Here is a 55,164-nt window from a genome sequence, read left to right on the forward strand (position 1 = left end):
TCCGGGCGCGCAGGTCGCGGGCGTCTTCACCCGCTCGAAATGCCCCTCGGCGGCGGTGGATTGGTGCCGCGCCCAGCTCGGCGGGGGCGAGGCGCGCGCCCTGGTCGTCAATTCCGGCAATGCCAACGCCTTCACGGGGCTGAAGGGCCGCCAGGCCGTCGCGCTCACGGCGGAGATCGCCGCCGCGGCCGCGGATTGCGCGCCCGAGCAGGTCTTCGTCGCCTCGACCGGGGTGATCGGCGAGCCCCTCGACGCCAGCAAGTTCGAGGGCGTGCTCACCGCCTGCGCCGGCCGCGCGAGCCCCGGTTCGGAGAACTGGGCCGAGGCCGCCCGGGCGATCATGACCACCGATACGTTCCCGAAGCTCGCGACCCGCCGCGTGCGGCTCGGCGACCGGGAGGTGACGATCAACGGCATGGCCAAGGGGGCCGGCATGATCGCTCCCGACATGGCGACGATGCTGTCCTTCGTGTTCACGGACGCGGCGGTCGCGGCGCCGGTGCTGCAGGAGCTCCTGCGCGCCGGGGCGGAGCGGAGCTTCAACTGCGTCACCGTCGACGGCGACACGTCCACCTCCGACACGCTGCTCCTCTTCGCCACCGGCCGGGCCGGCCACGCCCCGGTGACGACGGCGGAGGATCCGCGCCTGGCGGAATTCGCGGCCGCGCTCGACGACCTCCTGGTCGAACTCGCCCAGCTGGTGGCGCGCGACGGCGAGGGCGCCCGCAAGTTCGTGACCGTGCGGGTCGAGGGCGCCGCCGACGACGCCTCGGCGCGCCGGATCGCCTTCTCGATCGCCAACTCGCCCCTGGTGAAGACCGCGGTGGCCGGGGAGGACGCCAATTGGGGCCGCGTCGTGATGGCGGTCGGCAAGGCCGGCGAACCCGCCGAGCGCGACCGCCTCGCGATCTGGTTCGGGGACGTGCGCGTGGCGGTCGATGGGGCCCGCGACCCGGCCTACAGCGAGGAGGCGGCCAGCGCCGTGATGCGCCGCCAGGAGGTGACGATCCGGGTCGATCTCGGCCTCGGGGCCGGCGCGGCCCGGGTCTGGACCTGCGACCTGACCAAGGCCTACGTGGAGATCAACGGGGATTACCGCTCGTGAGGCGCGCCCTCGCCGCGGCGGCCCTCGCCCTCCTGCTCGCCGGGCCGGCCGCCGCCCAGGAGGCGGGCCGGATCCGCGTGATCGGCCGCGCGAGCACCGCGCTCCCGCCCGACGAGGTCACGGTCACGATCGCGGTGGAGCGCCGCGGCCCGAGCGCCGCCGCCGCCCTCGACCAGAACTCGGAGGCGGCGCGCCGGCTCATCGACCTCGCCAAGGAATTCGGCGCCGAGGTCTCGACCTCCGCGGTGACGCTGCAGCCGCTCACCCGTCCGGCCCGGGAGCCGGGCGGGACGGTCCGCGACGCCCCGGACGGCTACCTGGCGGTGAACGCGGTGCAGATCCGGCTCGCCGAGCCGGGCCGCCTCGGCGACCTGATGCGCCGCACCGTCGACGGCGGGGCCGACCGCATCAACGGGGTGAGCTTCGGGCTGCGCGACCCCGCCCGGGCCGAGGACGAGGCGCGGGCCGCCGCCGTCGCGGACGCGGTCAGGCAGGCGGAGACCCTGGCGCGGGCGGCCTCGCTGCGCCTCGGCCGGATCGAGGCGATCGTCTCCCCGCCCCGCAGCGACGCGCCGGTCCCGCTGGGCCGGGCCTTCGCCGCGAAGGCGAGGGGCCCGGCGGTGCCGATCGAGGCCGGAACCGTCGAGGTGAGCGCCGCGGTCGAGGTCACCTGGACCATCGCCCCCTGAGGGGCATCGCCCCCTGAGGGGCGGCCGTCCCGATCGGGAGGCCGGGCGAGCTTCCCATACCGCTCCCGCCGGGATAACCGCGTCCATGGCCGACCCGCTGAAACTCCTCCTCGTCGTCGCCGTCGCCCTCGTGGACGCGGACGGGCGCGTGCTCCTGGCCCAGCGCCCCGAGGGCAAGAGCTTGGCCGGCCTCTGGGAATTCCCGGGCGGCAAGATCGAGCCGGGAGAGCGCCCCGAGGCGACGCTGATCCGCGAACTGGCCGAGGAGCTCGGCATCGTCGTGCGGGAGGCCTGCCTCGCCCCCCTCACCTTCGCGAGCCACGCCTATGAGGGCTTCCACCTGCTGATGCCGCTCTACATCTGCCGGCGCTGGGAGGGGCCGGTGCAGCCGCGCGAGGGCCAGGCGCTCAAGTGGGTGCGCCCGCGCGACCTCGCGACCTACCCGATGCCGCCCGCCGACCTGCCCCTGCTGCCGGCCCTCGTCGACCTGCTCGGGCCGTGACGGCGGGCGATCCGCGCCCTCATGCGACATCCGGTCGATGGCTTCGCCATTTCCCATGTCGGCCATGCGGATGTCGGCGTCGCTCAGGCGCCGCGCGGGCTTGGGATATGGGATCCGCTTGATCCAAGCGGATCCCGGATCACTCCGTGAATTCCTCGATCGCGTCGACCTTGTTCGGGTAGAAGGCGAGGTGGTCCTTGATCGCCGCCACCGCCTGGAACGGGGATTCGTAGCTCCAGACCGCGTTGGCGCGCTCCACGCCGCCGGCCGTCAGCGCGTAGTAGCTCGCCTCGCCCTTGTAGGGGCAGTGGGTGGTGTGGCTGGTCTTCTCGAACAGGTCCCAGGCGGCGTCCTCGCGCGGGATGTACTGGACGGGCGGCAGCCCGGCCTCGCGCAGGGTGAGGGCGCGGGTGGTCTCCGCGACGATGACGCCGCCCAGCACCACGCGGATGCGGTGCGGGTTCGGCGTGACGGCGATCGGGTGGTCGGGACCGGGCTCCTTCATCGGGTCAGCTCCTGTGCTCGGTGGTGCCAAGGGCGTCGGCGAGGCGCATCCGGGCGCTGCCGGGCCGGAGGGGCTTCTGCTGGCTCTCGTGCGGCACCCAGCCGGACAGCCAGATCAGCTCGAAGGTGGCGCGCACGCGCCCGTCCGGATCCGCGAAGCGCTCGGCGTAGAGCGCCGCGGCCCGCAGCAGCGTCGCGCGGCGCAAGCTGCCGCGCCGCTCCCGCAGGGCGTTGGTGAGGCCCATGGCGCGCAGGTCGCGCATCAGGCCGAAGGGCGTGGCGTAGCGCACCGGCACGGTCTCGACATCCGTCACCGGCAGGGCGAAGCCGGCGCGCTGCAGCAGCGCCCCGAGGTCGCGCACCTCCGCGAAGGGCGCGACGCGGGGGCTGACCCCGCCCTCGACCTCGCTCTCGGCCTCGGCCAGCACCTGACGCAGCTCGGTGAGCGAGCGCCCGCCCATCAGGCAGCCGACGAAGAGCCCGTCGGGCCTGAGGGCGCGCCGCAGCTGGATCAGCGCCCCGGGGAGGTCGTTGGCGTGCTGCAGGGCGAGGAGCGACAGGGCGAGGTCGAAGCGGGCCTCGCCGAAGGGCAGCGCCTCCGCGTCGCCGACCGCGAGCGCGATCCCCGCACGGGGCGGCTCCGGGATCGGGGCGAGCCGCACCACCGAGGCGGCGCGGCCGCTCTCCCGCAGCCACGCGGCGGCGCCCGTCGTCGGGCTGCCGCAATCGAGGGCGGCATCGAAGCGGCGCAGCACCGTGCCGAGGCGCTCGCCGAGATCCTCGGAGGCCCGCGCCACCAGGAAATCGGCGAAGCCGGAGGCCCGAGCCCGGGCGAGGCGCTTGCGGATCAGGGCGGCGTCGAAGAGGGGCGGCGGAGTCGACATGCGCAGGGTAGATGGCGCGCGCGCGCTCCCGGCGCCAGGGCGGACCGGCCGCGGCGGCGGAGAATGTCGCGAGGGCCGCCGCCCCGGGCTGCGGCGATCGCGGCAGGTCGCGGCCCCCGCGCTCGGCGCCGAGCGGAACGACCCCCGCAATCCTGCTCGGCCCGCCGTTCCGGCCTCGTCCGTGCCGCCGAACCGGTGATACGACAGCCGACGGATTGCTTCGCCATCTCCCATTTCGGCCATGCGGATGTCGGCGTCGCTCAAGCGCCGCGCGGGCTGGTCATCCGCCTTCCGGAAGTGATTTTCCGGAAGGCGGATGACTTCATCGGGCGATGAGGTCTATTCTGACGCAGCGGAATGCGGGCGGTCGGGCGGAGATGAACGGGCAGGCGGGTGCCGCGAGCCGGCTCCGGCGGGGAACGCTCCGCCTCGCGGCGTCCCTGCCCGGCGCCGCCCGCGACGCGCTCCTCGGCCTCGTCTACCCGCCGACCTGCATCGCCTGCGGGGCCGCCACCGGCCTGCCCCACGCCCTCTGCCCCGCATGCTGGCGCGGGGTCCGCTTCATCGAGCGCCCCTATTGCGAGCGGCTCGGCACCCCCTTCGCGGTCGATCTCGGCGTCCTGGGGCTCCTCTCCCCGGCCGCGATGGCCGACCCGCCGGTCTTCGGGCGGGCGCGGGCGGCCCTGCGCTACGACGCCACCGCCAAGCGCCTCGTGCACCGGCTCAAATACGAGGACCGGCTCGATCTCGCCGCCGCGATGGGCGCCATGATGGCGCGGGCCGGGCGGGAGCTGATCGCCGAGGCCGACGTCGCGGTGCCGGTCCCGCTCTGGCGCTGGCGCCTGTGGTGGCGCCGCTTCAACCAAGCGATGCTGCTCGCGCGCCACGCCACGCGCGGCAGCGGCCTCGCGGTCGCGCCGGACCTGCTCGCGCGCGTGAAGCGCACCCGGCCCCAGGTCGGGCTCAGCCGCGCGGCGCGGGCCGAGAACCTGCAGGGCGCCTTCCGGGTGCCGGAGGCGGCGAGGCCGCGGCTCGCCGGCCGGCGCGTCCTCCTGGTCGACGACGTCATCACGACGGGCTCGACCGCCAACGCGGCCGCCCGGGCGCTGCTGCGCGGCGGCGCCGCGGCGGTCGACGTGCTCGCCTTCGCCTGCGTGGTGCAGGACGGGCGCGTCCTCGGCGGGGAGGCCGCGCCCGAGCCGCTCACGGCTCCTTGAAGCCGTATTCCGGCACCCCCTCCTCGTTGCCGTAATACTTGTAGGGCAGGAACTTGCCCGACATGGTGAGCTTCACCCGGTCGCCCTTGTTGTTGGCCTCGCGCGCCATCTCCATGTTGAAGTCGATCGCCGACATGATGCCGTCGCCGAACTCCTCCTGGATCAGCTCCTTCCAGGTGGTGCCGTAGACCATGACCAGCTCGTAGAAGCGGTAGATCAGCGGGTCGGTCGGCGGCATGGACGGGATCGAGCCGCGATAGGGCGCCTCGTTGAGCAGGCGCTCCTCCGCCTCCGACAGGCCGAACAGGGCGGCGGCCTTGCGGGCCTGGGCCTTCGGCAGCTTCATCTGGCCGAGGCAGGCCGCCGTGATCAGGATCGGCGACACGCCGCCGATCTCCTCCTGGATGAACTTCCAGGTCCAGCCCTTCTCGCGCTTGATGTCGAGCAGCTTCTCCGTGAGGTCTTCGCGCTTCATCGGTGTCTCCCTTGCTGGTGGGTCACATACGAAATCCGACGAATTGCCTCGCAATGCGGATTTCGACTTCGCTCAAGCGCCGCGCGGGCTTATGATCCGCTGTCCGGACGTGATTGTCCGGACAGCGGATCAGGCGCGCCGGGCGGCCGCGAGGGCATCGGCCTCGCAGGCGGCCGGGCGCAGGACGGGCGGGTGGCGCGGGTCGTAGCCGGGCGGCGGCGCCTCCCGGAAGGTGCGGCTGCGCGTGACCAGGAAATCGATCAGGTGGTTGCGCAGGGCGGTGTAGCCGGGGGCGTGGTGCAGGTTCGCCCGGTCGCGGCCGGCCGGCAGCGGGTTCTCGACGATCTCGGCCAGCCGCGCCTCGGGCCCGTTGGTCATCAGCACGATCCGGTCGGCGAGGTAGATCGCCTCGTCGACGTCGTGGGTGATCATGAAGACGGTCTGGCCGGTGGTGAGGCAGATCCGGCGCACCTCGTCCTGCAGGGTGCCGCGGGTGAGCGCGTCGAGCGCCGAGAAGGGCTCGTCCATCAGCAGCATCTTCGGCTCAATGGCGAGCGCCCGGGCGATGCCGACGCGCTGCCTCATGCCCCCCGACAGCTCCGCCGGGCGCTTGTGCTCGGACCCGGCGAGCCCGACCGTGGCGATCGCCCGGCGCGCCCTCGCCTCGATCTCGGCCCGGCGCGCCCCGCGCCAGCGCGAGGCGACCGCGTAGGCGACGTTGCCGAGCACCGTGCGCCAGGGCAGCAGCGCGTGGCCCTGGAAGATCACGGCCCGATCGAGGCTCGGTCCCGCGATCTCGCGGCCGTCCGCGATCACGACGCCCTCGGAGGGGGCGTCGAGCCCGGCCAAGATGTTGAGGAGAGTGGTCTTGCCGCAGCCGGAATGGCCGACCATGCAGACGAACTCGCCGCGCCGGATCGGCAGCCACAGGTTCTCGAACACGGTGGTGGTGCCGCCGCCGGGCGCGGCGTAGCGGCGCGCGATCCCCTCGATCGAGACGTAGCGGTCGTCGGACATGGTGATCCCGGGCGCAGGAGGGGTGCGGAAGGGGAGCAGCGTCGCCACGGCCTCACTCCGGGAAGGTCACGAGGCGCTGCGCGCGGGCCAGCAGCTGGTCGAGGACCATGCCGACGAGGCCGATCACCAGGATCGAGGTGATCACGTTGGTGATCGAGAGGTTATTCCACTCGTTCCAGACGAAGTAGCCGATGCCGGTGCCGCCAACCAGCATCTCGGCGGCGACGATCACGAGCCACGCGATGCCGATCGAGATGCGCATGCCGGTGAGGATGGTGGGGGCGGCGGCCGGCAGGATCACCGTGAAGGCCCGCCGCAGGGGCCCGACCTCCAGGGTGCGGGCGACGTTGAGCCACTCCCGCCGGGTCCCGGCGACCCCGAAGGCGGTGTTGATCAGCATCGGCCAGAGCGAGCAGATGAAGATCACGAAGATCGCCGAGAGGCCGGAATCCTTGATCGTGTAGAGGGCGAGCGGCATCCAGGCGAGCGGCGAGACCGGCTTCAGCACCTGGATGAACGGGTCGAGCGCCCGGCTCATCAGCGGCGACATGCCGATCAGGAAGCCGAGCGGGAGCGCCACCAGCACGGCGAGGAGATAGCCGAGCCCGACCCGCGCGACCGAGTGGGCGAGCTGGATGCCGAGCCCCTTGTCGTTCGGGCCGCGGTCGTAGAACGGATCCCGCAGGTGGCGCCAGATCGTGGCGCCGACGTCGAGGGGGCCGGGCATGGCGGACCTGCCCGTCGTGGCGCTCTGGCCCATCAGGGCGGCGTATTCGGGGTCCATCGCCTCCGTCCGGCCGGTGCCCGCGACGCCGAGGTGCCAGACCAGCAGGAAGGCGAGGAGGAGGAGCGCGGAGACGAGCCCCGCGCGCGCGGACAGGGAGGCGCGCACCGGGTCAGCTCGCGCGCCTGATGGCGAAGGAGTCGAGGTACTCCTTGGGCCTGTCGGGGTCGAAGGTCCGGCCCATGACCACGAAGGTCTTCGAGGTGGCGGCGGGGGGGTTGAGCCCGGCCTGCGCCATCAGCTTGGCGGCGTCCGTGGCGCGGTAGACCTTCTCGGCCACCGCCCGGTAGTCGAGGTCGCCCTTGACCTGCCCCCAGCGCTTCATCTGGGTGAGGATCCAGACCGCGAAGGAGTGCCACGGGAACGCGTCGAAATCGATCCGGTCGGGCACCCTGCGCACGCTGCCGAGCCCGTCCGCGAAGGTGCCGGTGAGCACCTGCTCCACCACCGTCACGGGCTGGTTGAGGTAGTTGGCCGGCGCGATCTGGGCCGCGATCTCCTTGCGGTTCTCCGGCTTCGAGGCGTAGGCGGTCGCCTCGATGATCGCCCGCAGCAGGGCCGCGTAGGTGTTGGGCGTCTCGGTGGCGAAGGCCTGCGAGGCCGCGAAGGCGCAGCAGGGATGCCGGTCCCAGATCTCCTTCGAGAGGAGGTGGATGAAGCCGACCCCGTCGTAGACCGCGCGCTGGTTGACCGGGTCCGGCGCCAGGAACCCGTCGATGTTCTCTGCCCGCAGGTTGGCGACCAGCTCGGGCGGCGGCACGGCCCGGATCTGCACGTCGGTGTCCGGGTCGATGCCGTGCTCCGCCAGGTAGTAGCGCAGCAGGTAATTGTGCATCGAGTAGTCGAACGGCACCGCGAGCCTGAAGCCCTTCCAGGACTTGGGATCGCGCCGGTCCTTGTGCTTCACCGAGAGGGTGATCGCCTGCCCGTTGACGTTCTCGACCGCCGGCATCGTGTAGGGCTGCGGGGTCGAGCCGATGCCGAGCGAGATCGCGATCGGCATCGGCGCGAGCATGTGGGCGGCGTCGTACTCCTTGCTCAGGGTCTTGTCGCGGATGACGGCCCAGCCGGCGGTCTTCACCACCTCCACGGCGAGGCCCTGCTTGGCGTAGAAGCCCATCGGCGCCGCCATGATGATCGGCGTCGCGCAGGTGATCGGGATGAAGCCGACCTTGAGGTCCTTCCGCTCCGGCGCGCCGGCCTGCGCGAAGGCCTCCGTGACGAAGCCGATCGGCAGCACCTCGCGCAGGGCGGCCGCCGCCGCCCCCGCCCCCACCGCCGCCAGGAAGGCCCGGCGGGTGGCGTCGCGGGGGAAGAGCGCCCGCATCACCGCGCCCTCCACCAGCCGCTCGGCCCGCGCCTCCGCCGGAGCCTCCGCGGCCGCGGCCGCGTCGTGCGCGGCCTGGCTCTCGTGCGCGCCGCAGGCGCAACCGCCCCGCCGCAGGCGCCGCCGCGCGTCGAAGGGATCGTCGAACAGGGCCATCGTGTCCTCTCGCGAGCCGGACTCCATGGGCCAGCAGGTTGGCAAGGCGCGTGCCAAGCCGGCCCGGCCACGAAAACCTTGCGGAACGAGAAGCTTAGCCTTACACGGGAGGACCACGAGATGTCGTGATTCACGATCCTTCGCAGTGTCTGCCACGAGATCTCGTGATCCCGCGACGGTCCCGGCCCGGAGGACCCCTTGCACGCGCCCGCCCGCCCCGACGCCCCGCCCGCCCTCGGCCCGGTCTTCGAGGGCGCGCCCGAGGCGATGCTGGTCCTCGACCCGGCCGAGGACGCGATCCTGGACGCGAACCCGGCGGCCGAGCGCCTGCTCGGCCACGCCCGGGCGGCGCTGCGGGGCATGCGGGCGAGCGCCCTGCATCCGGGTCAGCTGCCGGCCCTGGTGGTCTTCACCGAGGCGGCCCTGGCGAAGGGCCGCGCCTGGACCCACGCCCTCACCCCGCGCCACGCGGACGGGACGGCGCTGCACCTCGACTGCGCGGCCTCGCTGCTCGACCTCGACGGGCGCCGCACCCTCCTCCTCTGCCTGGCCGATCCGGAGGAGCGGCACCGCCGCCTCGTCGACGCCGAGGCCGACCGCCACATGCGCGCGGGCATCGCCGAGTGGCAGCGCGTGGAGCGGATCTTCCGCGACATCGAGCGGGAGAATCAGCTGATCCTGCGGGCGGCGGGCGAGGGCATCTACGGGGTCAACGCGGAGGGGGTGACCACCTTCATCAACCCGGCCGCCGAGCGGATGCTCGGCTGGTCCGCCGCCGACCTCGTCGGCAAGGACATGCACGCGACCGTCCACCACACGCGGCCGGACGGCCACCCCTATCCGCACCGGGACTGCCCGATCTACGCCGCCTTCCGGGACGGCGCCGTGCACCACGTCGAGGACGAGGTGTTCTGGCGCCGGGACGGGTCGTGCTTCCCGGTCGAGTACACCTCGACGCCGATCCGCGACCGCGGCCGGCTCCTCGGCGCGGTGATCGTGTTCCGGGACATCAGCCAGCGCCGCGAGGCGGAGGAGCGCCTGCGCCACGCGCTCGCCGAGGTCGAATCGCTGCGCGAGCGCCTGGAGCGCGAGAACGCCTACCTGAAGGAGGAGATCCGGCTGGAGAGCCGGCACCTCGGGATCATCGGGCGCAGCCCGGCCACCGAGCGCCTGCGCCAGCAGATCGACCTCGTCGCCGCCACCGACGCGACCGTGCTGGTCACGGGCGAATCCGGCACCGGCAAGGAGCTGATCGCCCGGGCGATCCACGAGGCGAGCCGGCGGCGCGAGCGGCCGCTGATCCGGGTGAACTGCGCCGCCGTGCCCCGCGAACTCTTCGAGAGCGAGTTCTTCGGCCACGCGCGCGGCGCCTTCACGGGAGCCCTGCGCGACCGGGTCGGCCGCTTCGAACTGGCCGATGGCGGCACGCTCTTCCTCGACGAGGTCGGCGAGATCCCCCTCGACCTGCAGGGCAAGCTGCTGCGGGTGCTGCAGGAGCGGCAATTCGAGCGGGTCGGCGAGGAGCGGACGCGGGCGGTCGACGTGCGGGTGATCGCGGCGACGAACCGCGACCTGCGGGCGGAGGTCCGGCGCGGGCGCTTCCGCGAGGACCTCTACTTCCGCCTCAACGTCTTCCCGATCCTGGCCGCCCCGCTGCGGGAGCGGCCCGACGACATCCCGCTCATCGCCCAGCACGTGCTGCGGGGGGTGTCGCGCAAGCTCGCGATCCCCGACCTGCGCCTGACGGAGGGGGACGTGCGCCGGCTCACCGCCTACGCCTGGCCGGGCAACGTGCGGGAGTTGGAGAACGTGATCGAGCGGGCGGCGATCCTGGCCGTGCGCGGGCGCCTGCGCCTCGACCTGCCGGAGACCGACGCGCCCTCCCCGCCCGCGGCCTCCCGGCCGGCGCCGCGGGAGGCGCCCCTCACCGAGGCGGAGCGCCGGGCCCGCGACCGGGCCGACATCGAGCGGGCGCTGGCGCTCTGCGGCGGACGGGTGTTCGGGCCGGGCGGCGCGGCGGCGCTCCTCGGCGTCAAGCCGACGACGCTCGCCTCGCGGATCAAGGCGCTCGGCCTGCGGCGCCGCTCCGGCTCGCCCGCGCCCTGCCCGGACACGTGACCCCTTGGCGCGGGGCGATCCGGGGACGGCGCGGGCGCGGCGCCTCGGCCCCCGCGCCCCACCCTAGTGCTGCAACTCGGCCAGCATCCGCTTGAGGTGCTTGATCGCCGGCGTCGCCACCGCCAGGAAGCACGCCTCGCGCAGGCGGCGCTGCGCCCCGGCCCCGACGAGCAGGCCCGCCGTCCCGCAATGCAGGAGCGCGTTCTGCGCCGCGCAGAGGGCGAGTTCGCTCGCCGCCAGCCGCGCCTCCAGCACGCGGCGCCAGTAGGCCGGATCGGTCTCGAAGGGCGTGGCGGCGAGGCGGTCGACCTCGTCCTCCAGGGCGTCGAGCCGGTCGGAGACCTCGCGGGGCTGGACGTCGAGGGCGCGGTTCGCCGGCGCCAGCACGCGGGCGACGTCGCACATCAGGCGCAGGGAGCCGCGCACGAGGCCGATCGCCATGCCGATCTGGAGCAGGAGCACCGCCGCCCGGACGCGCTTGTAGAAGCCCTCGAGGGGATCGGCGAGCAGGTCCTCGTCGGGCACGAAGACGTCGCGGAACTCCACCGCCCGGGTCCGGGCGCCGCCGAGGGCGAGGAAGCGGCCCGGCTCGCCGAGGCGCAGCCCCTCGGCGCCGCAGCGCATCACCGCCATGGCCGTACGCCCCTCCGGCCGGGCGAAGACCGCGGCGAAGACGTGATCGGGACCGAGATTCGAGACGAAGGGCAGCGTCCCGCTCACCCGGTAGCCCCCGGCCGCGCGGGCGCCGTCGAGGGCGATGCGCTCCAGGCCCAGATAGGTCTTGATCGGGTTGGCGAGGCCGACGCCGCCGAGCACCGTGCCCGCGGCGACGCGCGGCCCGAGGCCGTCGCGCAGCTCGGCATTGTGGCTGCAGGCGATCACGAAGGCGAGGGCGGCCTGGCAGGTCATGCAGTAGGCGGCGGTGAGGCAGTGCTCGCCGGCCTCCGCCACGGCCTGGATGGCGCCGCCCAGATGCGCCGCACCCCGCGGCCCGCCGGCCGGGAGATGCGCCGCGTAGGCCCCGGCAGCCCCGAAGGCGCGCAGGGCCGCCTCCGGGTAGAGGCCCTCCTCGTCGATGCGGCGCACGAGGGGAACGAGGTCGCGGTCGGCGGCGCGGCGAAGCGCCGCCAGCATGGTCTCGATCGCGGCGGGGCCGTCCGGCTCCGCCTGCATCGTCATCACCCGCAGCATGGTCGTCTCCCCGGCGGACCCCGGAGGCCCGGCTGGCCCCCTCCGCGGTCGGGCCCGGCGCCGGGCCATGTCCAAGAACCGTGCCACCCGCTCCCGCCGAGGCCCCGCCGCGGGTTCGGGCCGAGGCCCGCCCCGCGGCCGCGGGCGCCCCGGTGGGCGCCGGGGCGCATCGCCCTATCTCGCCGGCGCATCCCTCCGCCTCAGCAGGATCCGCAGCATGACAGATCATCCCGCCCTGGCGCCGGGCCGGGTCGCCGTCGTCACCGGGGCGGCGAGCGGCATCGGCCTCGCCGCCGCCCGCCATTGCGCCGGCCGCGGCATGGCCGTGGTTCTCGCCGACCTCCCGGGCGAGGCGCTCGACGCCGCCGCGGCCTCGGTCGCGCAGGCGGGCGCCGCCGCGGTGCGCGCCGTGCCCACCGACGTGGCGCGGCGGGAGGCGGTCGCCGCCCTGCACGCGGCCGCGACGGATCTCGGCCCGATCTCCTTCGTGATGGCGAATGCCGGGATCGAGGCCGGCGGGCGCTTCTTCTCGGACGAGGCGACCTGGCGGCGCATCCTCGACACGAATCTCTGGGGCGTCATCAACGCCCTGCAGGTCTTCGTGCCGGGGCTGATCGAGGCAGGGGCGCCGGCCGCCCTGGTGGTGACCGGCTCCAAGCAGGGCATCACGACCCCGCCGGGCAACACTCCCTACAACGTCAGCAAGGCGGGGGTGCGGGTCGTCGCGGAGGCGCTCGCCCACGAATTGCGCCAGCACGCCGTGCCGGTCACCGCCCACCTGCTGATCCCGGGCTTCGTCTATACGGGCCTCACCCGCGCCCGCGGGGTGTCCGAGAAGCCGGCCGCCGCCTGGACGCCCGAGCAGACGGTGGCCCTGATGGTGCGGGGCGTCGCGGCCGGCGACTTCTACATCCTGTGCCCCGACAACGAGACCACCCGGGAGCAGGACGAGAGGCGGATGCGCTGGGGCCTCGACGACATTCTCCTGAACAGACCGGCCCTGTCCCGCTGGCACCCCGATTACAAGGACGCATTTTCGGTCTACATGGGCGCGTGACGCGGCTTCCCGAAGGGCACCCGCCCTTCGGGGAAGCGCGGGGCGCCGTTCCAGGCCCGTGGCGGCTTGCTTGCATCGTGCCGCGGCCGATTACCGGAGATTGCAGGCCGTATGCCCAAGATCATTCCCGTCGCCTCCTTCGACGGCGTCGTGTTCGGCGCCACCGGCGACCTGACGATGCGCAAGCTGCTGCCGGCGCTCTACTACCGGTTCCGCGACCGGCAGATCCCGGAGACCAGCCGCATCGTCGCGGCGGCGCGCAGCCACCACCCCGATTCGGAGTACCGCGAGATGGCGCTCGCGGCGCTCAGGCGGCACGTGCCGGCGGCGGATCTCGACGCCGAGACCGTGCAGGGCTTCCTGAGCCACATCACCTACGTGGCCGTGGACGGGCTCGGCGAGGAGGGCTGGGACGACCTCGCGCGGCTCCTCGACGAGCGCCCGGACCAGGTGCGCTCGTACTACCTCGCCACCTCGCCGAGCCTCTACGGCCCGATCTGCCGCAACCTCGCGGCCCACGGGCTGATCGGGCCGAAGGCGCGGGTCGTCCTGGAGAAGCCGATCGGCCACGATCTCGCCTCCGCGCGGGCCATCAACGACCAAGTCGGCGAGGTCTTTCCCGAGAGCCAGATCTTCCGCATCGACCATTATCTCGGCAAGGAGACGGTGCAGAATCTGCTGGCCCTGCGCTTCGCCAACACGATCTTCGAGCGGCTGTGGAACGCCGACGTGATCGACCACGTGCAGATCACGGTCGCCGAGACGGTCGGGGTCGAGGGGCGCGGCGGCTACTACGACACGTCCGGCGCCCTGCGGGACATGCTGCAGAACCACCTGCTGCAGCTCCTCTGCCTCACCGCCATGGAGAGCCCGCTCTCCCTCGACCCGGATTCGGTGCGCGACGAGAAGCTGAAGGTGCTGCGGGCGCTCAAGCCGATCCCGTCGCACGAGATCCCGCACCTGACGGTGCGCGGCCAATACGCGGCGGGCGCGGTCGACGGCAGGCCGGTGCCGAGCTACCTCGCCGATCTCGGCCAGGGCGCCCGCAGCCACACCGAGACCTTCGTGGCCCTGAAGCTCGAACTCCTGATGCCGCGCTGGGCGGGCGTGCCGTTCTACCTGCGCACCGGCAAGCGCATGCCGCAGAAGATGTCCGAGATCGTGGTGCAGTTCCGCTCCTCGCCCTTCAGCATCTTCCCGCCGGAATCCTTCGCCCGGGAGCCGAACCGGCTGGTGATCCGGCTGCAGCCCGAGGAGGGCATCAAGCTCGAGGTGATGACGAAGGAGCCCGGCCCGGGCGGCATGCGGCTGCGGCCGACGGGGCTCGACATCAGCTTCGAGGAGACCTTCAACCAGCGCTACCCGGACGCCTACGAGCGCCTGCTGATGGACGTGGTGCGGGGCAACGCGACCCTGTTCATGCGCCGCGACGAGGTCGAGGCGGCCTGGGCCTGGGCCGACGGGGTGCTGCAGGCCTGGGCGGACCGGCCCGAGCCGCCCCGCCCCTACCCGGCCGGCACCTGGGGGCCGACCGCGGCCATCGCGCTGATCGAGCGCGACGGCAGGACCTGGCACGAGAACCTCGTCCCCTGAGCCCCTCCCCGTCCGGGCGCGCCCCGCCTCAGGCGCGCGCGACCGGCAGGCCGAGCAGGGCCTCCCCGGCGCCCGGCGCGTCGAGGGTCGCCACCTCCCCGTCCGAGCGGATGCGGTGGAAGCGGTAGCCGGGCAGCAGCGCGGCGAGGTCGGCTTGCGCCGGGACGCCCTCGACGACCAGCCAGGGCGCGAAGCGCGCGAGGCTGCTTGCGGCCCCGCGCAGGGCGGCCAGCGGCCGTCCCTCGCCGCCGAGGCGGATCCCGTCGAGGCGCTCCAGCCGGTACTGGCCGGCGACCGCGTCGATGGTGGTGACCTCCGCCCGCAGGGTCGCGGCGCCCCGCGGCCCGGCCCCGGCGCGCGCCTCCCCGAAGAAGCGGCCGGCGCGGGCCTCGACCGGGCGGGTTCCCGGGGCGGCGCCGGCGTCGCAGGGCACGTAGCGGACCTGGTTCAGGCGGTTGGCCGCCACGTTGGCGGCGAGCTTGCGCTGCTGCGCGGCCTGGGCCTCGAAGGCGAAGACGGCGCCGGACGGGCCGACCCGCTTGGCCGCCACCAGGGTGACCTCGCCGATCCGGGCGCCGACGTCGAACAGGACCTGGCCCGGCCCGAGCAGGCCGTCGAGGCAGCGCACCACGCCGGGCCGGTGATAGCCGCACCAGAAGATGTCGCTCGCCGCCTGCTCGCAGAGGTCGAGGGCGATGCGCAGGTTCCCGTCGAAATCCGCGACTTCCTGCACGCCGAAGCGGGCGGAGCGGCGCTGGATCGCCTCCACGACCGGCTGGGCCGCGCGCAGCCGATGCAGCCGCAATGTCAACCGGCGCGCGAGCTGCATCGACACCACGCAATCCTCCTCCCTGCTCAACCTTGGCGATAGTGTGGTGAAGAGCATCGGCCGCGACCCTCCGCTAAGATTACCGAAGGATGACGGCGATGTCGGTGCCGAGGCCGGCCGGAAACGCCCTGTAGCTTGTATAATTCCAAAATTTATCAATGGGATACGGCAGCGCCGGGACGCCTTCCCTTCCCGATCCGGTCGCACTAGAGGGTGGCCGTCGCGCCCGGCCGGGCGCCGATCTCCCGAGGGTGCCGCCGCCATGCCGTCCTGCCGTCCGTTCCGTCTCGCCCTGACCCTCGCCCTGGCGCTCGGCGCGGGCCGCGCGCTCGGCCAGGAGGGCGAGGCGCCGGCCGCTCCGGAGCCCGCCCCGGCCCCCGCTCCCGCTCACGCCCCGGCGAAGCCCGCGCGCCGGCCCTCCCCGGCCCACCGGCCCGCGCCGCCCCCGCCGCCCCGGCCCCCGCGGCGGCCCCGTCCGCCGCGCCGGCCGGCTGGCCGCCGGGGGCGAGCGCGGTGAGCGAGGTCTACGGGGACTGGACGGTCAGCTGCAGCCGCGAGGGCGAGGCGCGGACCTGCCAGGTCTCGCAGGCCCAGGGCGATTCCCAGACCGGGCGGCGGCGCTTCAGCATCGAGCTGCGCCAGCCGCAGAACGGCCGCAGCGAGGGCGTCGTGCTGGTTCCGCTCGGGCTGCAGGTCGAGCCGGGCATCACCTTCAAGCTCGACGACGCGACGCTGGGCAAGGGAGCCCCCTTCACCACCTGCGTGACGGCCGGCTGCATCGCCCCGATCAGCTTCCCGACCGTCGCCACCGACGCCATGCGGACCGCCGTCGCCCTGCGCGTGACCGGCATGAAGCAGAACGGCGAGGCCGAGACCTTCACGGTGCCGCTCTCGGGCTTCGCGGCGGCCTTCGCCCGCATGGCCGCCCTCTCGGGCTGATCCGGGCAGGTTGCCCGCGCTTTCAGCAGCGCTGCCCACGCCCTGCGCCGCGGTCCCGGCGCGCGGGCCCGCGCCCCCGGGGAGGATCTGGCACGGCTCCTGCTTGCGGCGAGGAAGGCTGGCCGAAGGCGCCACCGGGCAAAGACGCCCGAGCCACGGACAGGGTCGTCCGCATCGACGGGATCACGGACACGGCCATGCGCGCCGAGCGTCCGCACGTCCCACCCTGAAGCGCACGGACGTCCCCGCGGGGGCTCCGCGTGAGGCTCGATCCATGGCCGATCTCAAGACCGTGATGAAGTCGGGGCACCCCCTGACGCTCTTCGCCGCGTTCCTCTACTTCGATTTCTGCTTCGCGATCTGGGTGCTGAACGGCGCGATGGGCCCGTTCATCACCGAGGCCTTCAGGCTCACCCCGGCCCAGACCGGCTTCATGATCTCCCTGCCGATCCTCGCGGGGGCCGTCATGCGCTTCCCGCTCGGGGTCCTCGCCCAGTATATCGGCCGCAAGAACGCCGCGCTGACCGAGATGTCGCTGATCATCCTGGCGATGGCGTACGGCTTCTTCGCGGTGTCGAGCTACGGCGACGTGCTCGCCATGGGCGTGCTGCTCGGCATCGCGGGCGCCTCCTTCGGGGTGGCGCTGTCGCTCGGCTCGGGCTGGTTCCCGCCGGAGCACAAGGGCCTCGCCATGGGCATCGCGGGCGCGGGCAATTCGGGCACGGTGCTCGCGGTGCTGTTCGCCCCGCCGCTCGCCCAGGCCTATGGCTGGCAGGCGGTCTACGGCTTCGCCGGCCTGGTCATGGCCGTGCCGCTCCTCGTCATGGTGATCCTCGCCAAGGAGCCCCCGGACCGCGAGCATCAGAGCTTTCGCGAGCACGTCGCCTGCCTGTTCGAGAAGGACGGCTGGGCCTTCAACCTGATCTACGTGATTACGTTCGGCGGCTTCATCGGGCTGTCGAATTTCCTGCCGACCTTCTTCTACGAGCAGTTCGCCGTGACCAAGGTCGAGGCGGGCCGGCTGACCATGCTGGCGGCGCTGATGGGCTCGGGCATCCGGGTGGCGGGCGGCTACTTCGCCGACCGGATCGGCGGCATCCTGGTGCTGACCGTGGTGCTGCTCGCGGCGGTCGGCTCGTTCCTGCTCCTCACCGCCTCGCCGCCGCTCCTGGCGACCACGATCCTGTTCATGGTCTGCTTCGCGGCGCTCGGGGCCGGGAACGGAGCGCTGTTCCAGCTCGTGCCGCTGCGCTGGCCGACCAACACCGCGGTGGCGGGCTCGATGATCGGCGAGATCGGAGCCCTCGGCGGGGCGATCCTGCCGAACGCCATGGGCCTGTCGAAGCAGGTCACGGGCGGCTTCGCGGCCGGCTTCGTCCTCTACGCAGCCTTCGCGGCCGCGGTGCTCGGCTGCCTGGCGCTGTGGTCGCGCCGGTGGGTCGGACGCTGGGTCGGCCCGCGCGGCAAGGTGCTGAGCGCCGAGCCCGCGCGGGAGGGCGGCGTCCTGGCGGCGGGCGCCCAGCGCGCCTGATGCCCGGGACGGCGCGCGGGACCACCCCGCCGGGCGCGGCCCGGCGCCGGGCGGGGCGAGGGCTCAGGCGGCCTGCGCGGCGGCGAGGGCCGCGTCCCTCTCGCGCACCCGCGCCACGGCCGGGCGCGCCTGGTGGCGCGCCACGTAGGCGGCGATCTCCGGCGTCTCGGGCACGAATCCGAACATCGTCGTCCAGGTGAGCGCCGCCCCCCAGAGGATGTCGGCGGCCGTGAAGCGCTCGCCCAGGAGGTAGGGCCCCTGGCGGAGCTGGTCGTTCACCACCGCGAGCGCGGCCTCGTAGCTGCCGTAGGGCAGCATCGCGCGGACGGACTCGTCCGAGGCGAGCCCGCGCGCCTTGTCGACCACCGCCGGTTCGAAGCTGCTGCCGTAATAGACCATCCAGCGCAGGTAGGGTCCGCGCAGGGGATCGCCGATCGCCGGGGCGAGGCCCGCCTCCGGGAAGGCGTCGGCGAGGTACAGGAACACCGCGACCTGCTCGGTGACCAGCGCGCCGCGATGACGGATGGCCGGGACCTTCCCCATCGGATTGACCGCCAGGTAGGCCGGCTGCCGGTTCTCCCCCGCCTTCATGTTGAGCACCTGGAGGTCGTAGGGGGCGCCCAGCTCCTCCAGCAGCAGCAGGGCGCTCGACGAGCGCGTGTTCGGCGAGTGGTAGAGCGTGACGCGGTCCGCATTCATGCAGGCATCCTCCTTGGCTCCGTGCCGCGGGCTCCGTGCCGCGCGGCCGCGGCCCCTTGCCGGGGACGGGCGTGGCGGCGCGCCGGAGCGCGAGCGGCCCCGATTCGGGGCCGAGGCCACGCTCGGGCGACCGGCCGGCCGGATCAAGGGGTCGCCTTGCCTTTCGGAACCCGATCCGATAAAGCGCCCGCCATCCCACACGCGGAGCCGGCCTCATGCCTGAATGAGGCGTTTCCGGTGGCCGGCACTCGGCCGGCTGCTTCCTCCGCGGCGGATCGAACCGGAGCATTGAGACCCATGGCCCTTCCCGATTTCTCGATGCGTCAGCTCCTCGAAGCCGGCGCCCATTTCGGCCACCAGTCGCACCGCTGGAACCCGAAGATGCAGCCCTTCATCTTCGGCACCCGCAACAACATCCACATCATCGACCTCGCCCAGACCGTGCCGGCGCTCTACCAGGCGCTGCAGGCGGTGAGCGACACCGTCGCCAAGGGCGGCCGGGTGCTGTTCGTCGGCACCAAGCGCCAGGCCGCGGACGTGGTGGCGGATTCCGCGCGCCGCTCGGCCCAGTACTTCGTGAATTCCCGCTGGCTCGGCGGCACGCTCACCAACTGGAAGACCATCTCGGGCTCGATCCAGCGCCTGCGCAAGGTCGACGAGGTCCTGGCCGGCGGCGGCCAGGGCCTCACCAAGAAGGAGCGCCTGATGCTGTCCCGCGAGAAGGACAAGCTCGAGAAGGCGCTCGGCGGCATCAAGGACATGGGCGGCGTGCCCGACCTGCTGTTCGTGATCGACACCAACAAGGAGCAGCTGGCGATCAAGGAGGCCAAGCGCCTCGGGATCCCGGTCGCCGCCATCGTCGACACCAACTGCGACCCGGACGGCATCACCTACGTGGTCCCGGCCAACGACGACGCGGGCCGCGCGATCGCGCTCTACTGCGACCTCATCGCCCGCGCGGCGATCGACGGCATCTCCCGCGGCCAGGGCGCGCTCGGCCTCGACATCGGTGCCTCGGAGGAGCCGGTCGCCGAGGAACTGCCGGCCAACCTCAACGAGCCGGAGGTGGCGCAGGTCGACATCAGCGAGCCCTACGTGGGCGAGCCCTTCGAGCTGCTCGCCGCCCCGCGCGGCGCGCCCGACGACCTGACCAAGCTCACGGGCGTCGGCCCGCAGCTCGTCCAGAAGCTCAACGACGCCGGCATCTACCACTACTGGCAGATCGCCGCGATGGCGCCCGAGGACGTGGCCAAGGTCGATGCCGAGCTGAAGCTCAACGGCCGCATCGCGCGCGACGGCTGGATCAACCAGGCCCGCGCCTTCGTGGAGGCCGCCGCGGCCGCGTGAGCGGCCGGCCCGCGTGAGCGGCCGGCGCCTCGGCGCCTGGCCGCGCCGGCACAGCGTTGACGACAGATCAGCCCGGCGCTGCATCAGCGCCGGGCTCCCTTTATCCGGTTGAGTGGAAAGGACACGTCCGATGGCCAACATCACGGCAGCGATGGTCAAGGACCTGCGCGAGAAGACCGGCGCGGGCATGATGGATTGCAAGTCCGCCCTGAACGAGACGGCGGGCGACATCGAGGCCGCGGTCGACTGGCTGCGCAAGAAGGGTCTGGCCAAGGCCGCCAAGAAGGCCGGCCGCGTCGCCGCCGAGGGCCTGGTGGCCGTCGAATCGGCCGGCCGTCACGCCGCCCTCGTCGAGGTGAATTCCGAGACCGATTTCGTCGCCCGCAACGACGGCTTCCAGGCCTTCGTGCGCGAGGCCGCCAAGGTCGCGCTCAACAGCCAGGGCAATGTCGAGTCGCTGGAGGCCGCGCATTTCCCGGGCTCGCAGACCACGGTCAAGGACCGCCTGCAGGAACTCATCGCCACGATCGGCGAGAACATGACCCTGCGCCGCGTGGCGACGCTCGCCGTGTCGCAGGGCGTGATCGCCACCTACGTGCACGGCCAGGTGAGCGAGGGCCTCGGCAAGATCGGCGTGCTGGTCGCGCTCGAATCCGCCGGCAACGTCGAGTTCCTGTCGACGCTCGGCCGCCAGATCGCCATGCACGTCGCCGCCACGAACCCGCTGGCGCTCGACGCCTCGGGCATCGACCCGGCCACGGTGGAGCGCGAGAGCGCCATCCTGCGCGAGAAGAACGCCGGCAAGCCCGATCACGTGCTGGCCAAGATCGTCGAGAGCGGCCTGAAGAGCTACTACAAGGAGGTCACCCTCCTGGACCAGCCCTTCGTGCACGACACCTCCAAGACGGTGTCTCAGGTGCTGAAGGAGGCCGAGGGCAAGGCCGGCGGCCCGGTCAAGCTCGCCGCCTTCGTGCGCTACGCCCTCGGCGAGGGCATCGAGAAGGAGGAGGGCCCGGACTTCGCCAGCGAGGTCGCGGCCGCCGTCAAGGGCTGACGCCCTCCCCATCGCCGGATCGTTCCGGGCCGGAGCGGGCCGCGCGCCCGCTCCGACCCTTGTCGTCTCGGGACCGGGCTCGGCTCAGCGGGCCCGCGACGGATCGATGACCAGGAGGTAGTCGCAGGGCTCCGCGGCGGGGTTGGCGAAGGCGTGGCCGGCATCGGCCTCGAAGTAGAGGCTGTCCCCCGCCTCCATCTCGACCGTGCGCTCCCCGATCGTCACGCGAAGCCGCCCGCCGAGCACGTGGACGTATTCCGAGACGCCGCGGCGATGGGCCACGAACTCGCCGGTCCGGGCCCCGGGCGGCAGGGTGTTGCGCACCCAGTCGATGCCGCGCCCCGGCAGGACCGGCGAGAGGATGCGGCGCGTGAGGCCCGAACTCTCGTCGCGCAGCACGGGCTGGCGGGCCGCCTTGATCAGCAGCACCTCCTGCTCCGTCGCGGGCACCATCAGGCGCGCCGCCGTCACCCCGAGCGCCTCGGCGAGGCGCGAGAGCACGACGGTCGAGGGCACCGCCTCGAGGGAGAGGCCGAGCTCCCGCCTGCGGCGTCGGATCTCCTCCGAGATGTGGACCTGGGTCGGGGTCGGGCCCGGGGCCGCCTCCTCGGGCGGTGTCTCGTTCTGCCCCATCCTCGTCCCACCTCCCGTCCGGCCGGCCTCGCGGCACGCGCAATCCCCTCCGCCGCCCGGAGGCGCCCGTCAACCGGGGCTGTGGCACGCCGCTTGCCTCCACTGTGGTGGAAATTCCTCCAAGGCAGTGGATGGGATTGGGCCATGGTCGATGCAGCACCCCCGATCGAGTCCGGGGCACCTCAGCTGGCCGGGGCCGTGCCGTCGGCCGATCGCCGGCAGATCGTCTGGTCGAGCGTGATCGGCACCACGGTCGAGTGGTACGACTTCCTGATCTACGGGACCGCGAGCGCGCTCGTCTTCAACAAGCTTTTCTTCCCGAGCTTCGACCCGCTGGTCGGCACGGTGGCGGCCTTCGGCTCCTACGCGGTCGGCTTCCTGGCGCGGCCGCTCGGCGGGATCATCTTCGGGCATTTCGGCGACCGGCTCGGCCGCAAGGCGATGCTCTCGCTCACCATCATCATCATGGGCCTCGGCACCTTCCTGATCGGCTGCCTGCCGACCTACGCGCAGGCGGGCCTCCTCGCCCCGGTCCTGCTCGTGGCCCTGCGCCTCGTGCAGGGGATCGGCATCGGCGGCGAATGGGGCGGCGCCGTCCTGATGGTGGTGGAGACCGTGCCCGCCGAGCGGCGGGGCCTGTTCGGCAGCATCGTCCAGCTCGGCTACCCGCTCGGCGTCATCACCTCGACCGGCGCCTTCGCGCTGACCGGCCTGATGCCGGAGGCGGATTTCCTCGCCTGGGGCTGGCGCCTGCCCTTCCTGGGCAGCCTGCCGCTGATCGTCGTCGGGCTGTTCATCCGCCTGCGCCTGCACGAGACGCCCTCCTTCCGGCGGATCAAGAGCCGGGACGCGGTCGCCCGCCTGCCCGTCCTGGAGATCCTGACCGCGCATCCGCGCACCTTCGCGACGGCGGTCGGGCTCAAGCTCTCGGAGATCGCCTATGTCAGCGTCGTCACGGTGTTCGGCATCGCCTACGTCACCGGCCAGCTCGGCCTGCCGCGCAGCGTCATCCTGAACGGGATCCTGGTGGCGGCCATCATCGAGCTGTTCACCCTGCCGGCCTTCGGCTGGCTCTCGGACCGCTACGGGCGAAGGAGCCCGTTCGTCGCGGCCTGCCTGTTCTCCATCGCCTTCGCGTTCCCGCTGTTCTGGCTCCTCGGCACCCGCGACCCGCTGGTCATCAGCCTGACGGTGGCGGTGGCCGTGAGCTTCGGCCAGGGCATCATGTTCGGCACCGGGGCGGCCTGGATGTCGGAGCTCTTCGACGCGCGCCTGCGCTACAGCGGGGCCTCCCTGGGCTTCCAGGTCGGGGCAGCCCTGAGCGGCGGCTTCACGCCGCTGATCTGCGCGGCCCTGCTGGGCGGGAGCGGCGGCGCGACCTGGCCGATCTCGGTCTACCTCGTCGTCCTCGCCAGCGTGACGCTCGCGGCGGCCCTGATCGCCCCGGAGACGGCCCGCCGCCCGATCGACTGAGCGACGGCCCGCCCCCGTCCGGAGATGAACCCGCATGACCGAGATGCCCGCGCCTCGCATGATCCCGGCCCTCGCGCACCCGGCCGGCGCCGCCGCCGCGGAGGTCCCGGGCGGCGCGACCGGGTGGAGCGGCCGCCTGCTCCACATCCACGTCGCCCCGGCCGCGAGCTACGAGATGGAGGAGCGCGCCGAGGCCCTCTGCGTGGCCGGCCGCGGCATCGAGGGCGACCGCTACTTCGCCGGCATCGGCACCTACTCGGCCAAGCCCGACGTGCGCGAGGTCACCCTGATCGAGCAGGAGGCCCTCGACGCCCTCGCCCGCAACGACCCGCCGCTTCAGGGCGGGCCCCTCCGCCTCGCGCCGGGCGACCACCGGCGCAATCTCACGGTCGTCGGGGTGCCGCTCAACCACCTGGTCGGCCGGCGCTTCCGGGTCGGCGAGGTGATCCTGTGCGGGGGTCGGCTCAACTTCCCGTGCAAGTACCTGGAGGAATTGCTCGGCATGCCCGTCTACCTGCCGCTCTTCAACCGCTCCGGCCTCAATTGCGGCATCGAGCGGGGCGGCCTCATCCGGCCGGGCGACCCGGTCGCGCTCCTGGATTGAGCCGGTGACCGCTCGCCTAATCATGAAGCTGCGGGTCGCGACGGCGGAGGCGGCGACGCCGCAGGTGCGGCGGGTCGTCCTCGTCCACCCCCGGCGCCCGGACCTGCCGGCCTGGGAGGCCGGCGCCCACGTCGCGCTCCACCTCCCGGACGGGCGGGTGCGGGCCTACTCGCTCTGCGGCGACCCGGCGGATCGGAGCCGCTACGAGATCGCGATCAAGCGGGAGGAGGCCGGCCGGGGCGGGTCGGTCTGGGCGCACGACGCGCTGCGGCCAGGCGCGATCGTGCCCGTCGCCGCCCCGCGCAGCGCCTTCCGCCTGGCCGGGGAGGCGCGCCACCACGTCCTCGTCGGCGGCGGCATCGGCGTGACCCCGCTGCTCGCGATGGCCCGGACGCTCGCGGCCGAGGGCGCAGACTTCGCGCTGCACCTGTGCGCCCGGTCGGCCGGGGCGGCCCCGCTCCTGGGGGAGGCCGAGGCGGTCTGCGGCGGGCGCCTGCGGCGCTGGTTCTCCGCCGAGGGCCGGCGCTTCGACCCCGCCGTCCTGGCGGAGCGCCGGGAGGGCTCGCACCTCTACCTGTGCGGCCCGGAGAGCCTGATCGAGGCGGCGCGCCGCGCCGCCGCGGCTCACGGCTGGCCGCCCGCCTCGGTGCACGTGGAGCGCTTCGCCCCCGCGGCCGAGGACCGGGCGGCGGAGGAACCCTTCGTCGCGGTGATCGGCTCCACCGGGCAGGAGATCGAGGTGCCGGCCGGCCTCTCGCTCCTCGCGGCGCTGCGGGCACGGGGATTCTCCCTGCCCTCATCCTGCGAGACAGGCCTGTGCGGCGCCTGCGCCTGCGGGTATCGCGAGGGGACCGTCCTGCACCGCGACGCGGCGCTGTCGCCCGCCGCGCGGACGGCGCAGCTCACGCCCTGCGTCTCCCGGGCCCGGGGCCGCGTCGTGCTCGCTCTGTGACGCGGCGGGCCCGGCGCGCCGCCTGCCCGCCGTCAGCGCGCCGTGTCCGACAGGAGCCGTTGCAGGCCGCGCTGGTCGAGGCCGGCCGGCCTGCGGCGGGCCGGCAGCGCGCCCGTCGTCGCCGGGTCGCGGATCGTCGCGGCGAGGGCCGGTCCCTTCGGCTCCTCCCGCCGCGCCGCCCAGTGGGCGGCGAGGGACAGCCCCGTGATCACCAGCATCGCCTTGATACCGCCGGTCAGGAGGCGCCACATCGCCGGGATCTCGCCATCGCGTCAGAGTGGCGCCCACCTTAGGCCGCGGGCGTTAACAAGCGGGTCATCCGGCATCCGGTTGATCGCTTCGCCATCTCGCATTTCGGCGATGCGGATGTCGGCTCCGCTCAGGCGCCGCGCGGGCTCGTGATCCGGGATCCGCTCGATCGAGCGGATCCCGCATCAATCCGCCGGAGAGAGGTGGGCCATGCGCCAGGGTAGCGGTTCCTGTTCCCCGAACCCGTGACGCTCCTGCGACTACTCGGCCCACTGAGCCTCACAGGCAAGGTTGCAGAGAACTGGTCCGCACCGTCCCGTCGTCGCCGGCCCTCCCACCGCGCGGCCCAGACGGGTTCCGGAAGCCTCCGGGCGCGCTGGCGGTCAGGACGGCCCGTGTAGCAGACCCCGGGCCCGGAGCAACAGGAATGGTCGCGCTCGCCTGCGTCGAAACGTGGCGGTCGCGTCTCAGCGCACGGCGAAGCGCGGCAGGCTCGGGACCGGCGCCGCCGCGGGCGCGGCGACCGGCGGCACCAGGGAGGCGCGCGCGCCGCCGTGGCGATAGAGGCCGCGGTGCTTGGGGTCCGGGGTCAGCGCGTCGGTGATGCCGATCACCGTCTCGGCCGCCCCGAGCAGCACCGCCCCGTCCGGGGCGAGCTGCGCGGCGATCCGCCCGAGCACGTCCGCCTTGGTCGGCGCGTCGAAATAGATCAGCACGTTGCGGCAATACACGATGTCGAAGGTGCCGAGCTGGTCGAACCGGTCCAGCAGGTTGAGCGGGCGGAAATCCACCATCTGCCGCAGGGCCGCGCTGATCCGCCACTGCTCGCCGACCTGCTCGAAGTACTTCAGCATGAGCTGGACCGGCAGCCCGCGCTGGACCTCGAACTGGTTGTAGAGGCCGAGCCGGGCCTTCTCCAGGACCTCGGTCGAGAGGTCGGTGCCGACGAGCTCGATCCGCCAGCCGGCCAGGAGCGGCGCCGCCTCGGTGAGCAGCATCGCCAGCGAGTAGGGCTCCTGCCCGGTCGAGGCGGCCGCGCACCAGATGCGCAGCCGGCGCGCCGCGGCGCGCGCGGCGATCATCTGCGGCAGCAGCACGTCGCGGAACAGGTCGAAGGGCGCCCTGTCCCGGAAGAAGAAGGTCTCGTTGGTGGTCATCGCCTCGACCACCGCCTTCTCGATCGCGCCCTCGCGCGCGACCCGCAGGGCGCCGACGAGTTCGGTGAGGGTGGCGATCCCGAAGCGGCGGCAGACCGGCGTGAGCCGGCTCTCGATCAGGTAGCGCTTCTCGGGGGTCAGGGCGAGGCCGGACCGCTGCTTGAGATAGCCGCGCAGGAACTCGAACTCGGTCTCGGTCATCGCGGCGGGCCCTTCCCGGCGGTGTCGCGCGTCGAGGGCATCAGGGCTGCCCGCCCGTGATCTGGGCGCGCAGCGCGGGGCCGATCGCGGGGAGTGCCAGGATCTCGTGGGCGTAGCCGGCCTTGGCGATGCTGCCGGGCATGCCCCAGACGGTCGAGGAGGCCTCGTCCTGCACCAGCATGGTGCCGCCCGCATCCACCAGGGCCTTGGCGCCGTGGGTCCCGTCCGAGCCCATCCCGGTGAGCACCACCGAGAGCGTCGAGGCGCCGTAGAGCTCGGCCGCGTCGCGGAACAGCACGTCCACCGCCGGCCGGCAGAAATTCACCGGCGGGCCGTCGTCGAGGCGGATGGCGATCTCCGCGCCATGGCCGGAGAGGCCCATGTGCCGCCCGCCCGGCGCCACGTAGAGGGTGCCGGGCCGCACCGGCTCGCCGTGCTTGCCCTCCGCCGCCGGCAGGCCCGTGCGGGTGCGCAGGTGCTCGGCGAAGACGCCGGTGAAGACCGGCGGCATGTGCTGCACGATCAGGATCGGGAGCCGCCGCAGGGCCGCCGCGCCGATCCCCTCCAGCACCTCGCCCACCGCCCTCGGACCGCCGGTCGAGGCGCCGATCAGCAGCACCTTCGGCGGCGTGCGGGCGTGCCGCGGGCGCAGGGAGACCGGGGGGGCGGCGGGCCGCGGCGGCGGCGGCACGGCGCCGGCCCGCTCCGGCGCGGGCCGCTCGGCGACGGCGCGCCGCAGGGCCCCCGCCCCGCCGCGCAGGGCAGCGCCGAGCATCCGCACCTTCTGGATCAGGTCCTCCCGGAAGGTCGCCGTGGTGGTCACGCCCCGGTTGCCCTCGGGCTTGGGCAGGTAGTCCACCGCCCCGAGGGCGAGGCAGCGCAGGGAGATCTCCGCGTTGCGCTGCGTCAGGGTCGACATCATCACGACCTGGAGGCCCGGCCGCTTGGCCAGCATGCGCGGCAGGGCCTGCGTGCCGTCGAGCTCCGGCATCTCGACGTCGAGGAGGACGATCTCCGGGCTGACCCGGTCGAGGGTTTCGAGGGCGATCCGGCCGTTCGAGGCGGTCGCCACCACGTCGCATCCCGCCTCCTGCAGCCAGCGCGAGACGAGGCCGCGCACCACGGCGGAGTCGTCGGCCACCATCACCTTGACACGCGGCGCTGCGGGGCTGGCCTGGGACGGCGCGAGGGAAGCTGCCATGATACTCTCGGCACTTGCAATACGGGAGACGCGCGCGGGCGCGCGGCCGGCGCGGGAGCGGGGCGCCCGGTCCGAGACCGCGCGAGGATCAGGCGAGGCCGACTTCCTGGAGCTTCGCCGTGATGATGTCCTTGTCGAACGGTTTCATGATGTACTCGTCCGCCCCCGCGTGCAGGGCGCGGGCGATGGAGCTCACGTCGTTCTCGGTGGTGCAGAACACCACCTTGGGGTGCTCGCCCGAGGGCAGCCGGCGCAATTCCCGCAGGAACTCGTAGCCGTCCATCTGCGGCATGCGCCAGTCGAGCAGGATCGCGTCCGGCATCGCCTCCCGGCACAGGCCGATGGCGTCGGCGCCGTCCTCCGCCTCCGCGACGCGGAACCCGATCCCCTCCAGGATGCGCCGCGCCACCTTCCGGATCACGGCGGAATCATCGACGATCAGGCAGGTTCTCATCGCGCTGCGTCCCTGCTCAGGCGGCCGAGGCGTTGGCCCGGTCGTCGCCGAAGGCCAGGACCGCGTCGACGTCGAGGATGATCAGCAGGCGCCCGTCGAGGCGGTGCACCCCGCGCGAGACGGCGCGCCAGCGGGTGTCCATGTGCACCGGGTTCGGCCCGTAGGTGTCGGCGGAGAGCTTCATCACCTCGCCGACCTGATCGACCAGGAGCCCGTAGGCCTCGCCGCCGAGCTCGAAGCCCACCGCCATCTCGCGCCCCTCCGAGACCCGGTCGGGCAGGCCGAGGCGGCGGCGCAGGCAGATCGCGGTCACCACCCGCCCGCGCAGGTTGAGCAGGCCCTTGATCTCGGGCGGCGACAGCGGAACGTCCGTGAGGTTGGTGGCGATGAAGACGTCGTGGACCCGGTCGATCGGCAGGCCGAACATCTCGTCGCCGAGGGTCACGGTGACGTAGTCGATGGTGTCGCCGATCACGGCGGAGCTGGTCTCGCCCGCGCGGGCGACGTTGCTGTTGGCGGCCATCATGGGCGTCGCTCGGTTCTCATCGGGTTGCGGGAGGGCGCCGCCGCGGGCGGGGCGCCGGGAGGCCTGCGCGGACCGCCGCGGGCGGGCCGCTCAGGCCGGGGCGGCGGTCAGGCCGCGGCGTCGAGGCTGGGCGCGGTGATCTCGTTGAGGGCGGCGACGAGGCCGCTGCGGTCGAACTTCGCGACGAAGTCGGCGATCCCGAGGGCGCGCGCCCGCTCGATCCCCTCCGGGGCGACGCTCGAGGCGAGCGCGATCACCGGCATCTCGGCGAGGCGCGGCCCGGTCCGGCGCATCTGCTCGATCAGGTCGAAGCCGGAGCGGCCCGGCATCTCCAGATCGGCGACGACGACGTCGATCGGCGTCTCGCCGGTGAGCACCGTGAGAGCCTCCTCGGCGCTGGCGGCCGGGATCACCCGGTAGCCGGCGGCCTTCAGCACGGGCGTCAGCATCTCGCGGAAGAAGGCCGAGTCGTCGACCAGGAGCAGCCGCCGCGGCGCCTGCTCCTCCTTGCGGCGCGGCGCGCGCGCCCAGTCGTCGTGCGCGAGCGGCAGGTAATGGGCGATGTTGACGATCTCGGTCGCGCGCCCGCGCACCACCGCCGAGCCGATCAGGTCGGACCGGTCCGCCGTGAGTTCGACGTCGAGCACCTCGTCGACGATGTCGACGATCTCGTCCACCGCGAGGCCCATCGAGCGCTCGCCGTCCGAGAACACCACCAGGGCCTGCGCGCCCTCGCGCCGCAGCACCTGATCGGGATCGACGGGCACCAGGGGCATGAGCCGGCCCCGGTACTGGATGAGCGGCCGCCCGCCCACCCACTCGACCTTGGCGCCGTCGACCTCCTCCAGGCGCGTGACCAGCGACAGGGGCACCGCCTTCAGCGCGTCGCCGCCGCCCTTGAACACCAGCAGCGTGACGGTCTGATCGGCCGACGCCGCCGCCTCCTCGGCCTCGGCATCCGCCTCCGCGGGCTGCCCGGTCGCCGTGCCGGAACCGACCATGCGGGCGACCCCGTTCGGGTCGATGATCAGCACGACCGCGCCGTCGCCCAGGATCGTGTTGCCGGAGAAGAGCGGGATGTGCCGCAGCTTCGTCGACATCGGCTTCACGACGATCTCTTCCGTGTGGAAGACGCCGTCCACCAGGATGCCGAAGCGCTGGCGCCCGACCTGGCTCACCACCACGAAGCCCTCGTCGGAGGAGGCGGTGGTGGGATCCTTGTCCAGGCCGAGCATGGCGGCGATCGGCACGATCGGCAGCAGGCGGTCGCGCAGGCGCAGCACCGGCGAGCCGTTGATGCGCTCGACCTGGTGGTCGCTGCCCGGCTGCACCCGCACGAGTTCGAGCACCGAGACCTGCGGGATCGCGAAGCGGTGGTCGCGGGCCGAGACGATCAGCGCCGCGACGATGGCGAGCGTCAGCGGGATCTTGATCGTGAAGGTGGTGCCCTGGCCGAACTGGGTGCGGATGTCGACGGTGCCGCCGATCAGCTCGATGTTGGTCTTGACCACGTCCATGCCGACGCCGCGGCCCGAGACCGAGGTGACGGCCTTGGCGGTCGAGAAGCCGGCGTGGAAGATGAACTTCGCGACCTGCGCGTCGGTCATCCGCTCGACCTCGGCCTCGGTGGCGATGCCCCGCTCCACGGCCTTGCGGCGGATCGTGGCGAGGTCGAGCCCCTTGCCGTCGTCCGAGATCTCGATCGTGATCGTGCCGCCCTCGTGGAAGGCGTTGAGGCGGATCGTCCCCTTCTCGGGCTTGCCCGCGGCCTTGCGCTCCAGCGCCGACTCGATGCCGTGGTCGGCGGAGTTGCGCACCATGTGGGTGAGCGGGTCCTTGATGACCTCCAGCACCTGACGGTCGAGTTCCGTCTCGGCGCCCTGCATCACCAGGTCGATCTTCTTGCCGAGTTCCGACGAGAGGTCGCGCACCACCCGCGGCAGCTTCTGCCACGCCGAGCCGATCGGCTGCATGCGGGTCTTCATGACCCCTTCCTGCAGCTCGGCGGTGACGTTCGAGAGCCGCTGCAGCGGCACCTTGTAGCTGTTGTCCTCCTGCCGGCGGGCGATCTCGAGGAGCTGATTGCGGGTCAGGACCAGTTCCGAGACCATCGTCATCAGGTGCTCGAGGGTGTCGACGTTCACCCGGATCGTCTGCACCTTGTTGATGGCGGCGCCGTCCGTCTCGGGCGCGGCGTCGGCGCGGGGCGCCTCGGCCGGAGCGGGCGCGGCCTTCGGCGCGCTCACCGCCTTGGCGGGCGCCGCGGAGGGCCCGGGCGTGTCGCGGAAGGCGCGCTCCAGGTCGTCCAGGGAGACCTCGCCCGGCTTGAGGGCCCGCTCCAGCGTCTGCGGCACCAGCGAGCCCGTGGTCATGGGCGCGGGCGAGGCCTCGGGCCCGGGCGTGTCGCGGAAGGCGCGCTCCAGGTCGTCCAGGGAGACCTCGTCGGCCTTGAGCGCCCGCTCCAGCGTCTGGGACACCAGGGAGCCGGTGGTCATCGGGACGGGCGGCGGCGGCGGGGCGGGCGCCGGGGCGGGAGCGGCCTCGCCCTCGGCCATGCGCTCCAGGGCGCCGATCAGGTCCTCGTCGGCGCCCACGGGCTCGGCCGCCGTGCGCTCCAGCTCCGCGACGATCACCTTGATGCGGTCGAGCGTCTGCAGGATCAGCGTCACCGCCTCGCTCGTGACGCCCATCCCGTCGCGGAACTTGCCCATCAGCGTCTCGGCCGCGTGGGCCAGCGCCTCGAGGCGCGGCAGTCCGAGGAAGCCGCAGGTGCCCTTGATGGTATGCACGAGCCGGAAGATGTTCCGGAGGATCGTCTGGTTGTTCGGATCCTGCTCGAAGCGGACGAGCTCCAGGTCGACCGTATCCAGGTGTTCGCCGGTCTCGGTCAGGAATTCACGCAGCAAATCGTCCATGTCCGCCACTCGCCGATCGTCGCAGGGCCTCCCCGCTCCATGACAGTGGCACCGGAGCGTTGATGATCCGTTGCCACAGTCGATCGGCCCCGAGCGATGTTGCAGGGGCGCGGGTCACGCAGCGGAGTCCCGCGCCCGGCCGAGTGCCGCCGGCGACAGCGAGAATTCATGTCACGACAATGAGATAAGGCGCCACCCGGAAGGCGCTTCGCGGCCCCGGTCATCCGCCGTCGGACTAATCCATCAGGCGGAACGCGCGCCGCTCCACTCGCGAAAAATATTCGTTTAACGGAACTCCCGTGCTCTTTCCTCAACGGCACGTGCGCCGCGGGGCGGCGGAAGGCGGGCCGCGACCCTGCGCGGCGGCAAGAGCGCGGGCGCGCGGGCCCGCCAGGGGCTCGGGGCGGGACGCTCGGGGCTTGCGCGGCGAGGCTCCCGTGCCGGCCGACGGGCGCGCGGGCGGCCGCCGGAGGGAGAGCGACGGGTCGCGCGCGAGGGGCCGCTCGCCCTCAGCCGCAGCGCGCGCGCCCTCGCGCCGGAACCCTGCGCGCGGCGCGGCCTGCGGAACGGTGCGGCGCGGCTCAGGCGGCGGCGGGCTCGGCGCGGATCGTCACGGTGTCGCCGTCGATCCCGAAGGAGACGGTCATGCCGGCGGCCCGGGCCACGAGGCCCGCGTAGTAGGGCTGCACGCCGTGCGCGTCGACCGTGCCGCTCTCCGGGCTGCCGGCGATCAGCGCCTCGACATGGGCCGGGATGCGCGCATGCGAGCCCCGGCAGGTGAGCACGAAGACCGGCGCCTCGGCCTCGCCGGTCACCGCCACGTCGATCAGGCCGCCGCGCGGGATCGTGGTGACGGCGATCACCACGAGGTTGAGCAGGAGCTTGACCTTGTTCTTCGGAAACAGGGCGCGGGGCGCGCTCCAGGCGAGCTTCGTCTTCTCGTCCGAGAACAGGCCGCGGGCGACGCTCTCGGCATCGGCGAGGTCGATCGTCGCCCCGACCGAGCCCGCCGCCCCGAAGGCGATGCGGGCGAATTGGAGACGCGCCGAGGCCTGCTTGGCGCTCTTGCGGATCAGGTCGATGGCGAAGTCGCGCATCCCCGGATCGTCCTCGTCCTCCAGAACCTCCAGGCCGTTCACGATCGCGCCGACCGGGCTGATCACGTCGTGGCACACGCGGGAGCAGAGCAGCGCGGAGAGGTCGAGGGCGTCGAGCGTGACGGTGATCATCGGGGGTCTCCGGGGCCCGGTCCGGGGCATCCGGCGCGGGATTCGCCGTGTGCGGAGCGGCACGGATAGCGGCCCCGCACCGGTTTGGAAAGCGTGCAGCCGGCAGGGATCGGGCGCGGGAGGCCGTGCGGAAGCCGCCCCAGTGCCGCCCGCGCACCCGGATCGGCGCGTCGACCTCCTTCATGGGCACGCGCTGCCCGCCGCCCATGTCGCGGATGTCGGATTGGACCAGCACCGGCGCGGCGGAGCGCGCCGCCACCAGCCCGGCGCGGTCGTCGACGATGCGGCGGTTGCGGCAATTGGCGGCGTTCCAGACCGGATCCCCCGGCCGCCGCGGATGCGCGGACTTGGCCGCGGACTTGGCCACGGACTTGGCCACGGACTTGGCCGCGTTTTTGGCCGCGGACGTGGCGTTGCGAACCGGCAGGGCGCCGTTGCGGTCGGCGGCGGCGCAGACGACCATGCCGGCGTCCGAGGCGAGGAGCCGCTCCTGGATCGGTGCGAGCACCGCCTCCAGCGCCGGCACCGCCCGGGTGAGGTAGGCGCGGCGCGGCCGAGCGCCCCGCAGAGCGTCCCGCGCGCCCGGCCAGGCGGGACCGCCATCGACAAACCCGCGGGCTCGGGGCATGAGGACCCGATGTCCGTCGACCTGACCCAGGACCGCGTGCCGGACGCGGCCGAGCGCGACGCCGTCGCCGCCCTCCTCGCCGAGATTGCCTGCGCGGCCGGCGCCATCCTGCGCGCCTACGAGACCGGGTCCTGCCCCCACCGCGTGAAGCAGGACGGCTCGCCGACCTCGGACGCCGACCTCGCGGCCGAGGCCCACATCGTGGCGGAACTGAACGCGCGGTGGCCCGCCATCCCGGTGATCGCCGAGGAGACGGCGAACCGCCGGGAGGCGGCGCGCCTGTTCTTCCTGGTCGATCCCCTCGACGGAACCCGCGACTTCCTGCGCGGCACCGGCGAGTACAGCGTGAACATCGCCCTGGTGGCGGAGGGCCGGCCGGTCGCCGCGGCGCTCGCCGCCCCGGTCCTCGGCCGGGTCTGGAGCGCGGGCCAGCACGCCGTCGAGGCGCCGATCGCCGACGGGCGGCCGGGTCGCGCCGCCGCGATCGCGGTGCGCCCGACCCCGCCGGAGGGCATGGTCGCCCTGGTGAGCCGCAGCCACGGCGAGGCGGCGGACGAGACCTGCCTGGCGGGATTGCCGGTGGGCCGCCGCCGCCCGGCCTCCTCGGCCCTCAAGTTCGGCCTGATCGCGGCCGGGGATGCCGACCTCTACGTGCGCTCGGGCCCGACCATGGAATGGGACACGGCGGCGGGCGACCACATCCTCACCCAGGCGGGGGGCTGCGTCGTCGATCCGGCGGGCCGCCCGTTCCGCTACGGCCGCAGCGCGGCGGGCTACCTCAACGGGCCCTTCGCGGCGCTCGGCGATCCCGCCTATGCGAGCCGCGTGGTGCTGCCCGCCGCCTGAGCCTCAGACGCCGTGGCGCTGGCGCAGGGCCGGCCAGCGCGCCTCCGCGGCCGCGAGCAGGGCCGGGTCGGCGGCCGCGCGGCGCTCCGGATTGCGGAAGAGGTAGAGCAGGTCGCCGCGGCGCAGCGGCACCGCGGGGTCGGCGCCCACGAGCCGCCCATCGGCCACGCCGAGAGGATCGTAGCCTCCGAGCCGCGGCGCGTAGACCTCCGGGTCGTGCGCGAAGGCGGCGCGGTTGGCCGGGCCGGCGAAGCGCCAGGTCAGGCCCGCCCAGAGCATCTCGATCCCCTCCCGGCCCGGGACGGGCCCGTCGCTGAGGGCGTAGCTGACCGCGTCGCGGCCGCGCAGCGCGATCCCGGTGAGCGGGTCGGCCGCGTAGAGATCCGGCAGGACCGCGTCCCCGGCCTCGGCGGCGCCCGAGGCGGCCGGCCAGGCCAGGGCCAGCGACAGCACGCCGCGCCGCGTTAACGAGTTCTTGCCCATATCGCGCGCATCCTGGCGTGACCGGCGCCGGCCGGCCGCCCTTCCGCGGCGCCGTCCCCCGCCGGACGTCTTTGGTTCCGCCTCGGCCGGCTCCCGCGCCGGCCCGATGCATAGCGCCGGGAGCCTAACAGATGCTCTTCGCCCCATCCCCCGGCCCCGCGCGCCCGACGCGCCGGGCGGTGCTGCGCGCCGCGGCTTTCCTCGCTGCGGCCGCGCCGCTCGCGGCCCGCGCCGCCGCGCAGGAGCCGAGCCCCGAGAGCTTCGACAGCCGGGAGATCCTCGATTCCGGCCACCGCTTCTTCGGCGCGACGACCCGGGGCCTCGCGCTCGCGGTGCAGGAGGCGGCCCGGCGCTGGGGCGAGCCGAACGGCTACATCCTCGGCCAGGAGGCCTCGGGCGCGGTGATCGGCGGCGTGCGCTACGGCGAGGGCACGCTCTACACCCGCAATGCCGGGCAGCGCCGGATCTACTGGCAGGGTCCCTCCCTGGGTTTCGACGTCGGGGGCGACGGCGCCCGCACCATGATGCTGGTCTACAACCTGCCCTCCCTGCGCGGGCTCTACCGGCGCTTCGTCGGGATGGACGGGTCGGCCTACGTGGTCGGGGGCGTCGGCATGTCGGCCGCGACCGCCGACAACATCGTGGTGGTTCCGATCCGCACCGGGGTCGGCGCCCGGTTCGGGATCAATGTCGGCTATCTGAAGTTCACCGAGGCGCCGACCTGGAACCCGTTCTGAGCTGGGCGCTTGCTTGGTCGAACTTGTCCGCTCGCGGTGTCGACCCCGATCGGGCCTTGGCCCGGGCCCCGGTCCCGTGGCAGGGTCCGGTCGGTCCCGGAACCCGGGCCCGTAACCCTGGCGAGCGCCCGATGAGAGTTCTGCCCGCGTGATCGAATCCGTCATGATCTTCGCGCTGGGCGCCCTCGGCGCAAGCCTGTGCGCGCTCCTCGTCCTGCCCGCCCTCAACGCGCGGGCCGAGCGGCTCGCGCGGCGGCGGCTGGAGAGCCAGTTCCCGATGTCGATCGCCGAGCTGACCGCCGAGAAGGACCATCTGCGGGCCGAGTTCGCGGTGCTGCAGCGCCAGCTCGAGCGCAAGGTCGAGGAGGCGCGCGGCGAGCGCCGCGCCGAGATGGAGGAGCTCGGCCGGCGAGCCGTCAGGATCGGGGCGCTCACCACCGAACTGGCGCAGCGCGACGAGCGCCTCGCCGGGCTGGAGCGGGACCTCGCCAAGACGCGGGCGCGGCTCGCCGCGGTGGAGACGGAGCGGGACGAGCTGCGCGTGGCCCGGGCGGCGGCCGAGGAGGCCCTGCGCGCCCTCGAAGGCCCGCACCAGCGCGCCCTCGCCGACCTCGACGGCAGCCGGGCCGAGCTGGAGAGCACCCGCCGCGCGCTGAGCGAGGCGCAGACCGCCCGCGACCTCGCGCAGGCGCAGGCGCTGGAGGCCCGCGAGCGCCTCGCCAGCATCGGCGAGAGCGTCGCGGCCGGGGCCCGCGCCCAGATCCAGGCCCTGGAGGACGCCCTCGCCGACCTGACCAGCCGCCACGTCGCCGCCGAGGAGGAACTCGCCGCGCTCCGCCCCGCCCATCAGGCCGCCCTCGAAGGCCTGGCGGGCGCCCGCCGGGCCCTGGCCGAGGCGCAGGCGACGCCGCCCGCCGAGCGGCTGCTCGCCGAGAACGCGGCCCTGGAACGCCGGATCGTCGAGGTGGCGGAGGCCCTGATGGCCCAGGCGCGCGGCCCCGCCGCCCGGGCCGAGCCGCGGCTGCCCCCGGCCACCCCGATACCCTCCCAGGCCGCGGCGCGCTGAGCGGCCTCGCCCGGGCGGTCCGCCGCGGTGCCTGACCTCGCGTCGCCCGAACGCCGCGGCGCTCTTGCCAGGGCCGCCGTTTCGGGCCATCTCCGCGCCATCCCCTCACAAGCTGCGAGGCTCAACGCCATGACGCTCAAGCCGACGTCGTTTGCTCTCTTGTTCGCGGGCGCCTCGCTGATCGCCGCCCCCGCCCTGGCGCAGCGGGACGATCCGACCCTGAAGAAATACTGCACCGGCGATTACCTGACCTATTGCGGCAATCTTCCGCCCGAGAGCCCCGAGGTCGACCGCTGCTTCGAGAAGAACATGAAGAAGATCTCGGTCAACTGCAAACGGGCGATCGACGCCTACGAAGAGGGCCTGAAGCAGAACAGCAGCAAGAACTGAGCGGCGCGAGGGCGGGACGGGCGGCGCCGCTGCCCGGATCAGGCGGAGGCTTCCTCGCGCGAGACCGCCTGCAGGGCGGCGGCGAGATCCTCGATGGTGAAGGGCTTGCGCAGCACGGTCTCGCCGGGTCCCGGCAGCGGCCCCTCCCGGCCCTCCTCGCGGCCGTGCCCGGTGGCGAAGACCACCTTGAGGTCGGGCCGGCGCCGCCGCGCCTCCGCCGCGAGGCTCGGCCCGTCGAGGCCCGGCATCACCACGTCCGTGAACAGCACCGCCACGTCCCGGTTGCTGTCGAGGCAGGCGAGCGCCGCCGCGCCGTCCGGGGCGGTGATCGTCCGGTAGCCGAGTTCGCCGATCGTCTCGGCGCTGGCCCGGCGCACCATCGCGTCGTCCTCGACCACCAGCACGGTGCGGGCCTGACGCGGCGGCGCGGGGCCGCCGACGCGCCCGCGCCCCGTCCCCTCGACCGGTGCGCTGCCCTCGTAGACGGGCAGGATCAGCACGACGGCGGTGCCGAGACCGGGGGCGCTGTCGATCCGCACCTCGCCCCCCGATTGGGTGACGAAGCCGTAGACCTGGGACAGGCCGAGCCCGGTGCCGCGGCCCTGCGGCTTCGTCGTGAAGAAGGGCTCGAAGGCGCGGGCCACGACCTCGGGCGGCATGCCGGTCCCGGTGTCGCGCACCGTGACCGCCACCGCCGCGCGCCCGTCCCGGGCGCCGTCGCGGGCGGTCTCCAGGGTCAGGCGCCCGCCCCCCGGCATCGCGTCGCGGGCATTGACCGCGAGGTTCAGGATCGCGTTCTCGAGTTGGTTCTGGTCGACGAAGATCGGCGGCACCCCGACGGCGAGCCGCGTCTCGACCGTCACCGTCTCCCCGAGCGTGCGCCGCAGGAGGTCGACCATGCCGGTGATCAGCCGGTTCGGGTCGGTGGGGCGCGGCTCCAGCGGCTGCTGGCGCGCGAAGGCGAGGAGCCGGTGGGTGAGCTTGGCCGCCCGGTCCGCCCCGTCGAGGGCGCCCTCGATGAAGCGGCCCACGTCGGTGTCGCCGCGGGCGAGGCGCCGCTGCAGCACCTCCAGCGAGCCCGTGATCACGGCGAGCAGGTTGTTGAAATCGTGGGCGATGCCGCCGGTGAGCTGGCCCACCGCCTCCATCTTCTGCGACTGGCGCAGCCGCTCCTCGGCGGCGGCGCGCTGGGCCGTCTCGCGGGTGAGGCGCGCCAGCGCCTCCTCCTCGGCCCTGGCGCGGCGCAGGGCGAGCCAGGCCATCAGCACCAGCGTGAGGGCCGAGACCGTCGCGACCGCCCCGTAGAGCTGCAGGTTCTCGTACCAGCGCTCCTCGGCGACGCGGCTCTCGACCGAGAAGGCGACCTGAACCGGGTAATCCCCGACCCGGCGCCAGGCCACCCGCGCCTCGCGCCGCCCGGGGGGCGTCGCGACCGCGAAGCCGCCCTGCGGGCCGCCGTGGATCGCCCGCATGAACGGATCGCCCGGAGGGAGCCGCGGCTCGGCCCCGACGCGCTCGGGCTCGCGCACCAGGACGGCCCCGTCGGCGCGCAGGAGCAGCGCCTCGTGGGCGGTCGGTGCCGCGACCTCCGCGTAGAAGCGCCCGAAATAGCCCGTGCCGAGGGCGATCACGATGACGCCGTCGAAGCGGCCGTCCTCGGTCGAGCGCCGCCGGCTCACCGCGAAGGTCTCCTGCTCGCCCTCGCGCAGGGCCGGCCCGACATAGATCCCGATGTCGCGGGCGCGGTGCACCGCGAAGATGTCGCGGCCCGCCAGCGCCGCGCCGACGTCGCCCGCGCGGCTGCTCGCCCGCACCACGCCCTCGGGATCCACCACCCAGACCGCCACCGCCTGGGCCAGCGGCGCCTTGAGCGTCGACAGGAAGGCGTTCGTGGCCGGGGCCCCGATCTGGCCCCAGGGCCGGTCGAAGACGTAGTCGTCGACGCGGTCCATGGCGAGTTCGGCGGTGTCGAAGACCTTCGAGGCGTGCTCGTGCATCACCGCGGCCGTGCGCTGGACGGCGCTGTCGGCCTCCCGCAGCACCTCCGTCCGGTTCCACCACGCGGCCCCGAGGAGGACCACGCACGGCACCAGGAAGGCCGCGGCGACGAGGAGCTGGTGCAGGCGCACCGTCGAAAGACTCACGAATCTCCCTCTCCGCGCAGCATCGGGACGATGCGCGTACTACGTAAGCTTAACCGTTCAGCAACACGATGGCGAGCGGCGTCTTGCGGCCCGTCCCCAGCGCGCGACGCGCCGGCCGGGCTCGCCTCGCCGCGTCCGCGCCGCTATGGTGCCGCCGCCACGCTTCGGATCCCGGATGACCCTGCTCCGCCTCCTCCTCGTGATCGGTACGGTCGCGCTCCTCGGCGCCTGCGGCCGGCGCGGACCGCTCGAAGCGCCCCAGGCGGTCGCCCCGGCCGCCTCCGGCCTGCCCGGCACGTCGGGCGCGGCGGCGCGCGCCGAGGATGAGGATGTCGATCCGGCCCTGCCGCAGATCCCCGACACGCCCGGCGTCGCCCAGCCCTCGCGGCAATCCTCGGGCAACAGCCGCAAGCGCTTCACCGTGCCCCGGGGACCCTTCCCGCTCGATCCGCTGCTCTAAGCATCCTTCGCCGAAGGGGTCACCGTTTCGGCGGCGAACCGAAGCACCGCGTCAGCGGAAAATGATGCAAGAACAAGGGCTAAGCGGAGTTGCCGCGCGCAACTCCGCTGAGAGGCCGTGATGGCCCGCGCGGCGAGACCCCGCGGCGGATCGGGCGACCGAGCAGGGGGGCGCGGCGATTCCCCTCGGGGTGCCGGACCCGCGTGGTTCCTGCCGCATTCCTGCCGCCCGAGCGGCGACCGCTTCGGCGAAGGGGGCCGGGCAGATTGGCGTTGGCGCGCCGGCGCAAATCTGCGTAAGCCGCCAGCCGCAGATCCGTCGAGAGCCCGATGCACCACTTCACCTACCGGGACGGCACGCTCCACGCCGAGGAGGTCGACCTCGCGCGGCTCGCCGAGGCCGTCGGCACCCCGTTCTACTGCTACGCCTCCGCCACCCTGGAGCGGCATTTCCGCGTCTTCGCCGAGGCCTTCGCGGGCGACGATCCCCTCGTCTGCTTCGCCGTGAAGGCGAATTCGAACCAGGCGGTGCTCGCCAGCCTGGCCCGGCTCGGCGCCGGCATGGACATCGTGTCGGAGGGCGAGCTGCGCCGCGCCCTCGCGGCGGGCGTGCCGGGCGAGCGGATCGTGTTCTCGGGCGTGGCCAAGACCCGCGCCGAGATGGCGGTCGCGCTCGACGCCGGCATCCTGTGCTTCAACGTCGAGAGCGAGCCGGAACTCGAAGCCCTCTCGGAGGTGGCGCGGGCGCGCGGGCAGACTGCCCCGGTCTCGATCCGCGTCAATCCCGACGTCGATGCCCGGACCCACGCCAAGATCTCGACGGGCAAGTCCGAGAACAAGTTCGGCATCCCGATCAGCCGCGCCCGCGAGGTCTATGCCCGCGCGGCGGCGCTGCCGGGGCTCGCGGTCGCGGGCGTCGACATGCATATCGGCAGCCAGATCACGGATCTCGCCCCCTACGACAACGCGGCTTCCCTGCTCGCCGAACTCGCCCGCGACCTGATGGCGGCGGGGCACCGGCTCCACCACATCGATTTCGGCGGCGGCCTCGGCATCCCCTACCGGGACGACAACGCGCCGCCGCCGGACCCGGCGGCCTTCGCGGCGGTGATCCGCCCGCACTTCCGGCCGCTGGGGCTGCGGCCGGTCTTCGAGATCGGCCGGATGATCGCCGGCAATGCCGGCATCCTCGTCACCCGGGTCGTGTACGTGAAGGAGGGCGAGGGCCGCAGCTTCGTGATCGTGGATGCGGGGATGAACGACCTGATCCGCCCGACCCTCTACGAGGCCTATCACGCGCTGCGCCCGGTGCGGCAGCCGGACCCGGAGGCGCCGCGCCTCACCGCGGACGTGGTGGGGCCGGTCTGCGAGAGCGGGGATTACCTCGCGCTCGGCCGCGAGATGCCGGCGGTGGCGCCCGGCGACCTCCTCGCGGTGATGAGCGCGGGCGCCTACGGGGCGGTGCAGGCCGGCACCTACAACACGCGCCGCCTGGTGCCGGAGGTGCTGGTGCGCGGCGCCGCCCACGCGGTGGTGCGCCCGCGCCAGAGCTACGAGGAGCTGATCGGTCTCGACCGCGTGCCCGACTGGCTGGCGCCCTGAGCGCGGCCGGGGCGGCCCCGGGCGACGGGATTCGCTCAAATGCGACCGATCGGCGAAACGGCGCGGCGACGGGGGGGTGCGAGGCTGCAGGCATCAGGTTCGAGGCCCGCCATGTCGCAAACCCGCTCCCTCACCGCCCGCGCCGAGGCCGTCGTCGCCCAGGCGCGCCAGCTCGCCGCGGATCACCACGCGCTGCTCGCCGCCGTGCGCGCCGCGCTGAAGGACGCCCCGCAGGACCCGCCCGGCCGCGCCCGGACGCCTGAGCGGATTTGACCCGCTGGTCGGCGGCGCCCCGCGTGCTAGCCTCCCCTACGGTCCGGCGAGGGAGGTTCGGCGGGCAGGCGTGAGCGGGAGCAGCCGATGAGCGAGGCCGGGCCGAAGAGAGCGGAGCATCCGTCCGACGCGCCGGCCCTGCGGGCGGGACTCGACCGGCTGGTCCTCCGCGCCGCCCGGGTCACCGTCTGGGAGCGGGCCTGGCCGATCCTGTGGCGGGGGCTCGCGGTGGCGCTCCTCTTCCTCGCCGCCTCCTGGCTCGGGCTGTGGCTCGACCTGCCGCCGTCCTGGCGCATGGCGGGCGTCGCCGCCTTCGGCCTCGCCTTCCTGGCCGCCCTGCTGCCGCTCCTGCGCCTGCGCCCGCTGCCGCGCGGCGAGGCCCTGGCGCGGATCGACCGCGACGCGGGCCTGCGCCACGGCCCGGCGCGCGCCCTCGAGGACACGCTCGCGATCGGCCGGCAGGACCCGGCCACCCGGGCGCTCTGGGACCTGCACCGTCGGCGCGCCGCCCAGACCCTCGGGCGCCTGAAGGTCTCGGGCCCGCGACCCGGAATGGTGCGGCGCGATCCCTACGCGCTGCGGGCCGGCGCGCTGCTCGCCGCGGTGGCCGGCGCCTTCGTGGCCGGGCCGGAGGCGGGCGAGCGGATCGCCGCGGCCTTCGACTGGCGCGGCCCCCGGCCGCGGCGCCCGCCTTCCGCGTGGACGGCTGGATCGACCCGCCCCTCTACACGCGGCTGCCGCCGCTGATCGTCGCGATCGCGGAATCCGACCAGCACCTGCGGGCGCCGATCAACTCCACCCTCGTCATCCGCATCGCCGGGGCGGCGGACGCCGCGGTCACGCCGGGGAGCGGCCTCAAGCCGGTGCCGCCGGCCGGGCCGCAGAAGCCGGAACTCCGCGAGGAGCGCTTCACCCTGACCGGCGGCAGCGCCGACCTCTCGGTGCAGACCGGGCTCGCCCGCGGGCACCGGCTCACCGTCGAGACCATCCCCGACAAGCCGCCGGAGATCGCCTTCGCGGGGCCGCCGGAGGCGAACGGGCGCGGCACCTTCACGATCGCCTACCGGGCCAAGGACGATTACGGCATCGCCTCCGCCGAGGGGCTGGTCGAGCCGCTGCGGCGCGGGGCGCGCAGCCTCGTGCCGCCGCCGCGCCTCGCCCTCAGCCTGCCGGCCGAGGCGCAGGGCGGGCAGGACACCCGCACCCTCATCGACCTGACCGACAATCCCTGGGCGGGGGCGCGGGTGCGCCTCACCCTCGTCGCCCGGGACGAGGCGGGCCAGGAGGGCCGCAGCGAGACGCTGACCACGACCCTGCCCGGCCGGGTCTTCACCCAGCCCCTCGCCCGCGCCCTCGCGGAGGAGCGCCGCCGCCTCGTGCTCGACCCGGACAGCAGCCGGGCGCGGGTGCAGACCTCCCTGGAGGCGCTGCTAATCGCCCCCGAGCGCTTCACGCCGCAATGGGGCGTCTATCTCGGCCTCAAGGAGGCGCTGCGGCGCCTCACCGCCGCCCGCAGCGACGAGGCGCTCGGCGAGGTGGCCGACCTCCTCTGGGCGATGGCGCTGCAGATCGAGGAGGGCGACCTCTCCGACGCCGAGAAGGCCCTGCGCGCCGCCCAGGACCGCCTGAAGGAGGCCCTCGACCGCGGCGCCTCCGACGAGGAGGTCCGCAAGCTCACCGAGGACCTCAAGCAGGCGATGGACCGGTTCCTGAAGGAATTCGCGCAGCGCCAGCAGCGGGACCAGCAATCCGGCGACCCGAACCGGCAGCAGCAGGCCGACCGCACCGTCACGCCCGACGACCTCAACCGCATGCTCCAGCAGATGCAGGAGGCGATGAAGCGGGGCGACGTGGCGGAGGCGCAGCGGCTGCTCGACCAGCTGCGCGGGATCCTGGAGAACCTGCAGATGGCGCAGCCCGGATCGCGCATGTCCGACCCGGCCATGCGCGAGATGAACCGCTCGATGCAGGAATTGGAGACCATGGCCCGCGAGCAGCAGGGCCTGCGCGACGAGACCTTCCGGCAGGGCCAGGAGCGGCGCTTCGGCCGCAACGGCCAGCAGCCCCAGAGCGGCCAGCAGGGCGAGCGCCAGCAGCAGGGCCCGCGCGGGCGCCAGGGCCAGCGCCCGGGCCAGCAGCCCGGCGAGGGCGAGCAGGGGCAGCCAGGACAGCAGGGGCAGAAGGGGCAGAAGGGCCAGCAGCCGGGCCAGGGCAGCCTCGGCGAGCGGCAGCAGGCCCTGCGCGAGCGGCTGGAGGAGCTGCAGCGGCGCATGAAGGAACTCGGCATGCAGGGCGAGCAGGGCCTCGCCGATGCCGAGCAGGCCATGCGCGAGGCCGAGCAATCCCTGGGCCAGGGCCAGGAGGGCAGCGCGGTCGACGCCCAGGGCCGCGCCCTGGAAGGGCTGCAGCGCGGCACCCAGGGCATGGCTCAGCAGATGCAGCAGATGGGTCAGGACGGCCAGGACGAGCAGCCCGGCGAGGGCCAGCAGAGCAACGGCCAGCCCGGCCAGCAGGGCCGCCAGGGCTCCCGCGACAACGATCCCCTCGGCCGCCCGACCCGCAGCCGCGACTACCAGAACGGCAACGTGCGGGTGCCGACCGCCGAGGAATCCGGCGTCGAGCGCGCCCGCCGCATCCTGGAGGAGTTGCGGCGCAAGCTCGGCGACCCGAACCGCGCCCGCGAGGAACTCGACTATTTCGAGCGGCTGCTGCGACGCAACTGAGGCGCCCGCCGCCCCTTCCGACCGCCCCCACGCCCGGGCTCCCGGCGCGGACGATCGTCCGACGCCGGGTGCCCGGCTTCGCCTCACCTCCGGATCCGACCGATGTCCGCCGACACCCTCGTCCTCATCGCCTGCCTCGCCGTCGCGGTCGTGCTGCTCTTCGGCCTCGCCAACATGCTGCGCGGCGGCAGCGCCAACCTCTCGCAGCGCCTGATGCGGCTGCGGGTGCTCCTGCAATTCGTCGCGATCGTGCTGATCATGGGCGTGATCTGGTGGCGCGGCGCCTGAGACCGGCGGTCATGTCCCATGACCGCCGGTTCCGTTCTCGCATTCTCGCCACGCCGTCAGCGCGGTGCCGACCCTTCGAGAGGGTCGACGGCCCGATGCGCCGGCATCCCGGGCCGCTGGGATGAGGGGCCGGCCGCCGCGGTCACAGCCCGAAATCGAGCCGCGCGACGGTGCCGCCCTCGGAGGCGAAGCGGATCTCCCCGCCGAGTTGCGCGGCGAGGCTCTGAACGATCCGGAAGCCCAGGCGCGACCCGACCTGCCGGTCGAAACCCGCGGACAGGCCGCGCCCGTCATCCGCGATGGTGAGCCGGGCCCGCCCGGCCCCGAGGCGGTCCAGGCGGATCGTGATCGTGCCCGGCCCGCCCGGCGGGAAGGCGTGCTTGAGCGCGTTCGTGACGACCTCGACCACCAGCAGCGAGAGGGTGGTCAGGCGGCTCAGGTCGAGGCGCAGCGGCTCGATCTCGACCCGGCAGACGATCTCCCCCGCACCGGCCGTCGCGATCAGGTCCGAGCAGATCTCCTGCAGGTACTCGCCGACCGGCCGGTCGAGGCTGTCGGGATCGTAGAGCCGCCGGTGGATGCGGGCGATCGTCTCCAGGCGCGTCCGCGCCTCGTCGAGCGCCAGCAGGGCCCGCTGCGGGTCGCCGGCCGCCTGCCGCCGCTGCAGCGCCAGCAGGGAGGCGACGAACTGCATGTTGTTGGCGACGCGATGCTGCAGTTCCTGGAACAGGACGCGCTGCTGCTCCGACAGGCGGTGGGACACCTCCTTCTCCCGCTGCAGCCGCTCGGAGACGCTCTGCATCGAGGCGATGACCAGGATGTCGACGCCGACGATGAAGGCGAAGAGGGCGAGCGCGAGGGCGCTCTCCCCGGTCAGCGTCAGGGAGAAGCGCGGGGTCAGGAATACGAACCAGGCCGCCACGCCCGACAGCACGGCGCAGACCGTGCCCGGCCGCGGGCCGCAGGCGAAGGTGGTGATGATGACGGCGGGAAAGAAGGTCAGGAACGGGAAGCCGGAGGACAGGATGCCGTCGAGGGCGAACCGGAGCGCGAGGGCGACCGCGAAGGCGGCCACCCCGCAGGCGTCGCTCAGCCGCCGGCTGCGCCGCACCTGCCGCGTCGCCTGCGTCCAGCGCTCGAGCCGGGTCAGGCGCGAGGGGGGCAGGGAGGTCGCGGCCTGCGTCGCGGTCATCTCGTCGTCCATGGTCCGTCGCGGCCGCCTCTCGCCGTGCTGGCCGCCGGGTGCGGCCGGGCGACGCCGCGGCCGGGGAGCCGGCCGACGCGACCCGGCGCTGCATCGCGGCATGGTCGGCCGGAGCTGATGGCAGCTTTGTTAATAAATCCCCACAATCAGCCATCTCCCGCCCCGGCCAAGCCGTGCAGACGGCCTAGTTCGCCCTGGCTATGCCGCGCCCCCATCGCCCGGGCCGCGCCCGGTCGGCGCGCGGAGGCCCTGCGGAACGTCCTGGTGGCGGGTGCCGTCCTGGTCGGCCCGAGCGGCCCCGCACTCGGCCAGAGCGTCGTCGCGGCGACCATCCGGAACGCCACCCCGGTCCCGGTCGGGCTGTCGGCGCCCGCCGGCTGCCTGGGCACGCCCCCCGCCCCGGCGCTCGCCGCCGGCGGCAGCGCGGCGGCCGCCATCGTCAGCCCCCACGCCACCGCGAATGGCTGCTCGGTGCGCGCCGCGCGGCCGGACACGATGCGCTCCTGCACCTGGATCCTCTCGCGCCTGCGGGGCTCCCCGGCCGGCCCCTGGGCCTATCCGGCGGTGCGGACGACGCCGAGCGGGTCGGGCGTCACCTGCCTGTCCGCCATCGGCGCGGTCGGGCCGAACGGCGACTGGTCGGTCGCGCTGACGATCGCCCCGTAGCGGCGGCGGCAGGGTCCCGCTTGCGCCTCAGGCCACCGGGGCGCTCTCGCCCTCGGTGTATTCCCGCCACAGCAGCACCAGGGCGGCCATGATGGCCGGGCCGAGGAACAGGCCGAGGAGGCCGAAGGTCTCGACCCCGCCCAGGATGCCGAGCAGCACCCAGAGGAAGGGCAGGCGCGTCGCGCCGCCGATCAGGGCCGGGCGCACGAAGTGGTCGGCCACGAAGGTAACGACGAAGCCCGCGACCACCACGACCGCCGCGGCGACCAGGCTGCCCTGGGCGGCCGCGAGCGCGGCCGCGAGCGCGAACACCACCGGCGCCGCGAAGGGGATCATGGCCGCGAGCGCGGTGAAGGCCCCGAGCAGCACCGGGTGCGGCACCCCCGCGAAGGCGTAGACGATCCCGAGCAGGACGCCCTCCCCCAGGCCGACCAGCACGAGGCCGTCCACGGTGCCGTGGACCGAGGCGGCCATCTGGTGCGCCACGCGCTCGCCGCGCGGCCCGAACAGGCGGCGGCAGGCGGCGAGGGCCTGGCCGGCCAGGGCCGGCCCGTCGCGGAAGAGGAAGAACAAGGTCAGCAGCGTGAAGCCGAACAGCATCGCCCGATGCACGATCTGGCCCCCGAAGCTGCGCCCGACGCCGAGCAGCGAGGAGCGGTCGAGGCGGTGCAGGAGTTCGGAGGAGCCCGCCGGGTGGCTGAGCGTGTCCTGCCACCAGGACGCGACCTGCGACGCCCCGAAGGGCAGGCGCGCGACGAAATCCGGCACCGGCCAGCCCTGCTCCTCGATCTGGCGCCAGAAGTGGAGGACGTCGCGGGCCTCGCGCGCCGCCTGCACGGCCAGGACCGCGAGCGGCACCAGGACCACCAGGGCGGCCCCGAGGGTGAACAGGGCCGGCCACAGGATCGTCCTGCCGGCCCGGTGCCGCCCGGCGATCCGGGCGTAGAGCGGCCACAGGGCGATGGCGAGGATCACCGCCCAGACGAGGGCCGGCAGGAACTCGTGCAGGGTCCACAGGCCGACCGCCGCGAGGCCCAGCACCAGGGCGACCCGGGCCGCCGCGTGGAAGGAGTCCGGCTCCCGGCGCCTGCCCGGCAGCGTGACGTGCTCCATGATCCTCTCCCCTCCATGGGTCCTCCCCTCCATGCCGCGTCTCCCGCCCGGGCGAGCCCCCGCGGCGCGCGGCCCGGAACCTGCCCACACCGCGCGAGGGGCGAAGCGGCCTGCGGCGAAGCCGAGGCCCCGTCCCGCGGTTGCCCGCCGGGGCCCCCTCGTGTATGCGGGCCGCTCGACCGGGGCGGCGGCGCATCCGCACCGCCGGCCCGGCCCGCCCGATCGGCGGAGTATAACCAGACAGATCGAGGCCGACGTCAGCGCGGTCCGTGACCGGGGGCTCGGGCGGAGGCCCATGCGTCGCGGGGTCGAGCCAGACCTCATCACGAAAGCGGCTGCACGCCCATGTCCGACACCTTCGACCGCGTTGCCGACATCATCGCCGAGACGGCCGACATCCCGCGCGACTCGATCACGCCGGAGAGCCACGCGATCGACGATCTCGGCATCGACAGCCTCGCCTTCCTCGACATCGCCTTCGCGATCGACAAGGCCTTCGGCATCAAGCTCCCCCTCGAACAATGGACCCAGGAGGTCAACGAGGGCAAGGTTCCGGCCGAGCAGTACTTCGTGCTCAAGAACCTCTGCGCGCGCATCGACGGCCTGGTGGCCGAGAAGGCCGCCAAGGTCTGACGCGACGGTCTGACGCGACTCCGGGGCCCCGCGCGCATGCGGCTCGAATATTTCGAGATGATCGATCGGGTGGTCGCCCTCGACCGGCAGGCAGGCCGGATCGAGGCGCTCGCCCGCGTGCCGCAGGAGAGCCCGGTCTTCGAGGGGCACTTCCCCGGCCACCCGCTGGTGCCGGGCGTGCTGCTGACCGAGACCATGGCGCAGGCCTCCGGCTACCTCCTCCTCGCCCGCTCGGATTTCACCCACATGCCGTTCCTGATGGGCGTCGACAAGGCGCGCTTCCGCGCCTTCGTCGGGCCGGGCGCCGACCTCGCCGTCGAGGCGAGCCTGGAGCATGACGGCTCGGGCTACGCGGTGACGAAGGCGGCGATCCGCGCCGAGGGCAAGCCCCTCTGCAATGCGGAGCTGCGCTTCCGGACGATGCCCTTCCCGGCCGGGCTCGACGGCCCGATGCGGGCGCGCGCCCGCGCCATCGGCCTCCTCGACGGGGCCGGCGCGTGAGCCCCCGCGACGTCGTCGTCACGGGCCTCGGGCTCGTCTCCTGCGCGGGCGAGGGCGTGGCCGCCCACCTGGCGGCCCTCGCCGCGGGCGCGCGCCCGCGCACCGACGCGGAGAGCTTCGCGCCCTGGCCGGTCCACCCGGTCGCGCCCCTCGCCCTCGACGGGCAGATCCCCAAGAAGGCCGACCAGCGGCAGATGGAGCCCTGGCAGCGGCTCGGCGTCTACGCGGCCGGGCTCGCGCTCGACGCGGCCGGCCTCAAGGGCGACGCGGCGCGCAAGGGCGCGCTCCACCTCATCGTGGCGGCGGGCGGCGGCGAGCGCGACTACGCGGCGGACGGGCAGATCCTCACCGGGCTGCGCGACGCCGCCGATCCGGGCGCCTACCTCAACGAGCGGCTGCAGAACGACCTGCGCCCGACCCTCTTCCTCGCGCAGCTCTCCAACCTGCTCGCCGGCAACATCGCCATCGTGCACGGGGTGACGGGCGCCTCGCGCACCTTCATGGGCGAGGAATCGAGCGGCGTCGACGCGCTGCGGATCGCCGGCGCGCGCATCGCGGCCGGGCAGGTCGACAGCGTGCTGGTCGGCGGCTCCTACAACGCGGAGCGCGCCGACGTGCTCCTGGTCCACGAGATGGGCGGCTACCTCTACCGGCCGGACTACGCCCCGGTCTTCCGGCGCGAGGGGCGCGGCGGCTTCATCCTGGGCAGCGGCGCCGCCTTCCTGGTGCTGGAGGCCGCCGAGACCGCGGCGGCCCGCGGGGCGGCCCCGCTCGCGCGCCTCGCGGCGGTGGCGAGCGACCGCACGCGGCGCGCACCCGGCAGCGTCGCCGCCAGCCTCACGGCGCTCTGGCGCGAGGCGGGGCTCGAGGCGCCGGACGCGGTGATCTCCGGCGCCACCGGCTGCGCCGGCATCACGCGGGAGGAGGCGGAGCGCCTCGCCGACCTCGCGCCCGGCGCGCGGGTGAGCGCCCTGGGCGACCTCACCGGCCACACGCTCGAGGCGACGGCCCCCTTCGGGGCGGCCCTGGCGGCCGCCCTGGTGGCGCGGGGAGCGGCCCGCGAGGTCGCCGTGACGGCGGTCGGGCACCGCCGCGGCGAGGGCGTCCTGCGCATCCTGCCCGCCCGGGAGGCCGGCCGATGAGTGCCTATCGCGACGCCAAGGGACGCCCGCTCGTCGCCGTCACCGGCCTCGGCGTGGTGACCTCGCTCGGCCGGGGGGTGGCGGAGAACTGGGCCGCCCTCACCGCCGGGCGCTCGGGCATCCACGCCATCACGCGGTTCCCGACCGACGGGCTGCGCACCCGCATCGCCGGCACGGTCGATTTCCTGGCTGCCGAGCCGATGGTGGCGCCGGTCCTGTCGGAGGCCCTCGCCGCCGCCGCCGCCGAGGAGGCGGTGGCCGAGGCGGGCCTGCCGGGCGATTTCCCGGGGGCGCTCTTCATCGCCGTCCCGCCCGTCGAGATGGAATGGCCGCAGCGCCAGGCTCTCGCGGCGCAGGCGACGGGCGAGGTCACCTACGCCGACCTGCTGCGGGCGGCGGCCACCCGCCGCTTCGACGACTGGCACGACCTCTTCATCTTCGGCACCGTGGCCGACCGCATCGCCGACCGCTTCGGCACCCGGGGCTCGCCGATCTCCCTCTCGACCGCCTGCTCGTCCGGGGCGACCGCGATCCAGCTCGGCGTCGAGGCGATCCGCCGCGGCGAGATGCGGGCGGCGCTCTGCATCGGCACCGACGGGTCGGTGAACCCGGAATCGCTGATCCGCTTCTCGCTGCTCTCCGCGCTCTCGACCCAGAACGACCCGCCCGAGGCGGCCGCCAAGCCCTTCGCCAAGAACCGGGACGGCTTCGTGATGGGCGAGGGCGCCGCCGCCCTGGTGCTGGAGGAGGCCGAGGCCGCCGCCGCCCGCGGGGCGCGCATCCTCGGCTACGTCCTCGGCTGCGGCGAGAAGGGCGACGGCTTCCACCGCACCCGCTCCAGCCCCGACGGCGCCCCGATCATCGCGGCGATCCGCGAGGCGATCGCCGATGCCGGGCTGGACCCGGACCGGATCGACACCGTGAACGCCCACGGCACCGGCACGCCCGAGAACGACAAGATGGAGGCGCTGGGCTGCCTCGCGGTGATGGGCGAGCGGATGCGCTCGGTCCCGATCTCCTCGAACAAATCGATGATCGGCCACACGCTGACGGCGGCGGGCGCCGTCGAGGCGGTGGTCTCGCTCCTCACCCTCCGGCACGGCCGCGTGCCGCCGACCCTGAACTACGCGCTGCCCGACCCGGCGATCCCCCTCGACGTGGTGACGCGGGCCCGCGACCTGCCGGTGCGCACCGTCCTGTCGAACTCCTTCGGCTTCGGCGGGCAGAATACCTGCCTGGTCTTCGGGGCGGAGCCGGCGTGACCGCCTCCCCTGCGCGCGGCGGGCGCGTCCTCGTCACGGGCGGGGCCCGGGGCCTCGGCGCCGCGATCGTGCGGGCGCTCGCCGCCTCCGGCCACGACGTCGACTTCACCTTCCGCGGCTCGGCCGAGGCCGCGGCGGCGCTGGCGGCGGAGCTCGCGGCGGCGCATCCGGACCGGGCCGTGCGGGCGCTCCCCCTCGACCTCGCCGACCGGGCGCGCCTCGACGCCTTCGCGGAGGCGGCGGCGGAGACCGGCTATCACGGGCTCGTGCACAATGCGGGCCAGTCCTCCGACGCGCTCGCGGCCATGCTCGACCAGGACCGGGCCGAGGCGGCGATGCAGGTGAACTTCTGGTCGCTCACCCGCCTCGCCAAGGCGCTGGTGCGGCCGATGACCCGGGCGAAGTCCGGCCGCATCGTGGCGATCGGCTCGGTGGCGGCCCTGCGCGGCAACCCGGGCAACGCCGCCTACGCGGCGAGCAAGGGCGCCCTCATCAGCTACTGCCGCACCCTGGCCCTCGAATGCGCCCGGCGCGGCGTCACCGTGAACGTGGTGGCGCCGGGCTTCGTCGACACCGCCATGATGGCGCCCTACGCGGCCCACCGCGCCGCCATGGAGAAGCAGATCCCGGCGGGGCGCTTCGCCGCGCCCGAGGACGTGGCCGGGCTCGTCGCCTTCCTGATGGGGCCGCAAGCCGCCTACATCACCGGGGCGGTGCTCCCGGTCGATGGCGGGCTCACCGCCATGATGGGCGTGCACCGGGGCTGAGCGCGCTCTTGAAACCGCCGCATTGTCTGCGCCCAACATCGTCACCGAAGCGGGTTGCGCCGATGACGGCGCGCAATCAGGGACCTCGCGCGATGCGCCGCATCCGCCTGGCGGCGGCCGCTCTCGTCCTCGCGACCGGAGCGGCCCTCGCCCAATCCGAGACGTTCCGGGTCGACGACGTGCCCCCGGGCGATTCCCTCAGCATCCGCGAGGCGCCCGACGCCGCCGCGCCGGCGGTCGGCCGTGCCCCCTGGGACGCGCGCCTGCGCGGCTTCGGCTGCACCACCGACACGCCGAGCGGGCGCACGTGGTGCCGGGTCAAGTACGGCCGCATCGTCGGCTGGGCCCGGCGCAAGTTCCTGGCGCCGGAGTGAGGATGGCCTCGCGCGCCGCGTTGCGGGATCCTGCGGCCGATGGCCATGACGTCTCCCGACACCCCGCGGCGCGGCTCCCCGGCGCCGCCGCGCCGCCCGCACCGGACTCCATCCCGGGCCCAGCGCCCGGCCTCGCCCCCACCCCGAGCAGAACCATGCAAGCCCTTCAGATCTTCGGCGAACGCGACCTGCGCCTGACGCAGGTCGACGCGCCGCCCCCGCCCGGCCCGGGCGAGGTCGAGGTGCGGATCCGCGCGGTCGGCCTCAACTTCATCGACGTCTGGGGCTTCCGCGGCATGGCCTTCGCCAAGCGGCGGCTCCCGCTCACCGTGGGGGCGGAGGCCGCGGGCGAGGTCGCGGCGGTCGGCGAGGGCGTGGCGGGGCTGAGGGCCGGCGACCCGGTCGCCCTCTACGGCGCCCTCACCTGCGGGCATTGCCGCGCCTGCCGGGAGGGCCGGGACAACCTCTGCGAGGAGGTCGGCGGGGTGATGGGCTTCCACATCGACGGCTTCGCGCGCGAGCGCGTGGTGATGCCGGCCCGGCTCGTCGTGCCGGTCCCGGCGGGGGTCGGCCTCGTCGAGGCGGCCTGCGCGCCGATCGCCTTCGGCACCGTGCAGCACATGCTGTTCGACAATGCCCGCCTGGAGCCGGGCGAGTCGATCCTGGTCCATGCGGGCGGCTCGGGCATCGGCACCGCGGCGATCAAGATGGCGAAGGCGATCGGCTGCACGGTCTTCACCACGGTGGGGGACGACGCCAAGGGCGAGAAGGCCAGGGCGCTGGGGGCCGACCACGTCATCAATTACCGCCGCGAGCGCTTCGAGGGCGAGGTGCGGCGGCTGACCAGGCGCAAGGGCGTCGACGTGGTCTTCGAGCATGTCGGGGCCGAGACCTGGAACGGCTCGCTGCTCTGCCTGAAGCGCGGCGGGCGGCTGGTGACCTGCGGCTCGACCTCGGGCGTCTCCGCCACCATGAACCTGATGCAGCTCTTCCAGCAGCAGTACCGGATCACCGGCTCGTTCGGCTGCCGCCTCGCCAACATCGCGGAGGCGCTGGCCAAGATGGCGGCCGGCCTGACCCCGGTCGTCGACACGGTGCTGCCCCTGGCGCGGTTCGAGGAGGGGCTCGCCCGGCTCGAATCCCGCCAGGTTTTCGGCAAGATCATCGCCACCCTGTGAGGCCCGGGGCGCGTCTTCCGCGCGCCCGACCCGCCCCTCTCTGAGCCCGTGCGGCGGACAGGCACCGGCCGGTCCCGCCGCCCCGACCTGCGAGTTCCCCCGTGCTGCGCCTGAAGTTGAGGCTGTACCGCACCGCCTCCCGCCTCGCCGAATGGCCGATGATCGCGCTGGTGCGCCTGCTCTTCGGCATCGCGAGCCTGCTCGGGCCGCGGCGGGCGGGCGGCTTCGGGGCCTGGCTCGGCCGGACGCTCGGGCCGCGCCTGCCCGCGCACCGCACCGCCCTCGACAACCTGCGCCAGGCCTTTCCGGAGCGCAGCGAGGCGGAGATCGCCGCCCTCGCCCGCGGGGCCTGGGAGAATCTCGGCCGCACCGGCGCCGAGTACGCCCATCTCGGCGAGATCTTCGATTACGACCCGCAGGCCCCGGCTCCCGGCCGGATCGAGGTCGAGGGCATCGAGCACTTCTTCGCGCTGCGCGACGACGGCCGGCCGGGCCTGATCTTCTCCGCGCACCTCGGCAACTGGGAATTGCCGGCGATCTGCGCGGCGCGCTTCGGCCTGGAGGCGAGCGCGGTCTTCCGCCCGCCCAACAACCCGGCGGCCAAGCGCCTCGTCGCCGAGGTGCGCCGGGCCACGATGGGCGGCCTCACCGCGGCGGGCCCGGGCGCCGCCTTCGCCATGCAGGGCGTGGTCGAGCGCGGCGGCCATCTCGGGATGCTGGTCGACCAGCACTTCACCCGCGGGGTGGTGGTCGAGTTCTTCGGCCGGCCGGTCCTGGTCAACCCGCTCCTGGCCAAGCTCGCGCGCCACTACGAGTGCCCGGTCCACGGCGTGCGGGTGATCCGCCTCGGCGCGGACCGCTTCCGGCTCGAACTCACCCCGGCCCTCGACCTGCCCCGCGACGCCGCCGGGGCGGTGGACGTCCGCGGCGCCATGCAGGCGATGACGCGGGTGATCGAGGGATGGGTGCGCGAGCATCCCGACCAGTGGATGTGGATGCACCGGCGCTGGCGGCCCGCGATGCTGCCGCGCACGGAGCAGCCGGGCGTGTCCTCGGCCCCGGCTCAAGCTAACGTGACTTCCGTCGGGCCGATCACGGGGGCTTGATGATCGCATGACGCGCGCGGCGGTTCTCCGATGGCTTCTCCCGGCGCTGCTCCTCACCGGGGCGCCGCCGGCCGGCGCGGGCGAGGAGCCGCGGGCGGTGATCGAACTCTTCACCAGCCAGGGCTGCTCGGCCTGCCCGCCCGCCGACCGCATCATCGGGGACCTGTCGCGGGACCCGAGCGTCATCGCCCTGAGCCTGCCCGTCACCTACTGGGACTATCTCGGCTGGAAGGACACCCTCGCCCACGCGGCCTTCACGGAGCGCCAGCGCGCCTATGCGGGGGTGCGCGGCGACCGGCAGGTCTACACGCCGCAGGCGGTGATCAACGGCGCCTCGGCGGTGGTCGGCTCCGACCGCAGCGCCCTCGAGCACACCATCCGCGATCCCGGGACGGCCGTGAGCCTGCCGGTGCCGATCCGCTCCGTGGTCGAGGACGACCGCATCCGGATCGAGGTCGGGGCGGCGCCGGATGCCGGCCGCACCGCCGAATTGTGGCTGCTGCCGGTGTCCCGCTCGCGGGAGGTCGCCATCGCGCGCGGCGAGAACCGCGGCAAGACCGTCACCTACCGCAACGTGGTGCGCGGCATGCACCATGTCGGCCACTGGACCGGCGCGCCCGCCCGCTACGAGGTGCCGCGCGGCCTGCTCCAGGCCTCGGGCGACGCGGATTCCTACGTGCTGGTGCTGCAGGCCGAGTATGGCGGGCCGGGGCGGATCCTGGGAGCCGCCAAGGGCCCGGGCCTGTGAGCGGGCCGGCCGCGCCGATCGCCGCCCGAGGATCCCGGGCCGGCCCGTCCCTTCCGCCGGCGCATGCGACGTCGCCCGGCTCCGGTGAGGGCGGCGCGCAGCGCATGACCCGGTCGTTGCCGCGCAATCGTTAGGACCCTACTTATCGGCCTCCGCAACGGTCGCCCGGGCCGTCGCAGCGAGGTGCCATGCGCCGGATGCTCCTCCAGACCCTGACCC

Annotated in this window: 54 protein-coding genes and 1 pseudogene (2 of these 55 cut by a window edge); 34 read left to right on the top strand and 21 right to left on the bottom strand. The window is 74.0% G+C overall.

The annotated features are described in order from the left end of the window. The 3 genes from argJ to QA634_RS24180 all read left to right on the top strand — a co-directional run. On the top strand, nt 1-1,105 hold the 3' portion of the coding sequence (gene argJ / locus QA634_RS24170) for a bifunctional glutamate N-acetyltransferase/amino-acid acetyltransferase ArgJ (RefSeq protein WP_012334526.1). The gene continues 134 nt to the left of window position 1, outside the view; 1,105 of the gene's 1,239 nt are visible here — the last part of the coding sequence; its start codon lies off the left edge, out of view; its stop codon occupies nt 1,103-1,105. Then, nucleotides 1,102-1,794 (top strand): SIMPL domain-containing protein, encoded by a 693-nt coding sequence (locus QA634_RS24175; protein WP_012334527.1) that lies wholly within the window; start codon nt 1,102-1,104, stop codon nt 1,792-1,794. The genes argJ and QA634_RS24175 overlap by 4 nt, the downstream gene beginning before the upstream one ends. Before the next feature lie 85 nt (nt 1,795-1,879). After that, nucleotides 1,880-2,296: a (deoxy)nucleoside triphosphate pyrophosphohydrolase gene (locus tag QA634_RS24180; RefSeq protein WP_012334528.1), complete on the top strand. Its 417-nt coding sequence runs from the start codon at nt 1,880-1,882 to the stop codon at nt 2,294-2,296. A 139-nt stretch (nt 2,297-2,435) separates the two neighbouring features. Here QA634_RS24180 and QA634_RS24185 read toward each other — a convergent pair whose 3' ends face one another. Together QA634_RS24185 and QA634_RS24190 are read right to left on the bottom strand one after the other, a co-directional pair. Then, nucleotides 2,436-2,801 (bottom strand): DUF427 domain-containing protein, encoded by a 366-nt coding sequence (locus tag QA634_RS24185; RefSeq protein WP_012334529.1) that lies wholly within the window; start codon nt 2,799-2,801, stop codon nt 2,436-2,438. Nucleotides 2,802-2,805: 4 nt separating this feature from the next. Then, complete coding sequence (locus QA634_RS24190) at nt 2,806-3,684, bottom strand: methyltransferase domain-containing protein (RefSeq protein WP_012334530.1); 879 nt, start codon at nt 3,682-3,684, stop codon at nt 2,806-2,808. Nucleotides 3,685-4,061: 377 nt separating this feature from the next. Here QA634_RS24190 and QA634_RS24195 point away from each other — a divergent pair, with 377 nt between their 5' ends. Continuing rightward, complete coding sequence (locus QA634_RS24195; protein ID WP_012334531.1) at nt 4,062-4,901, top strand: ComF family protein; 840 nt, start codon at nt 4,062-4,064, stop codon at nt 4,899-4,901. Here the strand turns inward: QA634_RS24195 and cynS are convergent. The 4 genes from cynS to QA634_RS24215 all read right to left on the bottom strand — a co-directional run bounded on the left by cynS (nt 4,888) and on the right by QA634_RS24215 (nt 8,660). Further along, a complete protein-coding gene (gene cynS, locus QA634_RS24200) occupies nt 4,888-5,376 on the bottom strand; it encodes a cyanase (protein WP_012334532.1) in 489 nt (162 codons plus the stop codon). The genes QA634_RS24195 and cynS overlap by 14 nt on opposite strands. 129 nt (nt 5,377-5,505) lie before the next feature. Then, nucleotides 5,506-6,441, bottom strand: a complete 936-nt coding sequence (locus QA634_RS24205) for an ABC transporter ATP-binding protein (RefSeq protein ID WP_012334533.1) — start codon at nt 6,439-6,441, stop codon at nt 5,506-5,508. A gap of 4 nt (nt 6,442-6,445) precedes the next feature. After that, nucleotides 6,446-7,285, bottom strand: a complete 840-nt coding sequence (gene ntrB, locus QA634_RS24210; RefSeq protein WP_012334534.1) for a nitrate ABC transporter permease — start codon at nt 7,283-7,285, stop codon at nt 6,446-6,448. 4 nt (nt 7,286-7,289) lie between these two features. After that, on the bottom strand, nt 7,290-8,660 hold the full coding sequence (locus tag QA634_RS24215; RefSeq protein ID WP_012334535.1) for a CmpA/NrtA family ABC transporter substrate-binding protein: 1,371 nt from the start codon (nt 8,658-8,660) through the stop codon (nt 7,290-7,292). Between the two features lie 267 nt (nt 8,661-8,927). Between QA634_RS24215 and QA634_RS24220 the strand changes: the two genes are divergently transcribed. After that, nucleotides 8,928-10,778, top strand: coding sequence for a sigma 54-interacting transcriptional regulator (locus QA634_RS24220; protein ID WP_415926920.1), 1,851 nt, complete (start codon nt 8,928-8,930; stop codon nt 10,776-10,778). A gap of 63 nt (nt 10,779-10,841) precedes the next feature. Here the strand turns inward: QA634_RS24220 and QA634_RS24225 are convergent, their stop codons facing one another. Continuing rightward, nucleotides 10,842-11,969 carry an acyl-CoA dehydrogenase family protein gene (locus tag QA634_RS24225; protein ID WP_012334537.1) on the bottom strand — a complete coding sequence of 376 codons (1,128 nt, stop codon included), beginning with the start codon at nt 11,967-11,969 and terminating at the stop codon, nt 10,842-10,844. A gap of 217 nt (nt 11,970-12,186) precedes the next feature. On the opposite strand from QA634_RS24225, the gene QA634_RS24230 reads away from it, so the two are divergent. Next, complete coding sequence (locus QA634_RS24230; RefSeq protein WP_012334538.1) at nt 12,187-13,026, top strand: SDR family NAD(P)-dependent oxidoreductase; 840 nt, start codon at nt 12,187-12,189, stop codon at nt 13,024-13,026. Nucleotides 13,027-13,137: 111 nt separating this feature from the next. Then, nucleotides 13,138-14,619 (top strand): glucose-6-phosphate dehydrogenase, encoded by a 1,482-nt coding sequence (gene zwf, locus QA634_RS24235; protein ID WP_012334539.1) that lies wholly within the window; start codon nt 13,138-13,140, stop codon nt 14,617-14,619. A 28-nt stretch (nt 14,620-14,647) separates the two neighbouring features. On the opposite strand, the gene QA634_RS24240 is transcribed toward zwf, so the two are convergent. Then, nucleotides 14,648-15,448 carry an FkbM family methyltransferase gene (locus tag QA634_RS24240; protein ID WP_236728881.1) on the bottom strand — a complete coding sequence of 267 codons (801 nt, stop codon included), beginning with the start codon at nt 15,446-15,448 and terminating at the stop codon, nt 14,648-14,650. Nucleotides 15,449-15,961: 513 nt separating this feature from the next. Here QA634_RS24240 and QA634_RS24245 point away from each other — a divergent pair. Beyond that, nucleotides 15,962-16,387, top strand: coding sequence for an invasion associated locus B family protein (locus tag QA634_RS24245; RefSeq protein WP_283026823.1), 426 nt, complete (start codon nt 15,962-15,964; stop codon nt 16,385-16,387). Between the two features lie 274 nt (nt 16,388-16,661). Further along, entirely contained in the window at nt 16,662-17,918 is a 1,257-nt protein-coding gene (locus QA634_RS24250) for a nitrate/nitrite transporter (RefSeq protein ID WP_012334542.1), read from the top strand. A 63-nt stretch (nt 17,919-17,981) separates the two neighbouring features. Here QA634_RS24250 and QA634_RS24255 read toward each other — a convergent pair whose 3' ends face one another. Then, nucleotides 17,982-18,617, bottom strand: coding sequence for a glutathione S-transferase family protein (locus QA634_RS24255; RefSeq protein WP_012334543.1), 636 nt, complete (start codon nt 18,615-18,617; stop codon nt 17,982-17,984). A gap of 297 nt (nt 18,618-18,914) precedes the next feature. On the opposite strand from QA634_RS24255, the gene QA634_RS24260 reads away from it, so the two are divergent. Then, entirely contained in the window at nt 18,915-19,964 is a 1,050-nt protein-coding gene (locus QA634_RS24260) for a 30S ribosomal protein S2 (RefSeq protein ID WP_012334544.1), read from the top strand. A 130-nt stretch (nt 19,965-20,094) separates the two neighbouring features. After that, nucleotides 20,095-21,018: a translation elongation factor Ts gene (gene tsf, locus QA634_RS24265; protein WP_012334545.1), complete on the top strand. Its 924-nt coding sequence runs from the start codon at nt 20,095-20,097 to the stop codon at nt 21,016-21,018. Nucleotides 21,019-21,102: 84 nt separating this feature from the next. On the opposite strand, the gene QA634_RS24270 is transcribed toward tsf, so the two are convergent. Then, nucleotides 21,103-21,651: a cupin domain-containing protein gene (locus tag QA634_RS24270; protein WP_012334546.1), complete on the bottom strand. Its 549-nt coding sequence runs from the start codon at nt 21,649-21,651 to the stop codon at nt 21,103-21,105. A 144-nt stretch (nt 21,652-21,795) separates the two neighbouring features. Between QA634_RS24270 and QA634_RS24275 the strand changes: the two genes are divergently transcribed. The 3 genes from QA634_RS24275 to QA634_RS24285 are packed head-to-tail and all read left to right on the top strand — an operon-like array spanning nt 21,796 to nt 24,680. Further along, nucleotides 21,796-23,124 (top strand): MFS transporter, encoded by a 1,329-nt coding sequence (locus tag QA634_RS24275; protein ID WP_012334547.1) that lies wholly within the window; start codon nt 21,796-21,798, stop codon nt 23,122-23,124. A gap of 34 nt (nt 23,125-23,158) precedes the next feature. Further along, entirely contained in the window at nt 23,159-23,728 is a 570-nt protein-coding gene (locus tag QA634_RS24280) for an MOSC domain-containing protein (protein WP_012334548.1), read from the top strand. A gap of 4 nt (nt 23,729-23,732) precedes the next feature. Further along, nucleotides 23,733-24,680, top strand: a complete 948-nt coding sequence (locus tag QA634_RS24285; RefSeq protein ID WP_050777512.1) for a PDR/VanB family oxidoreductase — start codon at nt 23,733-23,735, stop codon at nt 24,678-24,680. 32 nt (nt 24,681-24,712) lie between these two features. Here the strand turns inward: QA634_RS24285 and QA634_RS24290 are convergent, their stop codons facing one another. From QA634_RS24290 to chpT, 7 genes are all read right to left on the bottom strand, one after another. Beyond that, the gene (locus tag QA634_RS24290) at nt 24,713-24,931 is read right to left on the bottom strand and encodes a hypothetical protein (protein WP_012334550.1); all 219 of its coding nucleotides are present in this window, start codon (nt 24,929-24,931) and stop codon (nt 24,713-24,715) included. Between the two features lie 465 nt (nt 24,932-25,396). Further along, on the bottom strand, nt 25,397-26,287 hold the full coding sequence (locus QA634_RS24295; RefSeq protein ID WP_012334551.1) for a CheR family methyltransferase: 891 nt from the start codon (nt 26,285-26,287) through the stop codon (nt 25,397-25,399). Nucleotides 26,288-26,327: 40 nt separating this feature from the next. Beyond that, on the bottom strand, nt 26,328-27,488 hold the full coding sequence (locus tag QA634_RS24300; protein ID WP_012334552.1) for a protein-glutamate methylesterase/protein-glutamine glutaminase: 1,161 nt from the start codon (nt 27,486-27,488) through the stop codon (nt 26,328-26,330). 88 nt (nt 27,489-27,576) lie between these two features. Further along, nucleotides 27,577-27,942, bottom strand: coding sequence for a response regulator (locus QA634_RS24305; RefSeq protein ID WP_012334553.1), 366 nt, complete (start codon nt 27,940-27,942; stop codon nt 27,577-27,579). Nucleotides 27,943-27,958: 16 nt separating this feature from the next. Continuing rightward, nucleotides 27,959-28,468, bottom strand: coding sequence for a chemotaxis protein CheW (locus tag QA634_RS24310; protein ID WP_012334554.1), 510 nt, complete (start codon nt 28,466-28,468; stop codon nt 27,959-27,961). A 107-nt stretch (nt 28,469-28,575) separates the two neighbouring features. After that, on the bottom strand, nt 28,576-31,383 hold the full coding sequence (locus QA634_RS24315; RefSeq protein ID WP_012334555.1) for a hybrid sensor histidine kinase/response regulator: 2,808 nt from the start codon (nt 31,381-31,383) through the stop codon (nt 28,576-28,578). Nucleotides 31,384-31,964: 581 nt separating this feature from the next. After that, nucleotides 31,965-32,612, bottom strand: coding sequence for a histidine phosphotransferase ChpT (chpT, locus tag QA634_RS24320; RefSeq protein WP_012334556.1), 648 nt, complete (start codon nt 32,610-32,612; stop codon nt 31,965-31,967). A gap of 637 nt (nt 32,613-33,249) precedes the next feature. On the opposite strand from chpT, the gene QA634_RS24330 reads away from it, so the two are divergent. Then, nucleotides 33,250-34,086 carry a 3'(2'),5'-bisphosphate nucleotidase CysQ family protein gene (locus QA634_RS24330; RefSeq protein WP_012334557.1) on the top strand — a complete coding sequence of 279 codons (837 nt, stop codon included), beginning with the start codon at nt 33,250-33,252 and terminating at the stop codon, nt 34,084-34,086. A gap of 3 nt (nt 34,087-34,089) precedes the next feature. On the opposite strand, the gene QA634_RS24335 is transcribed toward QA634_RS24330, so the two are convergent. Further along, the gene (locus QA634_RS24335) at nt 34,090-34,569 is read right to left on the bottom strand and encodes a hypothetical protein (RefSeq protein WP_012334558.1); all 480 of its coding nucleotides are present in this window, start codon (nt 34,567-34,569) and stop codon (nt 34,090-34,092) included. Nucleotides 34,570-34,700: 131 nt separating this feature from the next. On the opposite strand from QA634_RS24335, the gene QA634_RS24340 reads away from it, so the two are divergent. The 3 genes from QA634_RS24340 (at nt 34,701) to QA634_RS24350 (ending at nt 36,762) form a co-directional block, all read left to right on the top strand. After that, nucleotides 34,701-35,306 carry a DUF1134 domain-containing protein gene (locus QA634_RS24340; RefSeq protein WP_012334559.1) on the top strand — a complete coding sequence of 202 codons (606 nt, stop codon included), beginning with the start codon at nt 34,701-34,703 and terminating at the stop codon, nt 35,304-35,306. A gap of 148 nt (nt 35,307-35,454) precedes the next feature. Next, a complete protein-coding gene (locus QA634_RS24345) occupies nt 35,455-36,372 on the top strand; it encodes a hypothetical protein (protein WP_012334560.1) in 918 nt (305 codons plus the stop codon). Nucleotides 36,373-36,501: 129 nt separating this feature from the next. Continuing rightward, nucleotides 36,502-36,762: a 3',5'-cyclic-nucleotide phosphodiesterase gene (locus QA634_RS24350; protein WP_012334561.1), complete on the top strand. Its 261-nt coding sequence runs from the start codon at nt 36,502-36,504 to the stop codon at nt 36,760-36,762. A gap of 38 nt (nt 36,763-36,800) precedes the next feature. Here QA634_RS24350 and QA634_RS24355 read toward each other — a convergent pair whose 3' ends face one another. Further along, complete coding sequence (locus QA634_RS24355) at nt 36,801-38,906, bottom strand: ATP-binding protein (RefSeq protein ID WP_012334562.1); 2,106 nt, start codon at nt 38,904-38,906, stop codon at nt 36,801-36,803. 175 nt (nt 38,907-39,081) lie between these two features. Here QA634_RS24355 and QA634_RS24360 point away from each other — a divergent pair, with 175 nt between their 5' ends. The 5 genes and pseudogenes from QA634_RS24360 (at nt 39,082) to QA634_RS24380 (ending at nt 44,251) form a co-directional block, all read left to right on the top strand. Beyond that, on the top strand, nt 39,082-39,366 hold the full coding sequence (locus QA634_RS24360) for an LptM family lipoprotein (protein ID WP_012334563.1): 285 nt from the start codon (nt 39,082-39,084) through the stop codon (nt 39,364-39,366). A gap of 329 nt (nt 39,367-39,695) precedes the next feature. Continuing rightward, nucleotides 39,696-40,967 (top strand): diaminopimelate decarboxylase, encoded by a 1,272-nt coding sequence (gene lysA / locus QA634_RS24365; RefSeq protein WP_012334564.1) that lies wholly within the window; start codon nt 39,696-39,698, stop codon nt 40,965-40,967. 111 nt (nt 40,968-41,078) lie between these two features. Then, nucleotides 41,079-41,240 (top strand): hypothetical protein, encoded by a 162-nt coding sequence (locus tag QA634_RS24370; RefSeq protein ID WP_018259523.1) that lies wholly within the window; start codon nt 41,079-41,081, stop codon nt 41,238-41,240. An 87-nt stretch (nt 41,241-41,327) separates the two neighbouring features. Beyond that, nucleotides 41,328-43,963 (top strand): annotated as a pseudogene (locus QA634_RS24375) (TIGR02302 family protein). Between the two features lie 102 nt (nt 43,964-44,065). Further along, nucleotides 44,066-44,251: a twin transmembrane helix small protein gene (locus QA634_RS24380; RefSeq protein ID WP_012334566.1), complete on the top strand. Its 186-nt coding sequence runs from the start codon at nt 44,066-44,068 to the stop codon at nt 44,249-44,251. A 142-nt stretch (nt 44,252-44,393) separates the two neighbouring features. Here the strand turns inward: QA634_RS24380 and QA634_RS24385 are convergent, their stop codons facing one another. Next, nucleotides 44,394-45,455, bottom strand: a complete 1,062-nt coding sequence (locus QA634_RS24385; RefSeq protein WP_283026827.1) for a sensor histidine kinase — start codon at nt 45,453-45,455, stop codon at nt 44,394-44,396. Nucleotides 45,456-45,719: 264 nt separating this feature from the next. On the opposite strand from QA634_RS24385, the gene QA634_RS24390 reads away from it, so the two are divergent. Further along, the gene (locus QA634_RS24390; RefSeq protein ID WP_012334568.1) at nt 45,720-46,121 is read left to right on the top strand and encodes a hypothetical protein; all 402 of its coding nucleotides are present in this window, start codon (nt 45,720-45,722) and stop codon (nt 46,119-46,121) included. 27 nt (nt 46,122-46,148) lie between these two features. Here QA634_RS24390 and QA634_RS24395 read toward each other — a convergent pair whose 3' ends face one another. Then, entirely contained in the window at nt 46,149-47,234 is a 1,086-nt protein-coding gene (locus tag QA634_RS24395) for an AI-2E family transporter (RefSeq protein WP_012334569.1), read from the bottom strand. Nucleotides 47,235-47,579: 345 nt separating this feature from the next. On the opposite strand from QA634_RS24395, the gene QA634_RS24400 reads away from it, so the two are divergent. The 10 genes from QA634_RS24400 to QA634_RS24445 all read left to right on the top strand — a co-directional run. Further along, complete coding sequence (locus QA634_RS24400; protein ID WP_012334570.1) at nt 47,580-47,867, top strand: acyl carrier protein; 288 nt, start codon at nt 47,580-47,582, stop codon at nt 47,865-47,867. 36 nt (nt 47,868-47,903) lie between these two features. Then, nucleotides 47,904-48,368 (top strand): 3-hydroxyacyl-ACP dehydratase FabZ family protein, encoded by a 465-nt coding sequence (locus tag QA634_RS24405; RefSeq protein WP_012334571.1) that lies wholly within the window; start codon nt 47,904-47,906, stop codon nt 48,366-48,368. Next, a complete protein-coding gene (locus tag QA634_RS24410) occupies nt 48,365-49,510 on the top strand; it encodes a beta-ketoacyl-ACP synthase (protein ID WP_012334572.1) in 1,146 nt (381 codons plus the stop codon). Before QA634_RS24405 ends, QA634_RS24410 begins: the two co-directional genes overlap by 4 nt. Beyond that, on the top strand, nt 49,507-50,772 hold the full coding sequence (locus QA634_RS24415; protein WP_012334573.1) for a beta-ketoacyl-ACP synthase: 1,266 nt from the start codon (nt 49,507-49,509) through the stop codon (nt 50,770-50,772). Before QA634_RS24410 ends, QA634_RS24415 begins: the two co-directional genes overlap by 4 nt. Continuing rightward, nucleotides 50,769-51,539, top strand: coding sequence for an SDR family oxidoreductase (locus tag QA634_RS24420; protein ID WP_012334574.1), 771 nt, complete (start codon nt 50,769-50,771; stop codon nt 51,537-51,539). Before QA634_RS24415 ends, QA634_RS24420 begins: the two co-directional genes overlap by 4 nt. Nucleotides 51,540-51,631: 92 nt before the next feature. Beyond that, nucleotides 51,632-51,913 carry an SH3 domain-containing protein gene (locus QA634_RS24425; RefSeq protein WP_012334575.1) on the top strand — a complete coding sequence of 94 codons (282 nt, stop codon included), beginning with the start codon at nt 51,632-51,634 and terminating at the stop codon, nt 51,911-51,913. Between the two features lie 155 nt (nt 51,914-52,068). Further along, the gene (locus QA634_RS24430; RefSeq protein WP_012334576.1) at nt 52,069-53,091 is read left to right on the top strand and encodes a zinc-binding dehydrogenase; all 1,023 of its coding nucleotides are present in this window, start codon (nt 52,069-52,071) and stop codon (nt 53,089-53,091) included. A 101-nt stretch (nt 53,092-53,192) separates the two neighbouring features. Next, complete coding sequence (locus QA634_RS24435; protein WP_012334577.1) at nt 53,193-54,197, top strand: lipid A biosynthesis lauroyl acyltransferase; 1,005 nt, start codon at nt 53,193-53,195, stop codon at nt 54,195-54,197. Nucleotides 54,198-54,204: 7 nt separating this feature from the next. Further along, nucleotides 54,205-54,945 carry a DUF1223 domain-containing protein gene (locus tag QA634_RS24440; RefSeq protein WP_012334578.1) on the top strand — a complete coding sequence of 247 codons (741 nt, stop codon included), beginning with the start codon at nt 54,205-54,207 and terminating at the stop codon, nt 54,943-54,945. Between the two features lie 188 nt (nt 54,946-55,133). Beyond that, nucleotides 55,134-55,164, top strand: partial view of a MarR family winged helix-turn-helix transcriptional regulator gene (locus tag QA634_RS24445; RefSeq protein WP_012334579.1) — the 5' portion only. Its footprint extends 443 nt past the window's final position; only the first 31 of its 474 coding nucleotides appear in the window; the start codon lies at nt 55,134-55,136; its stop codon lies beyond the right edge, outside the window.

It is taken from the genome of Methylobacterium sp. CB376 (genome assembly GCF_029714205.1).
Lineage (GTDB): Bacteria > Pseudomonadota > Alphaproteobacteria > Rhizobiales > Beijerinckiaceae > Methylobacterium.

Bases quoted from the DNA above. Each gene is read 5' to 3' on its own strand.
- QA634_RS24180 (WP_012334528.1), top strand. From the start codon at position 1,880: ATGGCCGACCCGCTGAAACTCCTCCTCGTCGTCGCCGTCGCCCTCGTG.
- QA634_RS24185 (WP_012334529.1), bottom strand. From the start codon at position 2,801: ATGAAGGAGCCCGGTCCCGACCACCCGATCGCCGTCACGCCGAACCCG.
- QA634_RS24190 (WP_012334530.1), bottom strand. From the start codon at position 3,684: ATGTCGACTCCGCCGCCCCTCTTCGACGCCGCCCTGATCCGCAAGCGC.
- QA634_RS24195 (WP_012334531.1), top strand. From the start codon at position 4,062: ATGAACGGGCAGGCGGGTGCCGCGAGCCGGCTCCGGCGGGGAACGCTC.
- cynS (WP_012334532.1), bottom strand. From the start codon at position 5,376: ATGAAGCGCGAAGACCTCACGGAGAAGCTGCTCGACATCAAGCGCGAG.
- QA634_RS24215 (WP_012334535.1), bottom strand. From the start codon at position 8,660: ATGGCCCTGTTCGACGATCCCTTCGACGCGCGGCGGCGCCTGCGGCGG.
- QA634_RS24220 (WP_415926920.1), top strand. From the start codon at position 8,928: ATGCTGGTCCTCGACCCGGCCGAGGACGCGATCCTGGACGCGAACCCG.
- QA634_RS24225 (WP_012334537.1), bottom strand. From the start codon at position 11,969: ATGCTGCGGGTGATGACGATGCAGGCGGAGCCGGACGGCCCCGCCGCG.
- QA634_RS24230 (WP_012334538.1), top strand. From the start codon at position 12,187: ATGACAGATCATCCCGCCCTGGCGCCGGGCCGGGTCGCCGTCGTCACC.
- zwf (WP_012334539.1), top strand. From the start codon at position 13,138: ATGCCCAAGATCATTCCCGTCGCCTCCTTCGACGGCGTCGTGTTCGGC.
- QA634_RS24240 (WP_236728881.1), bottom strand. From the start codon at position 15,448: ATGCAGCTCGCGCGCCGGTTGACATTGCGGCTGCATCGGCTGCGCGCG.
- QA634_RS24250 (WP_012334542.1), top strand. From the start codon at position 16,662: ATGGCCGATCTCAAGACCGTGATGAAGTCGGGGCACCCCCTGACGCTC.
- QA634_RS24255 (WP_012334543.1), bottom strand. From the start codon at position 18,617: ATGAATGCGGACCGCGTCACGCTCTACCACTCGCCGAACACGCGCTCG.
- QA634_RS24260 (WP_012334544.1), top strand. From the start codon at position 18,915: ATGGCCCTTCCCGATTTCTCGATGCGTCAGCTCCTCGAAGCCGGCGCC.
- tsf (WP_012334545.1), top strand. From the start codon at position 20,095: ATGGCCAACATCACGGCAGCGATGGTCAAGGACCTGCGCGAGAAGACC.
- QA634_RS24270 (WP_012334546.1), bottom strand. From the start codon at position 21,651: ATGGGGCAGAACGAGACACCGCCCGAGGAGGCGGCCCCGGGCCCGACC.
- QA634_RS24275 (WP_012334547.1), top strand. From the start codon at position 21,796: ATGGTCGATGCAGCACCCCCGATCGAGTCCGGGGCACCTCAGCTGGCC.
- QA634_RS24280 (WP_012334548.1), top strand. From the start codon at position 23,159: ATGACCGAGATGCCCGCGCCTCGCATGATCCCGGCCCTCGCGCACCCG.
- QA634_RS24290 (WP_012334550.1), bottom strand. From the start codon at position 24,931: ATGTGGCGCCTCCTGACCGGCGGTATCAAGGCGATGCTGGTGATCACG.
- QA634_RS24295 (WP_012334551.1), bottom strand. From the start codon at position 26,287: ATGACCGAGACCGAGTTCGAGTTCCTGCGCGGCTATCTCAAGCAGCGG.
- QA634_RS24300 (WP_012334552.1), bottom strand. From the start codon at position 27,488: ATGGCAGCTTCCCTCGCGCCGTCCCAGGCCAGCCCCGCAGCGCCGCGT.
- QA634_RS24305 (WP_012334553.1), bottom strand. From the start codon at position 27,942: ATGAGAACCTGCCTGATCGTCGATGATTCCGCCGTGATCCGGAAGGTG.
- QA634_RS24310 (WP_012334554.1), bottom strand. From the start codon at position 28,468: ATGATGGCCGCCAACAGCAACGTCGCCCGCGCGGGCGAGACCAGCTCC.
- QA634_RS24315 (WP_012334555.1), bottom strand. From the start codon at position 31,383: ATGGACGATTTGCTGCGTGAATTCCTGACCGAGACCGGCGAACACCTG.
- chpT (WP_012334556.1), bottom strand. From the start codon at position 32,612: ATGATCACCGTCACGCTCGACGCCCTCGACCTCTCCGCGCTGCTCTGC.
- QA634_RS24330 (WP_012334557.1), top strand. From the start codon at position 33,250: ATGTCCGTCGACCTGACCCAGGACCGCGTGCCGGACGCGGCCGAGCGC.
- QA634_RS24335 (WP_012334558.1), bottom strand. From the start codon at position 34,569: ATGGGCAAGAACTCGTTAACGCGGCGCGGCGTGCTGTCGCTGGCCCTG.
- QA634_RS24340 (WP_012334559.1), top strand. From the start codon at position 34,701: ATGCTCTTCGCCCCATCCCCCGGCCCCGCGCGCCCGACGCGCCGGGCG.
- QA634_RS24350 (WP_012334561.1), top strand. From the start codon at position 36,502: ATGACGCTCAAGCCGACGTCGTTTGCTCTCTTGTTCGCGGGCGCCTCG.
- QA634_RS24360 (WP_012334563.1), top strand. From the start codon at position 39,082: ATGACCCTGCTCCGCCTCCTCCTCGTGATCGGTACGGTCGCGCTCCTC.
- lysA (WP_012334564.1), top strand. From the start codon at position 39,696: ATGCACCACTTCACCTACCGGGACGGCACGCTCCACGCCGAGGAGGTC.
- QA634_RS24370 (WP_018259523.1), top strand. From the start codon at position 41,079: ATGTCGCAAACCCGCTCCCTCACCGCCCGCGCCGAGGCCGTCGTCGCC.
- QA634_RS24380 (WP_012334566.1), top strand. From the start codon at position 44,066: ATGTCCGCCGACACCCTCGTCCTCATCGCCTGCCTCGCCGTCGCGGTC.
- QA634_RS24385 (WP_283026827.1), bottom strand. From the start codon at position 45,455: ATGGACGACGAGATGACCGCGACGCAGGCCGCGACCTCCCTGCCCCCC.
- QA634_RS24395 (WP_012334569.1), bottom strand. From the start codon at position 47,234: ATGGAGCACGTCACGCTGCCGGGCAGGCGCCGGGAGCCGGACTCCTTC.
- QA634_RS24400 (WP_012334570.1), top strand. From the start codon at position 47,580: ATGTCCGACACCTTCGACCGCGTTGCCGACATCATCGCCGAGACGGCC.
- QA634_RS24405 (WP_012334571.1), top strand. From the start codon at position 47,904: ATGCGGCTCGAATATTTCGAGATGATCGATCGGGTGGTCGCCCTCGAC.
- QA634_RS24415 (WP_012334573.1), top strand. From the start codon at position 49,507: ATGAGTGCCTATCGCGACGCCAAGGGACGCCCGCTCGTCGCCGTCACC.
- QA634_RS24425 (WP_012334575.1), top strand. From the start codon at position 51,632: ATGCGCCGCATCCGCCTGGCGGCGGCCGCTCTCGTCCTCGCGACCGGA.
- QA634_RS24430 (WP_012334576.1), top strand. From the start codon at position 52,069: ATGCAAGCCCTTCAGATCTTCGGCGAACGCGACCTGCGCCTGACGCAG.
- QA634_RS24440 (WP_012334578.1), top strand. From the start codon at position 54,205: ATGACGCGCGCGGCGGTTCTCCGATGGCTTCTCCCGGCGCTGCTCCTC.